The 56,249-nt window shown below is 72.5% G+C and carries 54 protein-coding genes (1 of these 54 cut by a window edge); 18 read left to right on the forward strand and 36 right to left on the reverse strand.

Annotated features, from left to right (window positions below; all coding sequences use genetic code 11):
• On the reverse strand, positions 1-2,144 hold the 5' portion of the coding sequence (locus ACSMTC_RS07430) for a DEAD/DEAH box helicase (protein WP_436558842.1). The gene continues 724 nt to the left of window position 1, outside the view; the window shows 2,144 of its 2,868 coding nt (coding positions 1-2,144); the start codon lies at positions 2,142-2,144; its stop codon lies off the left edge, out of view.
• A gap of 459 nt (positions 2,145-2,603) precedes the next feature.
• Here ACSMTC_RS07430 and ACSMTC_RS07435 point away from each other — a divergent pair, with 459 nt between their 5' ends.
• Complete coding sequence (locus ACSMTC_RS07435) at positions 2,604-2,978, forward strand: hypothetical protein (RefSeq protein ID WP_436558843.1); 375 nt, start codon at positions 2,604-2,606, stop codon at positions 2,976-2,978.
• A gap of 31 nt (positions 2,979-3,009) precedes the next feature.
• Positions 3,010-3,339, forward strand: a complete 330-nt coding sequence (locus ACSMTC_RS07440; RefSeq protein ID WP_436558844.1) for an ArsR/SmtB family transcription factor — start codon at positions 3,010-3,012, stop codon at positions 3,337-3,339.
• A 142-nt stretch (positions 3,340-3,481) separates the two neighbouring features.
• Here the strand turns inward: ACSMTC_RS07440 and ACSMTC_RS07445 are convergent, their stop codons facing one another.
• Positions 3,482-4,648: an aminotransferase class V-fold PLP-dependent enzyme gene (locus tag ACSMTC_RS07445; protein ID WP_436558845.1), complete on the reverse strand. Its 1,167-nt coding sequence runs from the start codon at positions 4,646-4,648 to the stop codon at positions 3,482-3,484.
• A 252-nt stretch (positions 4,649-4,900) separates the two neighbouring features.
• Here ACSMTC_RS07445 and ACSMTC_RS07450 point away from each other — a divergent pair, with 252 nt between their 5' ends.
• From ACSMTC_RS07450 to ACSMTC_RS07470, 5 genes are read left to right on the forward strand one after another with little or no spacing between them, the layout of a single operon-like run.
• Complete coding sequence (locus ACSMTC_RS07450; protein ID WP_436558846.1) at positions 4,901-5,626, forward strand: WXG100-like domain-containing protein; 726 nt, start codon at positions 4,901-4,903, stop codon at positions 5,624-5,626.
• The gene (locus tag ACSMTC_RS07455) at positions 5,626-6,663 is read left to right on the forward strand and encodes a YwqJ-related putative deaminase (protein ID WP_436558847.1); all 1,038 of its coding nucleotides are present in this window, start codon (positions 5,626-5,628) and stop codon (positions 6,661-6,663) included. The genes ACSMTC_RS07450 and ACSMTC_RS07455 overlap by 1 nt, the downstream gene beginning before the upstream one ends.
• 24 nt (positions 6,664-6,687) lie before the next feature.
• Complete coding sequence (locus ACSMTC_RS07460) at positions 6,688-7,158, forward strand: SUKH-3 domain-containing protein (protein ID WP_436558848.1); 471 nt, start codon at positions 6,688-6,690, stop codon at positions 7,156-7,158.
• 1 nt (position 7,159) lies between these two features.
• Entirely contained in the window at positions 7,160-7,594 is a 435-nt protein-coding gene (locus tag ACSMTC_RS07465; RefSeq protein ID WP_436558849.1) for a YwqJ-related putative deaminase, read from the forward strand.
• Positions 7,591-8,595, forward strand: a complete 1,005-nt coding sequence (locus tag ACSMTC_RS07470; protein ID WP_436558850.1) for an SUKH-3 domain-containing protein — start codon at positions 7,591-7,593, stop codon at positions 8,593-8,595. Before ACSMTC_RS07465 ends, ACSMTC_RS07470 begins: the two co-directional genes overlap by 4 nt.
• Positions 8,596-8,742: 147 nt before the next feature.
• Here ACSMTC_RS07470 and ACSMTC_RS07475 read toward each other — a convergent pair whose 3' ends face one another.
• Complete coding sequence (locus tag ACSMTC_RS07475) at positions 8,743-9,429, reverse strand: TetR/AcrR family transcriptional regulator (protein ID WP_436558851.1); 687 nt, start codon at positions 9,427-9,429, stop codon at positions 8,743-8,745.
• Positions 9,430-9,532: 103 nt separating this feature from the next.
• Here ACSMTC_RS07475 and ACSMTC_RS07480 point away from each other — a divergent pair, with 103 nt between their 5' ends.
• The 4 genes from ACSMTC_RS07480 to ACSMTC_RS07495 all read left to right on the forward strand — a co-directional run bounded on the left by ACSMTC_RS07480 (position 9,533) and on the right by ACSMTC_RS07495 (position 16,694).
• Entirely contained in the window at positions 9,533-11,026 is a 1,494-nt protein-coding gene (locus ACSMTC_RS07480; protein ID WP_436558852.1) for an FAD-dependent monooxygenase, read from the forward strand.
• Between the two features lie 370 nt (positions 11,027-11,396).
• The gene (locus tag ACSMTC_RS07485; protein WP_436558853.1) at positions 11,397-13,229 is read left to right on the forward strand and encodes a helix-turn-helix domain-containing protein; all 1,833 of its coding nucleotides are present in this window, start codon (positions 11,397-11,399) and stop codon (positions 13,227-13,229) included.
• A 693-nt stretch (positions 13,230-13,922) separates the two neighbouring features.
• Positions 13,923-15,371 (forward strand): aminopeptidase P family protein, encoded by a 1,449-nt coding sequence (locus tag ACSMTC_RS07490; protein ID WP_436558854.1) that lies wholly within the window; start codon positions 13,923-13,925, stop codon positions 15,369-15,371.
• Positions 15,372-15,470: 99 nt separating this feature from the next.
• Positions 15,471-16,694 (forward strand): MFS transporter, encoded by a 1,224-nt coding sequence (locus tag ACSMTC_RS07495; RefSeq protein ID WP_436558855.1) that lies wholly within the window; start codon positions 15,471-15,473, stop codon positions 16,692-16,694.
• Between the two features lie 63 nt (positions 16,695-16,757).
• Here the strand turns inward: ACSMTC_RS07495 and ACSMTC_RS07500 are convergent, their stop codons facing one another.
• The 3 genes from ACSMTC_RS07500 to ACSMTC_RS07510 all read right to left on the reverse strand — a co-directional run bounded on the left by ACSMTC_RS07500 (position 16,758) and on the right by ACSMTC_RS07510 (position 19,868).
• Positions 16,758-17,798, reverse strand: coding sequence for a nitronate monooxygenase (locus ACSMTC_RS07500; protein WP_436558856.1), 1,041 nt, complete (start codon positions 17,796-17,798; stop codon positions 16,758-16,760).
• A 208-nt stretch (positions 17,799-18,006) separates the two neighbouring features.
• Positions 18,007-18,639, reverse strand: coding sequence for a response regulator (locus ACSMTC_RS07505; protein ID WP_436558857.1), 633 nt, complete (start codon positions 18,637-18,639; stop codon positions 18,007-18,009).
• A complete protein-coding gene (locus ACSMTC_RS07510; protein WP_436558858.1) occupies positions 18,636-19,868 on the reverse strand; it encodes a sensor histidine kinase in 1,233 nt (410 codons plus the stop codon). The genes ACSMTC_RS07505 and ACSMTC_RS07510 overlap by 4 nt, the downstream gene beginning before the upstream one ends.
• A gap of 174 nt (positions 19,869-20,042) precedes the next feature.
• Between ACSMTC_RS07510 and ACSMTC_RS07515 the strand changes: the two genes are divergently transcribed.
• Together ACSMTC_RS07515 and ACSMTC_RS07520 are read left to right on the forward strand one after the other, a co-directional pair.
• Entirely contained in the window at positions 20,043-21,116 is a 1,074-nt protein-coding gene (locus ACSMTC_RS07515) for an FtsX-like permease family protein (RefSeq protein ID WP_436564615.1), read from the forward strand.
• A 62-nt stretch (positions 21,117-21,178) separates the two neighbouring features.
• Positions 21,179-21,874, forward strand: a complete 696-nt coding sequence (locus ACSMTC_RS07520) for an ABC transporter ATP-binding protein (protein ID WP_436558859.1) — start codon at positions 21,179-21,181, stop codon at positions 21,872-21,874.
• Between the two features lie 7 nt (positions 21,875-21,881).
• Here ACSMTC_RS07520 and ACSMTC_RS07525 read toward each other — a convergent pair whose 3' ends face one another.
• From ACSMTC_RS07525 to ACSMTC_RS07615, 19 genes are all read right to left on the reverse strand, one after another.
• Entirely contained in the window at positions 21,882-22,478 is a 597-nt protein-coding gene (locus ACSMTC_RS07525; RefSeq protein ID WP_436558860.1) for a Uma2 family endonuclease, read from the reverse strand.
• Positions 22,479-22,568: 90 nt separating this feature from the next.
• Positions 22,569-23,279 carry a GntR family transcriptional regulator gene (locus ACSMTC_RS07530; RefSeq protein WP_436558861.1) on the reverse strand — a complete coding sequence of 237 codons (711 nt, stop codon included), beginning with the start codon at positions 23,277-23,279 and terminating at the stop codon, positions 22,569-22,571.
• A gap of 40 nt (positions 23,280-23,319) precedes the next feature.
• Entirely contained in the window at positions 23,320-24,258 is a 939-nt protein-coding gene (locus ACSMTC_RS07535) for an ornithine cyclodeaminase family protein (RefSeq protein WP_436558862.1), read from the reverse strand.
• Positions 24,255-25,226: a proline racemase family protein gene (locus tag ACSMTC_RS07540; protein WP_436564616.1), complete on the reverse strand. Its 972-nt coding sequence runs from the start codon at positions 25,224-25,226 to the stop codon at positions 24,255-24,257. Before ACSMTC_RS07540 ends, ACSMTC_RS07535 begins: the two co-directional genes overlap by 4 nt.
• Positions 25,227-25,363: 137 nt before the next feature.
• Positions 25,364-26,737, reverse strand: a complete 1,374-nt coding sequence (locus tag ACSMTC_RS07545; protein WP_436558863.1) for an aldehyde dehydrogenase family protein — start codon at positions 26,735-26,737, stop codon at positions 25,364-25,366.
• Between the two features lie 90 nt (positions 26,738-26,827).
• Positions 26,828-27,832, reverse strand: coding sequence for a proline racemase family protein (locus tag ACSMTC_RS07550; protein WP_436558864.1), 1,005 nt, complete (start codon positions 27,830-27,832; stop codon positions 26,828-26,830).
• Positions 27,833-27,864: 32 nt separating this feature from the next.
• Positions 27,865-28,728, reverse strand: a complete 864-nt coding sequence (locus ACSMTC_RS07555) for a dihydrodipicolinate synthase family protein (RefSeq protein WP_436564617.1) — start codon at positions 28,726-28,728, stop codon at positions 27,865-27,867.
• A 189-nt stretch (positions 28,729-28,917) separates the two neighbouring features.
• Positions 28,918-30,348 carry an FAD/NAD(P)-dependent oxidoreductase gene (locus ACSMTC_RS07560; RefSeq protein ID WP_436558865.1) on the reverse strand — a complete coding sequence of 477 codons (1,431 nt, stop codon included), beginning with the start codon at positions 30,346-30,348 and terminating at the stop codon, positions 28,918-28,920.
• Between the two features lie 103 nt (positions 30,349-30,451).
• Positions 30,452-30,766 (reverse strand): (2Fe-2S)-binding protein, encoded by a 315-nt coding sequence (locus tag ACSMTC_RS07565; RefSeq protein ID WP_436564618.1) that lies wholly within the window; start codon positions 30,764-30,766, stop codon positions 30,452-30,454.
• A gap of 31 nt (positions 30,767-30,797) precedes the next feature.
• Complete coding sequence (locus ACSMTC_RS07570) at positions 30,798-32,042, reverse strand: NAD(P)/FAD-dependent oxidoreductase (protein WP_436558866.1); 1,245 nt, start codon at positions 32,040-32,042, stop codon at positions 30,798-30,800.
• Positions 32,043-32,193: 151 nt separating this feature from the next.
• The gene (gene tatC / locus ACSMTC_RS07575) at positions 32,194-33,129 is read right to left on the reverse strand and encodes a twin-arginine translocase subunit TatC (RefSeq protein WP_436558867.1); all 936 of its coding nucleotides are present in this window, start codon (positions 33,127-33,129) and stop codon (positions 32,194-32,196) included.
• A gap of 69 nt (positions 33,130-33,198) precedes the next feature.
• Entirely contained in the window at positions 33,199-33,462 is a 264-nt protein-coding gene (tatA, locus tag ACSMTC_RS07580) for a Sec-independent protein translocase subunit TatA (RefSeq protein ID WP_436558868.1), read from the reverse strand.
• A gap of 139 nt (positions 33,463-33,601) precedes the next feature.
• Positions 33,602-33,814, reverse strand: coding sequence for a hypothetical protein (locus tag ACSMTC_RS07585; protein ID WP_436558869.1), 213 nt, complete (start codon positions 33,812-33,814; stop codon positions 33,602-33,604).
• 224 nt (positions 33,815-34,038) lie between these two features.
• A complete protein-coding gene (locus ACSMTC_RS07590; RefSeq protein ID WP_436558870.1) occupies positions 34,039-34,272 on the reverse strand; it encodes a hypothetical protein in 234 nt (77 codons plus the stop codon).
• Between the two features lie 33 nt (positions 34,273-34,305).
• Complete coding sequence (locus ACSMTC_RS07595; protein ID WP_436558871.1) at positions 34,306-35,262, reverse strand: helix-turn-helix transcriptional regulator; 957 nt, start codon at positions 35,260-35,262, stop codon at positions 34,306-34,308.
• Positions 35,259-36,248: a helix-turn-helix transcriptional regulator gene (locus ACSMTC_RS07600; RefSeq protein WP_436558872.1), complete on the reverse strand. Its 990-nt coding sequence runs from the start codon at positions 36,246-36,248 to the stop codon at positions 35,259-35,261. Before ACSMTC_RS07600 ends, ACSMTC_RS07595 begins: the two co-directional genes overlap by 4 nt.
• A 142-nt stretch (positions 36,249-36,390) precedes the next feature.
• Positions 36,391-36,762: an FKBP-type peptidyl-prolyl cis-trans isomerase gene (locus ACSMTC_RS07605; RefSeq protein WP_436558873.1), complete on the reverse strand. Its 372-nt coding sequence runs from the start codon at positions 36,760-36,762 to the stop codon at positions 36,391-36,393.
• A gap of 135 nt (positions 36,763-36,897) precedes the next feature.
• Complete coding sequence (locus ACSMTC_RS07610) at positions 36,898-38,205, reverse strand: FKBP-type peptidyl-prolyl cis-trans isomerase (protein WP_436558874.1); 1,308 nt, start codon at positions 38,203-38,205, stop codon at positions 36,898-36,900.
• 236 nt (positions 38,206-38,441) lie between these two features.
• Entirely contained in the window at positions 38,442-39,020 is a 579-nt protein-coding gene (locus tag ACSMTC_RS07615; RefSeq protein WP_436558875.1) for a TetR/AcrR family transcriptional regulator, read from the reverse strand.
• Between the two features lie 86 nt (positions 39,021-39,106).
• Between ACSMTC_RS07615 and ACSMTC_RS07620 the strand changes: the two genes are divergently transcribed.
• Positions 39,107-39,988, forward strand: a complete 882-nt coding sequence (locus ACSMTC_RS07620) for an SDR family oxidoreductase (protein WP_436558876.1) — start codon at positions 39,107-39,109, stop codon at positions 39,986-39,988.
• Positions 39,989-40,111: 123 nt separating this feature from the next.
• Positions 40,112-40,294, forward strand: coding sequence for a hypothetical protein (locus tag ACSMTC_RS07625; protein ID WP_436558877.1), 183 nt, complete (start codon positions 40,112-40,114; stop codon positions 40,292-40,294).
• Between the two features lie 38 nt (positions 40,295-40,332).
• Here ACSMTC_RS07625 and ACSMTC_RS07630 read toward each other — a convergent pair whose 3' ends face one another.
• The 7 genes from ACSMTC_RS07630 to arc form a co-directional block, all read right to left on the reverse strand.
• On the reverse strand, positions 40,333-41,298 hold the full coding sequence (locus ACSMTC_RS07630) for an FKBP-type peptidyl-prolyl cis-trans isomerase (RefSeq protein ID WP_436558878.1): 966 nt from the start codon (positions 41,296-41,298) through the stop codon (positions 40,333-40,335).
• 138 nt (positions 41,299-41,436) lie between these two features.
• Positions 41,437-42,798: a Pup--protein ligase gene (pafA, locus tag ACSMTC_RS07635; RefSeq protein ID WP_436558879.1), complete on the reverse strand. Its 1,362-nt coding sequence runs from the start codon at positions 42,796-42,798 to the stop codon at positions 41,437-41,439.
• A 166-nt stretch (positions 42,799-42,964) separates the two neighbouring features.
• Positions 42,965-43,717: a proteasome subunit alpha gene (prcA, locus tag ACSMTC_RS07640; protein ID WP_436558880.1), complete on the reverse strand. Its 753-nt coding sequence runs from the start codon at positions 43,715-43,717 to the stop codon at positions 42,965-42,967.
• Between the two features lie 69 nt (positions 43,718-43,786).
• Positions 43,787-44,626 carry a proteasome subunit beta gene (gene prcB / locus ACSMTC_RS07645; RefSeq protein WP_436558881.1) on the reverse strand — a complete coding sequence of 280 codons (840 nt, stop codon included), beginning with the start codon at positions 44,624-44,626 and terminating at the stop codon, positions 43,787-43,789.
• Positions 44,627-44,814: 188 nt separating this feature from the next.
• Positions 44,815-45,033 (reverse strand): ubiquitin-like protein Pup, encoded by a 219-nt coding sequence (locus tag ACSMTC_RS07650; RefSeq protein WP_280699658.1) that lies wholly within the window; start codon positions 45,031-45,033, stop codon positions 44,815-44,817.
• Between the two features lie 173 nt (positions 45,034-45,206).
• The gene (gene dop, locus ACSMTC_RS07655; protein ID WP_436558882.1) at positions 45,207-46,718 is read right to left on the reverse strand and encodes a depupylase/deamidase Dop; all 1,512 of its coding nucleotides are present in this window, start codon (positions 46,716-46,718) and stop codon (positions 45,207-45,209) included.
• Between the two features lie 168 nt (positions 46,719-46,886).
• Positions 46,887-48,653 carry a proteasome ATPase gene (gene arc, locus ACSMTC_RS07660; RefSeq protein ID WP_436558883.1) on the reverse strand — a complete coding sequence of 589 codons (1,767 nt, stop codon included), beginning with the start codon at positions 48,651-48,653 and terminating at the stop codon, positions 46,887-46,889.
• 282 nt (positions 48,654-48,935) lie between these two features.
• Here arc and ACSMTC_RS07665 point away from each other — a divergent pair, with 282 nt between their 5' ends.
• Entirely contained in the window at positions 48,936-49,223 is a 288-nt protein-coding gene (locus ACSMTC_RS07665; RefSeq protein WP_436558884.1) for a ferredoxin, read from the forward strand.
• Between the two features lie 93 nt (positions 49,224-49,316).
• Here ACSMTC_RS07665 and ACSMTC_RS07670 read toward each other — a convergent pair whose 3' ends face one another.
• The 3 genes from ACSMTC_RS07670 to ACSMTC_RS07680 all read right to left on the reverse strand — a co-directional run bounded on the left by ACSMTC_RS07670 (position 49,317) and on the right by ACSMTC_RS07680 (position 52,430).
• Complete coding sequence (locus tag ACSMTC_RS07670) at positions 49,317-49,919, reverse strand: hypothetical protein (protein WP_436558885.1); 603 nt, start codon at positions 49,917-49,919, stop codon at positions 49,317-49,319.
• 254 nt (positions 49,920-50,173) lie between these two features.
• Complete coding sequence (locus tag ACSMTC_RS07675) at positions 50,174-51,133, reverse strand: tRNA (adenine-N1)-methyltransferase (RefSeq protein WP_436558886.1); 960 nt, start codon at positions 51,131-51,133, stop codon at positions 50,174-50,176.
• A 79-nt stretch (positions 51,134-51,212) separates the two neighbouring features.
• Positions 51,213-52,430, reverse strand: a complete 1,218-nt coding sequence (locus ACSMTC_RS07680) for a site-2 protease family protein (RefSeq protein ID WP_436558887.1) — start codon at positions 52,428-52,430, stop codon at positions 51,213-51,215.
• Between the two features lie 286 nt (positions 52,431-52,716).
• Between ACSMTC_RS07680 and ACSMTC_RS07685 the strand changes: the two genes are divergently transcribed.
• Complete coding sequence (locus ACSMTC_RS07685; protein ID WP_436558888.1) at positions 52,717-53,661, forward strand: RecB family exonuclease; 945 nt, start codon at positions 52,717-52,719, stop codon at positions 53,659-53,661.
• Positions 53,662-54,333 carry a response regulator gene (locus tag ACSMTC_RS07690; RefSeq protein WP_436558889.1) on the forward strand — a complete coding sequence of 224 codons (672 nt, stop codon included), beginning with the start codon at positions 53,662-53,664 and terminating at the stop codon, positions 54,331-54,333. It abuts the gene before it with no gap.
• Positions 54,334-54,413: 80 nt separating this feature from the next.
• Here ACSMTC_RS07690 and ACSMTC_RS07695 read toward each other — a convergent pair whose 3' ends face one another.
• Positions 54,414-56,027, reverse strand: coding sequence for an ABC transporter substrate-binding protein (locus ACSMTC_RS07695; RefSeq protein WP_436558890.1), 1,614 nt, complete (start codon positions 56,025-56,027; stop codon positions 54,414-54,416).
• Between the last annotated feature and the right edge of the window lie 222 nt (positions 56,028-56,249).

The raw sequence follows: 56,249 nt of genomic DNA on the forward strand, positions 1-56,249 counted from the left end.
CGCAGCCGGGCGATCTCGGGGTCGTCGGCGGCGGCCGCCCGGCCCTTGCGGTGGCGCTCGGGCTCCAGGTGGCCCGCCTTGGTGCGCAGGGCCGAGGCGAGGTCGCGGCGGGACTGCGGGCTGCGCGGGTTGAAGGACTTGGGGATGCGCAGCCGCTCGACGGCGCTCACCGGATACGGGAAGTCGATCATCGCCAGCCGCTTGACCTGGCGCTCGGCGGTGAGCACCACCGGGCGGGGTCCGTCCTGGTAGTCCGGGTGGCGGGACACCCGCGCGGAGCGGCTGACCGGGGGCAGCCCCGGGTCCAGGACCAGGGCGAGGCCGGCGAACTTGCCGGTGGGGACGTGGATGACGTCCCCCGGCTTGAGGCGCTCGATCGCCTCGACGGCGGCGGCGCGGCGCTGGCTGGTGCCTTCGCGGGCGAGTTCGTTCTCGCGCTCCTTGAGGGTGCGGCGCAGGCCCATGTACTCGTCGAAGTCGCCGAGGTGACAGGTCATCGCCTCGCGGTAGCCGTCCAGGCCCTCCTCGTTGCGCTGGACCTGGCGGGCGATGCCGACCACCGAGCGGTCCGCCTGGAACTGGGCGAAGGAGGTCTCCAGGAGCTCGCGCGAGCGGTGCCGCCCGAACTGGCCGACCAGGTTGACGGCCATGTTGTAGGAGGGGCGGAAGGAGGACTTCAGCGGGTAGGTACGGGTGCCCGCGAGGCCGGCCAGTGCCTCCGGGTCGAGACCGCGCTGCCAGAGCACCACCGCGTGGCCCTCGACGTCGATGCCGCGGCGCCCGGCGCGGCCGGTGAGCTGGGTGTACTCGCCGGGGGTGATGTCGGCGTGGGTCTCGCCGTTCCACTTGACCAGCTTCTCCATGACCACCGAGCGGGCGGGCATGTTGATGCCGAGCGCCAGGGTCTCGGTGGCGAAGACCGCCTTGACCAGGCCCTTGACGAAGAGTTCCTCGACGACCTCCTTGAACCTCGGCAGCATGCCGGCGTGGTGGGCGGCGACTCCGCGCTCCAGGCCGTCCAGCCACTCGAAGTAGCCGAGGACGTGCAGGTCCTCGTCGGGGATGTCGGCGCAGCGCTCCTCGACGATCTCGCGCACCTGAGCGCGCTCGCCGTCGCGGTTGAGGCGCAGTCCGGAGGCGAGGCACTGGCTGACGGCGGCCTCGCAGCCGGCCCGGCTGAAGATGAAGGTGATGGCGGGCAGCAGGCCCTCGGAGTCCAGCCGGTCGATGACGTCCACCCGGCCAGGGGTCCAGATCCGGCCGGGGCGGCCGTTCGGCATGGAGCGGCCGCGGCCTCTGCCGAAGCGGTCGCGGGGGTTGCGGTCCAGTTCGGAGCGGGCGAGGCGGACGAGTTCGGGGTTGACGGCCTTGCCCGGGTTGCGCAGGCTCTCCTTGGGGCGGCCGTCGCGGTCGGGGTTGGCGAACAGGTCGTACATCCGGTTGCCGGCCATGACGTGCTGCCAGAGCGGCACGGGGCGGTGCTCGGAGACGATGACCTTGGTGCCGCCGCGCACGGTGTCCAGCCAGTCGCCGAACTCCTCGGCGTTGGAGACGGTCGCCGAGAGCGAGACCAGGGTGACGGAGTCGGGGAGGTGGATGATCACCTCTTCCCAGACGGCGCCGCGGAAGCGGTCGGCGAGGTAGTGCACCTCGTCCATGACCACGTAGCCGAGGCCGTCGAGGGTCTGCGAGCCCGCGTAGAGCATGTTGCGCAGCACCTCGGTGGTCATCACCACGATCGGTGCGTCGCCGTTGACGGTGTTGTCGCCGGTGAGCAGGCCGACCTTGGCGGCGCCGTAGCGCTTGACCAGGTCGGTGAACTTCTGGTTCGACAGCGCCTTGATCGGCGTGGTGTAGAAGCACTTGCGCCCGGCCCGCAGGGCCAGGTGGACCGCGAACTCGCCGACGATGGTCTTGCCGGAGCCGGTGGGGGCGGCGACCAGTACCCCGGCGCCCGCCTCCAGTGCTTCGCAGGCCTCGATCTGGAAGGGGTCGAGCGGGAAGTCGTACAGCTGCTGGAACCCGTGGAGGGCGGTCGCCTCCTCCTCGGCGCGGCGGCGGGAGGCCGCGTACGCCTCGGCGGGGCTGAGCTGCTCGGCACCGGAGGTCCGTGGCTCCGGGTGCGGGGGCATGGCGCTGGTCATCGGCGTCACCTCTTCTTCCCGTGGGACTGCTTCGTCCCGTAGGGCCGGTGGGGCCCGTACGGGCGGGACGGGGGCGCAGACGGCGACGCCTGCGGCTGCGGGGCCTGGCCGGCCTGGGCCGGCGTCGGGGCGCAGCGGATGTGGTTGATGTGGTGGTCGAGCATCTCAGCCTGAGATTACCCGTCGCAGGTGACATCGATAGCACTGTTTTCCGGTGCGGGGCCCCGGCGGAGCGCTGGGCGACCCGCTGCTGTCACGGCGGTGCGGAGCGTCACCGTTTAATCGGATTCACAGTTGCAGATGTCATCAAGTGATCAATTCGGCACAGTTGATTCGGATGCTTTCGATCGGTTTCGGTCGGTTCCTCTCATTCACCGTGCCCCGGTGGGCTGCTCCCTACAGTCGGACACCGAGCCCACCGGATGGGGAACGGGCTCGTCCGCAACGGGAGGAACCTCGATGTCAAACCTGGAGACCGCGCTCAAGGACGCCATGAGCATCGACGGCGCGATCGGGGTGGCGCTGGTGGACTACAGCAGCGGCATGGCCCTCGGCACGCTCGGTGACAACACCGAGCTCGACGTCAACGTCGCCGCCGCGGGCAACACCGATCTGGTCCGCGCCAAGATGCGCACGATGGAGATGCTCGGGCTGCTCGACAACGAGATCGAGGACATCCTGATCACCCTCAGCACCCAGTACCACCTGATCAGGCCGCTCACCACGCAGAGCAGCCGGGGCCTGTTCCTCTACCTCGCGCTCAACCGCGGCCGGGCCAACCTGGCGATGGCCCGGCACCAGCTGCGGCGCATCGAGACCGGCCTGGAGATCTGACCGGTCCACCGACCCGAGAAGGGAGCGCCGCATGCCGGTACCGCTGCACCAGGCCAAGGCCGAGTTCTTCCGGATGCTCGGCCACCCGGTCCGGATCCGGGTGCTGGAGCTGCTCCAGAACGGTCCCACCCCGGTCCGCGGCCTGTTGGCCGCGCTGGACATCGAACCGTCCAACCTCTCCCAGCAGTTGGCCCAGCTGCGCCGGTACGGGCTGGTGACGGCCACCCGGGAGGGCTCCACCGTGGTGTACTCGCTGGCCGGGGCGGACGTCGCCGAACTGCTGCGGGCGGCCCGGCGGATCCTCACCGAACTGCTCGCCGACCAGGGCACCCTGCTCGCCGAACTCCGGGCGGCGGAGTAGGGCGTCCCGGTGGGCACGATCGACGCGGGACGGCGCGGAGCCGGGCGTCCCGGCCACCGCGGTCGGCCGATCGCGGGCCGGGGTTCGGAATCCGGTCCAGGTCCCGCCACGCGTGCGTGCCGCCGGGATGCGGCAAGCCCCCTCAGGTCCGCAGCAGTTCGCCGATCCCCTCCGCCAGCCGCAGGTACTCCTCCGCGCGGTTGTAGACCTGGGCACTGATCCGCAGCACCCCGCCACCCGGCCAACGGGTCACCGCCACCCGGGTGTCCAGCCGCCGCCGGATCTCCGCTCGCAGCTCCTCCACATCCGGTCCGGTCTCGGCGCGGCCGGCCGGCAGCCGGAACGCTCGCATGGCCAGCCCCGGCATCGAGGGCAGTTCACCAAGCCCGGCCCGGCCCGCCAGCAGCCGTCCGCCGTAGGCGGCGAGGGCCTCGTTGTGCGCGCGCACCCGGTCGGCACCGAGCCGCTCCAGCAGGTCGAACCCGGCCGGCGCGGCCAGCCAGGGGGTGTAGTCACAGGTGCCGCGCCACTCGACGTGGCCGGGGAAGCCCCGGTCGTGCTCCCAGGAGAGCATCAGCGGCCGGACCCGCGGCCGCCACCGGTCGCGGACCGCGAGCACGGCGGTGGCGCGCGGGGTGAAGGCCCACTTGTGCAGGTTGCCCATCCAGAAGTCCGCACCGCCCGCCGCACCGCCGAGGTCCACCGGCAGGTGCCCGGGTGCGTGTGCGGCGTCCACCACGGTGACCACTCCGCGTTCGGCCAGCGCGGCGAGCAGGCCCGGGGTGGCGATCTGGCGGGCGGTGGGCGAGGTGACCAGATCGAGCACGGCGACCCTGGTGCGCTCCCCCACCGCCGCCAGTACCCGTTCGGCCACACCGTCCGTGTCCGGGGTGTCGAGCGGGATCGTGGCCGTGCACACCTTGGCGCCGGTCTCGGCGGCACGGCGCTCCGCCGCCCGGACCACCGCGCCGTAGCCGTGATCGGTCACCAGGATCTCGTCCCCCTCGGCGAGCGGTAGCGACTCCAGGACCACCGCGATGCCCTCGGTGACGTTGGTGAGCAGCGCCAGCCGGTCCGGGTGGCCGCCGAGCGCGGCGGCGATCCGGGCACGTGCGCGGCCGATCCGCTCGGGGAGATCGGCGAAGAAGCCGTCCGGGTCCTGCTCCTGTTCGACCCGCAGCCGTGCCTGGGCCCGCTGGACGGGCAGCGGCACGGCGCCGTAGGAGCCGTGGTTGAGGTGTGCGACGGCGGGGTCCAGGCTGAACAGGTCCCTGGTCCCCGGCATCGGCACGGGCGGTACCTCGGTCATGGCTTCACCAGATCTCTGACGACATGTCGTTCACTCGCGTTGAGCGCGGTACTCATACCCGGTGTTCCGATGATTCCACCGCACCGGGGGCCCGCGGGGCCGGCGGTAGGGTCCGACGTAGCATCAGTTCGCCTGACCGGTCATCCGAGATCGCCAGTGTGGAAAGCATCACCCCGCCGGTGACCTGCACACTCTTCCGTTCGAGCGCATTGACCGGTTACGGTCACTACGGCTGCGAAGGGGTGGGGTTTCATGGCGATCGAGCTACCTGAAGAGGTGGTGTCGTTCCTTCAGATCATCGGGATTAACTGGCCCGACATCAATGAGGATCACGTACGCGAAATGGGCTCCCACGTCAGGGAGTTCGCGGACAAGGTGGACAGCACGCACCAGGACGCGACGGCCACCGTGCACCAACTGGCCGAGGCCTACCAGGGGAAGTCCTACGAGTCCCTGGTCGCGGCCTGGTCGCACATGTCGGACTCTCACATGACCGAAATGGTCCAGGCCTGCCATGTGCTGGCCACCGCGCTCGACGTGGCGGCCGACGTGATCATCGGGCTGAAGGGTGCGGCGATCGCCGAACTGATCGGCCTGGCCGTCTCCTTCGTGGCCGACCAGGCCGCCGCGGTGCTGACCTTCGGTCTGGCGGAGGCCGCCGAGGTCCTGATCATCAAGGCCGCCGAGGCCGCCGTGGACTACCTGGAGCAGCAGGTGATCCAGCACATCATGGGCGAAGTGATCGAGAAGGCGGTCGAACCGCTGCTGGACGTGGTCGGCAACGCGATAGGCGGGCTGCTCTACCAGGCCGCCGCCGACGCGCTCGGCGTGCCCGCCGGGGGCGCGGGCGCCGGTACCCAGTTCATGGTCAACCCGGAGGTGCTCAGCCGGCACGCGGAGACCATGTCCCAGCACGCGCAGGCGATCGCCGGCCATGCCGATGAGCTCTGCACCCGGATTTCGGCGGTGAGCTTCTGATGGGCAAGCGGGGCGGCGCTCTCAACAAGGCGATGCAGGAAGTCCAGAAGAAGGCCGTCGAAGCCGTCGAAAAGGGCGGCAAGGCGATCCACAACCACTACTCCGAAACCTCCACCGGTCTGAAGAAGGTGGGCGAGGACACCCACAAGACCGACCTGCACCACCACGACGAGTTCAACAAGCTCGCCAAGGGGGACGGCGAGGGCGACTGGCAGCCCGTCACGAACAAGAAGGGGCAGGCCAAGTCCAACGCGGGCGGCAACGGCTCCGGAGCGAAGGACGAGGACGACTGGCAGCCCGTCACGAACAAGAAGGGGAAGAACAAGGCCAACGCGGGCGGCAACGGCTCCGGAGGGAAGGACGGCGGCGACTGGCACCCCGGCAAGGGCGGCGACGAGGGCGAGTCCAAGCGTCCGGCCGGAGGTGGCGGCAACGGACCGGGCGGAAGCGGCAACAGCAGGCCTGTCAGGCCGGTGTCGGACTGGCACGGCAAGACCGCCCGCGGCAAGCTCCGCGACCAGGGGAGCATCCGCAATGTGGGCGACCTCTCCGCCGAGGAGCGGCTGGCCACTCTCAAGCAGGAGTCGGCGGACCTGGCGGACAAGGTCAGGGACAACGACAGGATGGTCAGGAAACCCGGCTGTGCGGGCAGCTTCGACCACAACGGTGACGTCACGTCCCACACCAGCATCAGGAACGTCGCGGAGAACGCCAGGCTGCCGTACGAGCACCCCACCATGACCACGGCGCTGGCCGAGGTCAAGGCCTCCGGTGCCCGGATCGGTGCCGGCCACGGCAGGTGCGCCGAGGTGGGGCTGATCAGCGACCGCCTGCACCGCCTGCAGCAGGACGGGGTCGACGTCAGCACGGTCGCCAAGGCCAAGCAACAGCTGCAAGGCGGCAAGATGTACACCGTGCAGATAGGTGACATGCAGGACCTCGAGGGCAACATCACCAGCAGCCACGGCTCCTACAAGAGGCCCTGCCCCACCTGCGGCCCCCTGCTGAGGAAGTTCGGCATCCACGCCCAGCGCTGACCACCGATAGATCGGAACGGACCCATGTCCCCCACCCCCACCCCGCACGACACCGAGGCGTGGCTCACCGCCCACGGCTGGTCGGCCACGCGCGACATCGGTGCGCGTGCCGACGAGCTGATCGCCGCGCGGGTCCAGAACGCCGAGAAGCAGGGCGAGTCGCTCGTCCCGTTCGCCGCGGCAGCCTACTTCCTGCGCTCCTTCGGCGAGCTGACCCTGCCGCTGGACGAGGACATCGACCTGCTGCTGACCCCCGCCTACGGCTGGAACGGCGACGCGGCCGAGATCGCCGAGCTGGCCGGCCTGCTGGGCGAGCCGCTCTTCCCGGTCGGCTTCGAGACCGGTGAGAACGGCCAGTTGCTGGTCAGCACCCGCGGCCGCTTCTTCTACCTGCACGAAAGCGGCTGCTACTACCTGGGCGAGAGCGCCCTGGAGGCGCTCGGCCAGCGCCTCGGCGGTGGGCAGATGCGCGGTGCGAGGGAGTTCTATGTCTGACATGTCCGATACGCCTGGCACGGCAGCCGGGGGTTCGCCGTGGGAGTCCCCCGGCGAGCTGCCCGCCGTCGCCTCCTCGCTGCTGATCGGTGACCAGATCATCAGCCAGACCAGCGTGACCGGCGACGGCGAGCCGGACCTGCACCCGGCCGTGCGGGCCTTCCTGGCCGCACTGCCACCCTCGCAGCGTGAACCGTTCGCCACGCGATGTGCGGAAGTCCTGCTGGTCTCCGACCAGTTCTGGTACCTGGACTCCGAACGCTCCGACGGGAGCGGCACCACCGTGGCCCGGGCACTGCCGCACTTCGCCGGGAGCGCGATCATCAGCCGGGCGATCCGCCCGGTGGGCGACCCCGAGCACGGGCGGGAAGTCCGGCCCTGCCGCTCCTGCGCCGCACTGCTGACGGAGCTCGGTGTGAAGGTGGTCTCACCTTGACCGACCGCTTCCCCTCACCCGGCCTGCGCGAGGCGCTGACCGCAGCCGGATGGTCGCCGGGGCGCCAGGCCGGACCTCAGGCGCGCCGGGAGCTGCTGGTCGCGGCCGCCCTGACCGCGTCCTCCGGCCCGGCCAGGGAGCTCTTCCCGGCCGCCGAACGGCTGCTCGGCGAGTTCTCCGGACTGGCACTGCGGGCCGCCGGACCGGGCGAGGAGGTCGCCGCGCACTCCTGCCTGATCGATCCGGGCGAGGCCCGGTTCGCCGGGGACGCGGTCACCGCACTCGCCGGACGGCTCGGCACACCCGCCTTCCCGATCGGCCGCAGCGGCGGGTCCGCGCTGGCCGTGGACATCCACGGCCGGCTCTTCCGCCAGGGCCAGGGCGACTGGTGGTTCCTCGGCGCCACACCGCTGGAGGGGCTCGCCCGGCTGGTCGAGGGCTACGCCCCGGCCCGGGTCTCCGCCGACGGGCGCTGGGCCGCGCTCGCCCCGCTTCCCCGCGAAGTCGGCCGCCACGACTGGACCGAGACGGGCGCCGACGGTGCCGACCCACTGGCCGGGGCGCTGCGCACCGCCATGGTGGCCGCGTTCCTGCTGCACCGGCACGGGCTGCTGGCGACCCGTCTGCTGCGCCTCACCGTGGCGGGCGCGGAGCCGAGCCGTCCGCTGCTGGACCGGGTGTTCCCGCTCGGTACGGGCAGCCTGGACCAGCACGCCGCCCAGATCACCGAGGCGCTCAAACTGCCGGCCGGCCCGGAACCACTGGTCCGGGTGCGGGCGCGGCTCACCGGGACGGCGCCGGCCGCCCCCGACGGCCCGGCGGACGAGCCGAGCAGCGGCTGGGACTGCCTGGCCACCGTCTCCCCCGCAGGGCGGCACGAGGTCGTACTGCGTCACCGCACTCCGGCGGAGGCGCAAGTCCCCGCCACCGCCGCTCAGGCGGTCACCGCCGGACTGGCCGCCTATGCCGCGTCCCGTTCGACCACGGCCGGCCCGGCCTGAGCGAACGTTCGGCCGCGATCCGGGCCGCCGCGTGCTTCCCCGCCGAGGACCCGAGCGGTGTCACGCGGCGGCGCCGCCCGGTTCCGTCCACCCGGCCGGCCCGTCGCAGGGGTGACCACCACTCCGCGGAGCACGCTCCGACGGAGGTCAGTAGCCGTACGCCGACGCACCCGAGGCCAGCAGGGTGAAGGCCGTCCCGGCGTCGGCGACCGCCCCGTCGGCGGCCTCGGGCAGCGGCATGCCCGAGGCCAGACGGGACCAGTTGCGGTACGCCAGGGCGTGGTGCACGGCGAGGTACTGGGCCGCCAGCAGCCGGGCGGTCAGCTCCGGCGCCCCGCCGCCGGCCCCGGCGACCGCCCCGGCCACCGCCCCGCCACCGCTCCCGGCGACCGCCCCGGCCAGGGCCTCGGCCAGGGCGTCCGTGTCGGCGGCGATGAAGCCGAGCAGGTGCGAGGAGAGGCTGGGCGTCTCGTACACCAGGCGGCGGAAGGCCAGCACCTCGGGATCCGCGCACAGGCCGGTGACCGGGTCGCGTTCGGCCAGCCGGTCGAGGAAGTGCCGCCGCAGGGCCGCCAGCGGACCCTCCCCGGCCCGCCGGGCCCGGACCACCCGGCCCGACTCGCCCTGGTGGTCGGAGAACCGGTGCAGGACCAGGTCCTCCTTGGCCGGGAAGTACCGGAACAGGGTGGGCTTGGAGACCTCGGCCGCCGCCGCGATCTCGGCCACCGAGACCCGGTCGAACCCGTTGGCCAGGAAGAGTCCGATCGCGGCGTCGGCGATCGCCTGGCGGGTGCGTTCCTTCTTGAGGGTCCGCAGACCTCCGGCTTCGCTCATCCGACGATCCTAACCCGGGAACTTTTGTTACTCGGTTGCGTTTCTTACCCGGTTGCGATTGCATGGCCGCACCAACAGGGTTTCCGGGGGAGGGAGCAGCAACATGCCAACCGTGCTGATCGTGGGGGCCGGGCCGACCGGCCTCACACTGGCGTGCAGCCTAGCCAGGCAGGGGGTCGGCGTCAGGATCATCGAGAGGTCGCCGGCGTTCCACACCGGCTCCCGCGGCAAGGGGCTCAATCCGCGCAGCATCGAGGTGCTGGCCGACTTCGGCCTCGCCGAGCGGGTGCGGGGCTCCGGGCGCGACCGCGAGGTGTTCCGCAAGTACTTCGACGGAAGGTTCGTCACCGACACCGACCCGAACGAGGGCCTGCGCCCGACGCCCGACGCCCCGTACGAGCGCGGGGTGTTCCTGCCGCAGACCACCGTGGAGCGGATCCTGCGGGAGCGGCTCGCCGAGTACCGGGTCGAGGTGGAACTGGGCCGCGAGCTGGCCGGGTTCGAGCAGGACGAGGCGCGGGTCACCGCCCGGCTCGCCGACGGCGAGCGGATCACCGCGGACTATCTGGTGGGCTGCGACGGCGGGCGCAGCACCGTCCGCAAGCGGCTGGGCATCGCCTTCGAGGGGTCCGGCGATCCGGAGACCGCGATGGTGGTCGGCGACGTCGAGCTGGAAGGACTCGAACGCGGTTACTGGCACCAGTGGTTCGGGGCGAAGGGCGCCCTGCTGCTCTATCCGTTCGCGGGCAGCGACAGCTGGCAGTTCCAGGCCAACCCGGAGCTGGACGCGCTGGGGCGGGTCGTCGAACCCTCGCTGGAGAGCTTCCAGCGCATCGTCGAGCTGCACACCGGCCGCACCGATCTGCGGGTGCGCAGCGCGAGTTGGCTCTCCACCTGGCGGGTCAACGTCCGGCTGGCGGAGCGCTACCGGGTCGGCCGGGTGCTGCTGGCCGGGGACTCCGCCCATGTCCACCCGATCGCCGGCGGACTCGGCATGAACACCGGTATCCAGGACGCCTGGAACCTCGGGTGGAAGCTGGCGTACGTCCTCACCGGCCAGGCCGGTCCCGGGCTGATCGACACCTACCAGGAGGAGCGGCGGCCGATCGCCGCCCGCACGCTGGACATCACCACGACCGCGATGAACGCCGTCACCGAGCGCACCCGCACACCCGGCGTCGGCGTCGAGGTGGTCCGTTCCGACGACACCAGCGGGCTCGGGATCGGCTACCGCTGGAGCAGCCTGGCGGCGGACGGGCTCGGCGGCGCCCTGCGGGCGGGCGACCGGGCGCCGGACGCCCCGCTGACGGACGGCGAAGGCCATCCCGTCCGGCTCTTCGACCTGTTCGCGGGCGGCCACTTCACCCTGCTCTCGTTCGGCCGGCCGGCCCCGCGACTCGACGGCCCGGTAAGGAGTTTCGCCATCGACGCGGGCGCCGGCTCGCTGCACGACGGGGACGGGCACGCCCGCCGCGCGTACGGCATCGAGGGCGAGGCACTGGTCCTGGTCCGTCCGGACAACCACCTCGCGCTGACGGCCCGGGCGGACGACCGGGAGGCGGTCCCCGGCTACCTGCGCCGGCTGCGTGGACTCTGAGACCGGCAGCCGTTCCTGAGACCCTGTCGGCTTTCCGCCCTGTCCGCCCTTCTGCGTACGATCGGTTCAGGTCACCGTGCGACCGGGTCGCCCGGTGGCAGCGGGCGGACGGGTGCGGTGAGCGGGGAGGGAACAGGTGCCCACGGTCGGTTCTTTGGCCGGGATGGCGGAGCTGGGGCTGGCGTTCGCGGCGGGTGCCGCCGGGCGCGGAGCGGGGCGGGCGGTGGTCGGCGTGGCGTTCACGCCGGACGGCGGCCACAGCCCGTCCGGGAGCGGTCCGACAGAGCCCTCAAACCCGGCGGGGTCCTCAGGCCCGACGGAACCCTCAAGCCCGGTGCCGCCCGCGCACCTCGCGAGCCCCGCGCACCCCGTGGATCCCACTGACCTCACCGCTCCGGACCTCGCGGACAGACTGGTGCGGATCGAGCCGGGCACGGGCGGCTGGGCCGGGCAGCCGAGGCCGGCGGAGGTGGCCGTCGGCCGGTTCGCCGCGGCCGGGGTGGCGGCGCTGGTCTTCCTCGCCGATCGGCCCGGTGAGGTGCCGGCCGCCCTGGCCGAAGCCGCGGCACGGCACGGTGTGGCCCTGCTGACGGTCTCCCCCGGGGCTTCCTGGGTGCGGATCACGCAGGTGATCGGCGACGAGCGGCTGCGCGAGACCCGGCAGCGGCTCGCCGAGTTGGAGCAACTCCTCGCCCTGGCAGGGGAACAGGGTGCGGAGGACCGGGCGGAACAGCTGGTCACCTGGCTTGCCCGCGCGGTCGGCGGCGTGGCCGTCCTGACCGGCGGACACCCCGGCTTCGGCCGGCTCGCCTCCTCGGCCGAGGCGTTCCAGGCGCTGGCCGGTGCCCGGGAGGTCGGCGCGGAGGTGGCGGAGGGACGCCTCGACTCGGCCTCGATCGACGACGGCGAGCTGCGGATCCGGGTACGGGCGGTCGGACGCAGCCGCCCGTACCCGGTCCTGACGGTCGGCCGGACCACCCCCTTCGACACCCGCAGCCGCGCACTGATCGCGCACACCGCCGAACTGCTGGCGCCGGTCCTGCGGCTCAGGTCGGCAGCGGCGGACCGCGAGCGCCTGGGCGAGGTGGCGGCGGCACTGCGGGTCGCGGTGTTCCAGCTGCTGATGGGCGGCGAGGTGACGCTGGCCCAGCGGACGGCCGAGGGGCTGTCCCGAGGACTGCTGGACGCGGAGAGCGCCCGGGTGTACGTCCTGGAGGGTCCCTCCGCCGAGCGCGGCCGGCTGGCGCTGGAGTGCGCGCGGGCCACCGAGGGCCGGGCACTGGTGGTCCGCTGCCCGGCCTACGACCAGCATCTGATCATCGTCGCCCCGCTGAGGAGCCGCCCGGCCGCCGGCCCGGATCACGGGGACGGGTGGGATCCGGTGGGTACCACGCTGCGCGGCTTCGTCGCCCGGCACCCCCAGCGCTACCTGGGCGGCAGCACCGTACTCCCGCTGGCGCAGACCGCCGGCTCGTACGGCGACGCCGCCCGCGCCCTGGCGGTGGCCCGGCTGCGACCGAGCCGTTCGGCCCTGTACGCGGCGGAGAGCCGGCTCGTCCAGGTCCTCGACCCCCTGACGGCGGCCGGCTGGGCGGGCGGACTGCTGCGTCCGCTGCACACGCTGCCCTACCCGAGCCAGGACCAGATGCTCGGCACCCTGCACCTCGGTCTGGAGTTCCCGGCCACCAGCGCCGCGAAGATCCTCGGCGTCAGCCGCAACACCGTCCGCGCCCGCCTCGACCGGGCGGCTCACCTCCTCGGCCTGGACCTCGCCGGGCTGCGCGGACGGGCGGTACTGCACCTGGCCCTGCACGCCTGCTCGACGGCCGTTCCGGACCGGCCCCGCGACACCCCGCGCCACCCGGTTCCGGGGCCGCCCGTGCGGCTGACCGACGTCCTCTCCGGCGCGGGCGCCCGGACCTGGGCGGAAGCCCTGCTCCGCCGCCTCGCCGAGGACACCCGCGACCTGCGGGACACCCTGCTGACCTGGCTGGCCGCCGACGCGAGCGTCGAGCGGGCCGCCCGGCGGCTGGACCTGCACCCGCAGACCATACGCGAGCACCTGCGCAGCGCCGAGCGGCTGCTCCAGCGCCAACTGCTCTCGGGGGGCGGCGGTCTGTACGAGACCGCGCTCGCCTTCGCCGTCCTGGGCGAACTGGAACTCGGCGAACCCGCGCCCACCGGGGGGCCGAGCCCGGCCTGACCCGGACTCCGGGGCCCGCGGGTCGCACGGCGACCGTGCACCGGTGACAGTCGCCAACCCTTCGACCGTGCATCGGTGCGGTACCGCCGACCTGGGCAACCGTCCTAGAGTCATCGCATCGGCCGCCTCGGGGGACGGCCGATCGCACACTCACCGGGTGGGGCACCCACCGCTGTCGACCTCGGGTCGCCAACCCCGTCCGGTGGCAGAGGTGCTCACCAGGCGCCGTCCGCTGCCCACACCGCGGACGCCCTGGTGAGCGACGGGCCCTGTGGGGCCGTCCTGCCGGCCGACGCCCGCCCGGACGGCCCCGCCTCCCGTACGATCCCCTGGCGTGTCCGGCCTCCGGCACCGAGGCGGACCGACGGGCCCTCCTCCGGGAGGCCTCCGGTGTGCGGGGATCCTCCAACCGGCCGGGCGGGCCTCCGAGTCCAGGACGCGGGGTCGCCATCACCATGCCGTCGCGTCAGGGCCCTTGGAGCGAGACCCTGTTCCGGATCGCCGACCCCAACCCGGTCGTTCGCAGCGGCAGTCGGGCCCGTGGGGTCTAGCAGCCATGGAATGTGACCCGTAACATAGCAATGTGAAATTGCATAGGCAGTGGGAGTCCGGCCTGCCATCGAGCCGCTCCGACCGGACGCCAACTCCCGCGCGCCGCACGGAAGAAAGCCGTAACCGAGAAGGGAATCAGCGGTGACCACCGACCCCGGCCTCCACACCGGCAGCCATGACCTCCCCGTCAGCCCCGCCCTGGACGCCTTCATGGGGACCGGTTGGGCCCCCACCCCGATCCCGGCGGACCAGCGCGTGGCGGCCCACCACGTCACCCCGGCCCGCCGGGCCCGGCTCGCCGCCGCCTTCCCGGGCGAGCGACTGCTCGTCCCCGCCGGGCAGTTGAAGGTCCGCAGCAACGACTGCGACTACCGGTTCCGCCCGCACAGCGCCTATGCCCACCTCACCGGACTGACCGGCGAGGACCAGGCCGGGCACGTCCTGGTGCTCGAACCCGACGGCGAGGCCGTGCTCTACGCGCGCCCGCGCTCCCCCCGTGGCGGGGCGGATCCGCGCCACGCCGAGTTCTACCGTGACCGCCGCTACGGCGAGTTCTGGGTCGGCCGCCGCCCGGAGCTGGCCGAGACCGAGCAGCTCAGCGGTATCCGCACCGTCCATCTGGACGGCCTCGCCGGGCTGCTGGCCAGGACCGGGCAGCCGACCCGGCTGCTCGCCGGGGTCGATCCGCAGCTGGACGCCGCCCTCGGCCGGCCCGGCGGGCCCGAGGACGCCGCACTCGCCGCCGCACTCTCCGAACTGCGGCTGGTCAAGGACCCCTGGGAGGTACGGCAGCTCCAGCTCTCCGTCGACCACACCACCGCCGGCTTCGAGGACGTCGTCCGTGCCCTGCCGACCGCACTGCGCCACGGGCGCGGTGAGCGCTGGCTGGAGGGGACGTTCAACCTGCGCGCCCGCGCCGAGGGCAACGGCACCGGCTTCGAGACCATCGTCGCCTCCGGCGCGCACGCCTGCGTCCTGCACTGGACCCGCAACGACGGCCCGCTCGAAGGCGGCCGACTCCTGCTGCTGGACGCGGGCGTGGAGACCGACACCCTCTACACCGCCGACATCACCCGCACCCTCCCGCTCGGCGGCACCTTCTCCCCCGTCCAGCGGGACGTCTACCAACTGGTGCTGGCCGCCCAGGAGGCCGCCATCGCCACCCTGAAGCCCGGCGCCTGCTTCCGCGACTTCCACCGGGCCGCCATGCGGGTGATCGCCGAAGGACTGGCCGAATGGGGTGTGCTCCGGGTGTCCGCCGAGGAGGCGCTGCGCGAGGACTCCGGCCTCTACCGCCGCTACACCCTCTGCAGCAGCGGCCACATGCTCGGCCTGGACCTCCACGACTGCGCGAAGGCCCGGGCCGGGACCTACCTCGACGGAGTACTCGAGGAAGGCATGGTCCTCACCGTCGAACCCGGTCTCTACCTCCAGCCCGACGACGAGACCCTGCCCGTCGAACTGCGCGGCATCGGCGTCCGGATCGAGGACGACCTCGTCATCACCGCCGACGGCGCCCGTCTGATGTCGGGGGCACTGCCGCGCACCATCCCCGACATCGAGGAGTGGATGGGCACTCTGATGTCCTGACGCACCGTCATATCGCACTGGCGGCAGGCCAAGACGCCCTGCTAGAGTGGGCGTGTCAGCCTTCGGCGCGCCCAGTGTGCGGCTCCGGAGGCTTTTTTCATGCCTTCTGACTCCTCCGCCCACACCGCGCGCGCCGCCGGCGGCTACCTCGACCTGCTCCGCAACGGCGAGTTCGCCGGCCTGTACGCCGGCTTCACGCTGACGGCCGCCGCGAACGCCCTGTCGGGCTTCGCACTCGGCACCCTGGTCGACCAGCGGACCCACTCCCCGTTCCTGACCGCCGTGAGCATGTACGGCGCCACGTTCGCCTCGGTGCTCGGCGCGCTGACACTGATGTCGGTCGCGGACGGCAGCCGTCCGCGCCGGACCATCGTCACGCTCCAGTCCGTCTCGCTGGCGGGTGTCGCGGCGCAGGCTGTCCCGGGGCTGCCGCTGGCGGCCCGGTTCGCTCTGCTGCTGGTCATGGGGTTCTTCCAGTCCCTGGGGACCGGTGCGCGCATGGGGCTGCTCGCCGAGGTGGTACCGGGCTCCGCCTATGCGCCGGCCCGGTCGCTGATGAACATCACCTCGGGTGGCATGGCGATCCTGGGCTATGCCGCCGGCGCCTCGCTGCTGCGGTATCTCAGCCCCCAGGGGCTCTTCGCCGTCGCCGCGGTCCTGACCGGACTCGCGCTGGCCGCGGTGGCGACCACGGTCCGGGAGCACTCGATCCGCCTCACCCACCGTCCCGGACTGCGGCAGACCTGGTCGGCGAACGCCGCGCTCCTCGCCCACTCCGGGCAGCGGGCGCTGCTGCTGAACCTGTGGGTGCCCAACGGCCTGGTAGTGGGCTGCGAGGCCCTGCTGATCTCCTACGACCCGGGCCACGCCGGCACGCTCCTGGCCGCCGGATCGGCGGGCATGCTGCTCGGCGACCTGACCGTCGGCCGGCTGCTCGACGCCGACCGGCGGCGCCGCTGTGCGTTCGCCCTGCGACTGCTGCTCGCCGCCCCGTACCTGGTGTTCGCGCTCCACCCGCCCGTCCTGGTCCTGACGGCCTCGGTGTTCGCCGCCAGTGCCGGGTTCGCGGCCACCCTGCCCCTGCAGGAGCGGCTTCTCGAACTGACCCCGGAACCGGTGCGCGGCCAGGTCCAGGGTGTCGAGTCGGCCGGCCGGATGACCTGGCAGGGCCTCGGCGCCGCGATCGCCGGCGGCGCCGCCCAGTACCTCGCCCCCGGCACCACGATCGCGGCCGTCGCCGCGCTCTCCGTCGCCGTCACCGTCCTCTCCCGGCCGCTGGTGGTACGCGCCCGCACCGTCGGCGTGGGGCGGGCCGGCGCGTAGGAGTGGCCGGCGGCAGGGAAGCCGGGCCCTACCGCCGGCCGGCCCCAGGCGGGCCCCCGGGCCCTACCGGGCCGCCACCGCCTCCGCCCACAGCTCCCGGGTGATCTCCGCCGCCGGTCCGCTCCGGGCCAGCGCGTGGGCGGTACCGGCCCACAGGTGCATCCAGTCCAGGTCGCCCCGCGCCGTGGCCGCGGCCCGCAGCGGGCGGGTGAGGTGGTGCAGCTCGGGGTAGGCGACGGGCGCGTACGGCTCGTAGCGGTCGATGAAGGCGTTGCGCAGCCCGCGTGCCGGACGCCCGGTGAACACCCTGGTCACGGCCGTCTCGGCGAAACGCTCGTCCACCAGCGCCGCCCGGTACGGCGCGTTCGCACCCGACTCGTCGCTGCGCAGGAAAGCCGTCCCCAGCTGCACCGCCGACGCACCGGCCGCCAGCGCGGCGGCGATCGCCGCGCCGTCACCCAGACCGCCGGCCGCGATCAGCGGCAGCTCTGTCTCCTTGCCCACCGTGGCCAGCAGTTCGAGCAGCGGCACCTCCCCCGGTCGGTCCTGGGCCCGGTGGGTGGCCCGGTGACCGCCCGCCTCCGGTCCCTGCACGGCCAGCGCGTCCAGGCCCAACCCGGCTGCCGCGCGGGCCTCTTCGACCGAGGTCACGGTCCCGATCTGCCAACTGCCCACCGCCCGCAGCGCCGCCACCTCCTCGGCGCTCGGCAGCCCGAAGGTGTACGAGACCACCGGGACCGGGTCGGCGAGCAGCGCCTCGATCTTGGCGTCCCAGTCGTCCCGGTCCGGCGCGATCCGCTCGGGCAGCTCGACGCCGAACCGCTCGGCCTCCGGGCGCAGCCGCTCCCGGTAGGCGGCCACCGCCGCCGGGTCGGCGGGCCCGGCGGGTACGAACAGGTTCATCCCGAACGGGCGGTCGCTCAACTCACGCAGCCGACGGACCTGTTCGGCCATCGCCTGGGCCGTCAGATAGCCGGCCGCCAGGAACCCCGTACCCCCGGCGCCGCTCACCGCCGCTACCAGCTCGGGTGTGGTGGCACCGCCGGCCATCGGCGCCACCACCACCGGAACCTCAAGCCGCTTCAGCACATCCGCCACCGCCATGCCTCCCTCGTCCGGCCTCCGTCCGCCTCACTCTATGCCGGACCGGACTGACGTGCCGTCACATCCAGGCTCCCGGGCCGCTCCGGTGACCTCGTCGAGGAGCGGCGCGAGCCGGCACCGGGGCGCGGCCGACTGCTCCGGGAGAGGCCGGATCACACCCGCCGGCTCACACCGGACGGATCACACCCGCCGGATCACACCCACCGGCTCACACCGGACGGATCAGGCCGCTCGCCAGTCCCGCCGCGATCGCACCGGTACGGCTGTCGACGCCCAACTTGTCGTAGATGTGCACCAGGTGGGTCTTGACCGTGGCCTCGCTGATGAACAGCCGCCGGGAGATCTGGCGGTTGGCCAGGCCCTCGGCAAGCAGCTGAAGGATCTCCGCCTCGCGCGGGGAGAGGGTCGGACGGCCCGCCCTGACCCGGCCCAGCAGCCGCGCCGCGACCGGTGGGGCGAGCACGGTCTCGCCCCGGGCGGCGGCGTGCACGGCGGCGGCCACCTCCTCGGGCGGGGCGTCCTTGAGCAGGTAACCGGTGGCCCCGGCCTCCACGGCGGCGAGGATGTCGGCGTCGGTGCTGTAGGTGGTGAGGATCAGTACGGCCGGCGGGTCGGGCAGCGCGGTGATCCGCCGGGTCGCCTCGACGCCGTGCATCCCAGCGCCCATCTGCAGGTCCATCAGCACCACATCGGGACGGACCGGCAGCGACTCCAGCAGCCGCAGCGCCTCGGCGCCCTCGGCCGCCTCACCGACGGCGGTCACCTCGGGCAGGTCGTCCACCATGGCGCGCAGCCCGCGCCGGACCACCGGGTGGTCGTCCACCAGCAGGACCCTGATCACCGCGCCACCTCCGTCAGCACGCTCTCCGCCGTCCCGATCGCCCGCAGCGGCAGCGCGACCGCGACGGCGGTGCCCTCACCGGGCGCCGACTCCACGGTCAGACTGCCGCCGAGCGCCGCGATCCGCTCCCGCATGCCGTGCAGGCCGAAGGTGGGCCGCCCGGTGTCCGGCAGGGCGTACGGGTCGAAGCCGACCCCGTCGTCGAAGACGTCCAGCGTCACCTCGTCGTCGAGATAGCTGAGGGTCACCGCGATCCGCCCCGCCCCGGCGTGCCGGACCGCGTTCGCCAGCGCCTCCTGGGTGAGCCGCAGCAGCGCGACCTCGGCCTCGACCGGCAGCGGGTACGGCTCGCCGTCCAGGCGCAGCTCCGCCCCGGCCCCGCCGGCCAGGCGGCGCAGCGCCTCGGTGAGGGTGGCGTCGTCCAGCGCGGGCGGGGTGAGCGCCTGGACGAACCGGCGGGCCTCGGCGAGGTTGGCGGAGGCGGTCTGCCCGACCTCGCGGATCCGCTCCGCCGCCGTGGCCGCGTCCTGCGGCAGCGCCGACTCGGCCGAGCGGGCCAGCAGCACGATGCTGGACAGGCCCTGCGCCAGGGTGTCGTGGATCTCGCGGGCCAGCCGCTGCCGCTCGGCGAGCCGCCCGGCCTCCCGCTGGCTGGCGGCGAGCTCGTCCCTGGCCCGGACCAGGTCGTCGATCAGCCGCTGCCGCTCCCGGCTCTCCCGGTACAGCGCGGCGTACCCGTACGCGGTGAGCAGCGCCACCGCGGTGCCCGCCAGCGGTCCCAGCACCTTGGCGGTGGTCAGCCCACCGTCCGTGGTCGCCTGGGCGGCGATCACCAGGCCGGTGAGCGCGGCGACGGCCGCCAGGCCCCAGCGGACGGGCATCAGGTGCAGGCAGATGAAGTAGAGCGGGAACGCCAGGTAGCAGAACTCGGGGTGCAGCAGGGTCAGCGCCACCCAGAGCAGCAGGACGGCGGCCATCCAGGCGGCGGCCCACCACCGGCTCCGCCGGATGCGTTCGACGGCGCCACCGCTCAGGTAGACGGCGGTGAGCAGTACGGCGGTGGCCAGGCCGCCCGCGCCGAGGCCGCCGGTCAGCACGCCCCGGACGGTCAGGACGGCCAGCAGGGTGAGGAACAGCCCGTGCAGGGCGAGGTTCGTCAGCCGCAGGGCCGGAGTGACGGCGGCGTGGCCGCTCCCCTGGGGTGCTGGTGGCGGTGCTTCTCGGGTCACGCCTTCCGAGGGTACGGGCTGGGGTGCGCCGCTCCTTCCGGCACGGCATCAACCGTTCGATGTATTTCGGGGTGCATCGCCCGCAGGGGTTGACTCCCGTCCCTCTCCCTGATGGAACGGGCGAGCCGCGCCGACAAGGTGGAGGAGTACTCACCTCCAGCCGGGAAGGTCCCCGTGTTCGTCGCACTGCGAGACATCCGCTTCGCCAAGGGCCGCTTCGCCCTGATGGGTGCGGTCGTCACCCTGATAACCACCCTGGTCGTCTTCCTCTACGGCCTGACCGGCGGCCTCGCCTCCGCCGCGTCCTCCGCCATCACCGGCCTGCCCGTCGACCGGATCGTGTTCGGCGCCCCGGCCGGCGCCGCCCCCGAGGTCTCGTTCGGCAACAGCACCGTCTCGCCCGCCCAGGCCGCCGCCTTCGCGGGTGCACCGGGGGTGTCCTCGGTGAAGCCGCTCGGGCTGTCGCTGACCAGGCTGACGACCAGCGCGGCCGCCACCTCGGTGAGCGTGCTGGGGGCGGAGGCCTCGCTGCTGCCCCCGCTGAAGTCCGGCAGCGCCCCCGCGGACGGCCAGCTGGCCGTGGGCAGCGACACGGCGGCGGCCTACCATCTGACGGTCGGCGGGCAGGTGCAGGTCGGGCCGGAGCGGCTGACCGTCTCCGCGATCACCGAGCAGCGTTCGTACTCCCACGCGCCGACGGTCTGGACCACCGTGCCCACCTGGGAGAAGCTGAGCGGCCAGACCCAGCCGACCGCGCTCGCCCTGGACACCTCCTCCGGCACCGGGCTCGGCGCACTGGACACCGCCCAGGGGACGAAGACCGTGTCCCGCTCGGACGCGCTCTCCGGGATCAACGGCTTCGACGCCGAGCAGGGCAGCCTGCAGATGATCCAGGGCTTCCTGTTCGTGGTGAGCGCGCTGGTGGTGGGGGCCTTCTTCACGGTCTGGACGGTGCAGCGCAAGCCGGACGTCGCCGTGCTCAAGGCGGTCGGCGCGAGCAGTGTCTACCTGGTCCGTGACGCACTGGCGCAGGCGGCGGCCGTCCTGGTCGGCGGAGCGCTGCTGGGCGGAGTCGCCGGAGCCGTGGGCGGGGTGTTCGCGGCCGCGTCGGTGCCCTTCGACGTGAGCGTGGCGAGCGTGGCCGTACCGGTGACCGTGATGGTGCTGCTCGGCCTCCTCGGTGCGGTGCTCGCGGTGCGCCGGATCACCGCGGTCGACCCGCTGGCCGCCCTCGGCGCCAGCCGCTGACCCACCGCGCGCCGGAACCGCCGGACCCACAACCGCCCCAACTGCCTTGGAGTAGAACCGAGATGACCCTCTCCACTGTCCAGACCCGGACCGGCCTCGCCCTGCACGAGGTGACCCTGACCTACCCCGACGGCGAGAACCGCCTGACCGCGCTCGACCGGGTGAGCCTTGAGGTCGCCCCGGGCGAGTTCACCGCCGTCGCCGGGCCCTCGGGCTCGGGCAAGTCCAGCCTGCTGGCGGTCGCGGCGACGCTGCTGCGTCCGGACAGCGGGCAGGTTCTGGTGGACGGCCAGGACGCGGGCGCGCTCAGCCCGGGCGCCCGCACGGCGCTGCGCCGCGAACGGCTGGGCATCGTCTTCCAGCAGTCCAACCTGCTGGCCTCGCTGACGGCGGTGGAGCAGTTGCTGGTCCTGGAGTCGGTACGCGGCGGCCGGGTGCGCGCCGCCCGGCAGCGCGCCGAGGAACTGCTCGCCTCGGTCGGCCTGGACGGTGCCAAGCAGCAGCGCCGCCCGCACCAGCTGTCCGGCGGCGAACGCCAGCGCGTCAACATCGCCCGCGCCCTGTTCGGCAGCCCGTCGGTCCTGCTGGTGGACGAGCCCACCTCAGCCCTCGACCACGAGCGCGGCGCCCAGATCGTCGACCTGCTGGCGGAGATCACCCGCACCCACCGCACCGCGACGGTGATGGTCACCCACGACCGCGACCTGCTGGGCCGGGTGGACCGGGTACTGGAGATGCAGGACGGGCGGCTGCGCTGAGCGGAGGCTACTTCTCGGGGCCGAGGACGCTGTCCACGGACAGCGTCACCTTGGCACCGACCGACTCCGGCAGTTCGAACGACTGACCGGGACGGTGCACCGCGTGAACGCGATACTCGCCGTCACGCGGATCGGTGAGCACCATCACCCTGCGGTTCTTCCGGTCAGCGATCACGTACACCGGGACCCCGGCTTCGGCATACGCGGCGGGCTTCTTCTTGAGATCGTCACTAAGGTTCGAGGACGTGACCTCCAGAACCAACCGGAAGATCGCGGGGTCGTAGCAGTTGTGCTCAACGCGATGATCGCGGAAGTCCGCATCGACGACCGCAAGATCCGGAATCGCATAGTCGGACGGGCCTCCCGGGAGCCACAGGCCGACGGCCTGGTGCACCCTGGTGTGCTCCCCGTGGAGTCCCGCTGCCAAGAACGGGATCATGATGTCGGTCAGGACATCCGCGTGAGAGCCGTCGGCTGGTGGCGTCACGGTGATCTGGCTCCCGATGATCTCGACTCGATGGCCGACCAGCTGAGCGGAGATCATTTCAGCGGCCTCAAGCAGGGTCGGTTGCCCGATCGGCTGTTCCACTGCTGCGGCTGACATGGATTCCTCCTGGCTGCCTGTGTCGAGTGCCATCATCGTAGGACTCAACCTGTCGCCCGGCGCGTTTCCCCGAGGCTCACCCGATCGAGCTCAGCGAGCCCCGAACCGCAGCGCCGGGCGCTCCCCGGCCGCCTCCGCCTGGCCGGCCGCCCACAGCGAGCGGACGTGGCCGAGGTGGCGGGCCATGCACTGCTCGGCGGCCTCGGCGTCGCCGGAGACCATCAGGTCGAGGAGCTCCAGGTGTTCCTCGGCCGAGGAGACCAGTTCGCCGCGCTGGTCGAGCCGGGTGAGGCCGTAGAGACGGGAGCGCTTGCGCAGCTCGCCGACGGTCTCCACCAGCCGGGCGTTGCCGGCCAGGCCGAGCAGGCCGAGGTGGAAGCGGCGGTCGGCCTCCAGATAGCCGATCAGGTCGTGCTCCCTGGCCGCCGCGACGATCGCCTCGGCCTCGGGCCGCAGCACCTCCAGCTGCTCGGTGGTGGCCGTGCGGGTGACCCGGCCGACGGTGGGGACCTCGATCAGGGCGCGGATCTCGGTGAAGTCGTCCAGGTCGCGCTCGGTCAGCTCGGTGACCCGGAAGCCCTTGTTGCGGACCGCCTCGACCAGCCCCTCACGGGCCAGGTCCAGCATCGCCTCGCGGACCGGCGTGGCCGAGACGCCGAAGTCGGCGGCGAGCGCGGGGGCGGAGTAGACCACGCCGGGGCGCAGCTCACCGGAGATCAGCGCGGCCCGGAGCGCATGGGCGACCTGGTCGCGCAGCCGCTCCTGCACGGAGATGAGCGTGCGGGGCTTGAGGTCGGCCATGGTGTTCCTCCGGTGGTTTACGGGGCACCATCGTACAATGTCACGTTGCGTTGCCGCTGGAACGATCCACCGCACCCGGCACCGCCTCGTACTGCGCCGCCGCCACCGCGAGGTCCTCCCAGGCCATCCCGACGCTCTTGAAGAACCTCGGCCGGTCATCGGGCACAACCGCCGTGCCGCGCACCAGCTCTGACAGATTGGCGAGCTGCCCGCCGGCCGCGATGGCCCCTTCGCCGAGCGGGATCACCAGGTCCCCCGCCTCCCGCAGCGCGACCGCCCGTGCCTCCGCGTACCGCGCCGAGCGGGCGACCAGGGCGGTGTCCACCTCGCGTACGGCGGGCTCGTGCGAGCCGACGGCCGCCACCGCCGCGTGCGCGGGCACCAGCCGGCCGTCGAAGAGCGGGCTGCGCGCGGTGGTGCAGCAGACCACCAGGTCGGCGGCGGCGACCGCCGCCGGTGTCCCCGCCTCGGCGACGAGGCCGAGCGCGCGGGCGTACCGGACCAGCCGCCCGGCCGAGTCCGCGCTGCGGGAGACCACGGTGAGCCGGGTCAGCGGGCGGACGGTGCGCAGCGCGTCCAGGTGCCCGTACGCCTGCGGTCCGGCCCCGAAGAGCACCAGGTGTCCGGCGTCCGGCGCCGCCAGCCGCCGCATGGCCAGCGCGGTGACGGCCGGGGTGCGCAGGGCCGTGAGGGCGGCACCGTCCAGGAGCGCGAGCGGCCACAGCGTGGGGCCGTCCAGCAGCAGGTAGCCGCCGGTGATCCGGGGCAGTCCCCGCCCCGGGTTGGCGGGGGCGACTCCGGCGATCTTCACGCCCGCGTATCGGGCGTCCGCGGCCGGCATCAGCAGCAACTCGCCCGCGGGGACGGCGACCTGGGACCTGGGCGGGCAGCTCTCGGGATCCAGACCGTCCAGCAGGGCGCGTTCCAGCGCGGCGACGGCCTGCGCGGGGGTCAAGTCGAGCGGGAGCAGCTCGGTCACAGCAGGAATCCCGTCCCGAGTTCGTCGTCCGCCGCCAGCAGGAAGCGGTGCTCGCCGGTGCGGTGGGCGGTGCCGGTGATCTCGGTGAGCACGCCGTCGGGGTGCTCACCGGCGAGGCGGCCGGTGAAGACCGTGCCGATCACGGACTCGTGGCGCAGCTCGTCACCGGGCGCCAGCCTGCCGTCGGCGGCGAGCAGCGCGAGCCGGGCGGAGGTGCCGGAGCCGCACGGGGAGCGGTCGATCTGGCCGTCGGCGAAGACGGTGACGTTGCGCTGGCCGGGGCCTGCCGCGGTGTCGGGCAGCTCCTGGTAGAGGATCACCCCGTAGACGCCGGAGAGCCTGGGGTCCACGGGGTGGCGGGTGGCGGGCTCATCGGCGAGGGCGGCGCGGATCTCCCGTCCGACCGCGGTGAGTTCGGGCAGCAGCGCGGTGGAGACGGTGAGGCCGAGGTCGGCGGCGCGGACGGAGGCGTAGCAGGCGCCCGAGTGCGCCAGATCGACCGCGACCCGGCCGCGCGAGGTGTCGACCGGCAGCCGGCGCGCGGCGATCCGGGTCGGGACGTTGCGGAAGGTCACCCCGGTGGTCCGGCCGCCGCCGCGGTGGACGTCCGCGGTGACCCGCCCGGACGGGACGTCGATCCGCACCCGGGCGGTGCCGTCCTCGGGCGCGGCGACCAGCCCGGTCTCCACGGCCCAGGCGCCCAGCGCGATGGTCCCGTGGCCGCAGGCCGTCGAGTAGCCGTCCTTGTGCCAGAACAGCACGCCGAGGTGGGCCCCGCCGTCGTCGGGCGGGACCACGAAGCCGCCGTACATCCCGGCGTGGCCGCGCGGCTCACGGCTCAGCAGGTGCCTGATCCGCTCCAGCCCGCCCGGGCGCGGCGAGGTCGCGCTCCCGCCCTCCCCGATCACCGCCGCCCGCCGCTCGGCGACCGACGTCCCGGGAACGGGCGGCAGGGCGCCGGCGACGATCCGGAACGGCTCCCCGGCCGTGTGGTAGTCGACGGCCTCGACGACCGTTCCCCAGGGCTCCTCGGGCGGTGTGGGGAACGGCCCGGCCGGGTCGCGCTCGGGTTCGCGTGCTCCCCGCGCCCCCGTATGTGTGCCGCTCACCGCGCGCCTCCCGCCGGCAGCAGCGTCACCGTCCGGCTCGCGGTGAAGAAGTCGAGCGCCGCCTGCCCCTGCTCCCGCGCCCCGTAACCCGCCGACTTCGCCCCGCCGAACGGCAGATGGAAGTCCACCCCGCTGGACGGCGCGTTGACCCGGATCATTCCCGCGTCCAGCCGGTCGGCGGCGAGGAGGGCGGCGTCCAGGTCCCGGGTGTGCACCGAGGTGGCCAGGGTGTGCGGGGTGGCGTTGGCGAGGGCGATCGCCTCGTCCAGGTCGGCGGCGGGCAGCACGACGGCCACCGGCCCGAAGAACTCCTCCTCCAGCAGCGGGTGTCCGGCGGGAACGCGGGCCAGCAGGGTCGGCTCGACGAACCACCCGGGCCGCTCCACCCGGCCGCCGCCCGTCAGCAGCTCGGCCCCGGCCGCCCGCGCGGAGTCGACGGCACCGGTCAGCCGGTCCAGCGCGGCCGCGCTGATCACCGGCCCGCAGACCGTCGCCGGATCACCCGGCTCACCGGCCGCGGCGCCGGCCAGCGCCTTGGCCAGTGCCCCGACCAACGGCTCGTACGCCTCACCGACCGCGATCACCCGGCTGGTGGCGGTGCACTTCTGACCGGCGTACCCGGCGATCGCGGCGGCGAGGTGGGCCGCGGCCTGGCCGAGGTCGGCGTCGGGCAGCACGATGGCCGCGTTCAGCCCGCCCAGCTCCGCCTGCACGGGCACCCCGCGCGCGGTGGTGGCCGCGATCACGGCCTGCCCGACGGCGGTCGAGCCGGTGAAGGAGACCACGTCGGCCGACCCGACCAGGGCGGCCCCCTCCTCCGCCCCGCCGGGCACCACCGTCAGTACTCCCTCGGGCAGACCCGCCAGCTCGGCCAGCCGCAGCGCGCAGGCCGTGCCCTCGGGCGCGGGCTTGAGCACCGCGGTGTTCCCGACGGCCAGCGCCGGCGCGGCCTTCCAGGTGGGGATCGCCAGCGGGAAGTTCCACGGGGTGATCAGCCCGGCGACCCCGTACGGACGGCGCCGGGTGAGCAGCATCCCCTCCCCCGCCGCCGGTTCGTGCAGCGCGCCCGAGGGTGCGTAGGGCGCCTGTGCGTAGTACCGCCAGATCGCGGCGGTCCTGGCCACCTCCGCCCGTGCCTCGGCCAGCGGCTTGCCCACCTCCCGCACCATCAGGGCGGCCAGCTCGGCGGCATGGGCCTCGACCGCCTCGGCGGCGTGGGTGAGGGCGGCCGACCGTGCGGCGGCACCGGCGGCCGACCACGCGGGCTGCGCGGCCCGCGCCCGTTCCACCGCGGCAACCGTCCCGGCGGCGCCCGGGGTGTCGACGGAGACCACCAGGTCCGCCGGGTCGGCGGGGTTGTACGAACTCACCGTCACGAGAAGGCCTTTCGGTAGCGACTGACTTCGGCGGCACGGGAGCGCGCGCCGCCGCGGGGCGGCTCGCGCGCTCCCGCCGGTACTTCAGAGCAGGAACCCCGCGGGGAAGGGATCGCTCGGATCGAGGAAGTACTGTGCGGTCCCGGTGATCCAGGCCCGCCCGGTGACCGTGGGCACCACGGCCGGCCGGCCCGCCACCTCGGTCCGCTCGACCAGCCGGCCGGTGAAGCTGGTCCCGATGAAGGACTCGTTCACGAAGTCCCGCTCCAGCGGCAGTTCCCCGCGCGCGTGCAGCTGCGCCATCCGCGCGGAGGTCCCCGTCCCGCAGGGCGACCGGTCGAACCAGCCGGGGTGGATGGCCATCGCGTGCCGTGACCGCTCGGCGGTCGAGCCGGGTGCGAGCAGCTGGACGTGGTGGCACCCGTGGATCCCCGGATCCTCGGGGTGCACCGGCCGGTCCTCGCTCCCGTTGATCGCCGCCATCACCGCGAGCCCGGCGTCCAGGATCTGCTGCCCGCGCTCCCGCTCGAACGGCAGCCCGAGCTCGGCCAGCGGCAGGATCGCGTAGAAGTTGCCGCCGTAGGCGAGGTCGTAGGTCACCGTTCCGTAGCCGGGCAGGTCCAGCTTGCGGCCCAGCGCCACCGAGAACGAGGGCACGTTGCGGATGGTGACCGCCGTCGCCGCACCGTCTTGCACCTGGACCTCGGCCACCACCAGCCCCGCCGGGGTGTCGAGGCGGACCGTGGTGACCGGCTCCACCACCGGAACCATGCCCGTCTCCACCAGTACGGTGGCGACCCCGATGGTGCCGTGCCCGCACATCGGCAGCAGCCCGGAGACCTCGATGAAGAGGACCCCGAAGTCGGCGTCGGGACGTGTCGGCGGCTGCAGCACCGCCCCGCTCATCGCGGCGTGGCCGCGCGGCTCGTACATCAGCAGGGTCCGGACGTGGTCCAGGTGCTGCTGGAAGTGGAGCCGGCGCTCGGCCATGGTGGCACCGGGGATGGTGCCGAATCCACCGGTGATCACCCGGGTCGGCATGCCCTCGGTGTGCGAGTCGACGGCATGGAACACCTGGCGGCTGCGCATACATCCCTCCCTGTAAGCAAGTTGACGATATGTCAGTTCATGCCTTCGGCGACGGCCCGCTCGGTCGCGGCCCGCACCACCGCCTCGGTCTCCGGCGCGAGCGGCAGGCGCGGGGGACGGGTCGGCCCGTCGTGGCGGCCCACGATCCCCATGGACAGCTTGATCGCCTGGACGAACTCCGTCCTGGAGTCCCAGCGCAGCAGCGGGTGCAACGCCCGGTAGAGCGGCAGGGCCTCCGCCAGGTCACCCGCGACGGCGGCCCTGAACAGCCGGGCGCTCGCCCGCGGCAGCGCGTTCGGGTAGCCCGCGACCCAGCCGACGGCCCCGGCCAGCGCCAGCTCCAGCAGCACGTCGTCGGCCCCGATCAGCAGGTCCAGGCCGGGCGCCAGTTCGGCGATCTCGTAGGCCCGCCGGACATCGCCGCTGAACTCCTTGACCGCCACGATCGAGCCCTCGCCGTGCAGCCGGGCGAGCAGCCCGGGCACCAGGTCCACCTTGGTGTCGTACGGGTTGTTGTACGCGACGACCGGCAGCCCGACCCGCGCCACCTCGGCATAGTGGGCGCTCACCGCGTCCGCGTCGGCCCGGAAGGCGTTCGGCGGCAGCAGCAGGACCGAACCGGCCCCCGCCTTGGCGGCCTGCTCCACCCAGCGGCAGGACTCGGCGCTGCCGTACGCGGCGACCCCGGGCATCACCCGCGAGCCGTCGCCCGCCGCCTCGACGGCGGTGGCGACCACCCGGGCGCGCTCCTCGTCGGTCAGGGTCTGGTACTCGCCGAGCGAACCGTTGGGCACGACGCCGTCGCAGCCGGAGTCGATCAGCCAGCGGACGTGCTCGGCGTACGCGTCGTAGTCCACGGAGAGGTCTTCGCGCAGCGGCAGGGCGGTGGCCACCATGATGCCGCGCCAGGGACGGTCGGGGTGGTGCGTTGCGATGGACACGGGACAGCAGCTCCCTAATGATGAGATGTGACATTTCATATGACCGGACAGCACCCCCAAAGGTGCGAGGTCCTGCACGGCCGGCCGCGGGCGCGGGCGGCCCCGCGGCACGCCGGCGGTGCCGCACCTTGGGCCCAGGGGCGATCAGGACGGTTCGAGCTCGGCCAGTTGCGCGAGCGGCACCGGACAGGCCAGCGGCCGGCGGTCGGCCCGGGGCGGACCGCCCCCCGCCAGACAGGCGACGGCGGGCCCGCACATCCGGCCCTGGCACCAGCCCATCCCGGCCCTGGTGAGCAGCTTGACGGTACGGGTGTCCGTCGCGCCGAGCTCCTCCACCGCCTCCCGGATCCGCGCCACCGGAACCTCCTCGCAGCGGCACACCTCGGTCTCCGGGCTCAGCCACCGCGGCCAGCCCGGACCGGGCCGGTGCGCCGCGGCCATCAGCTCAGCGAAGGCCCGCCGCCGCTCCCGGAACGCCCGCAGCGCGGACGGCACCGGCCGGCCCGCGATCACCCGGGCCGCCGACACCCCCTCGGCGACGGCCAGATCGGCCCCGCCGACACCACAGGTCTCGCCGGCCGCCCAGAGCCCCGGCAGGCTGGTGCGCAGCCCGTCGTCCACGGCCAGCGCGACCGCGCCGTCAGGGGTCGTACGGGTCCGGGCACCGAGTTCGGTGGCGAGGTCGATCTGCGGCACCAGTCCGTGGCCGACCGCCAGCGCGTCGCAGACGATCCGCCGGCCGGTGCCGGGGACCGGCCGCCAGTCGCGGTCCAGCCGGGCCACCGTCACGGCCGTCACCCGGTCCGTGCCGTGCGCCTCGACGACCGCGCTGCCGCGGCGCAGCCGTACGCCGTGCCGGAGCAGGGCCGCACCGTGCCCGGCACCCTCGACCAGCTTGGCCGGGTTGGCGGCGAGGGTGGACAGCCCCCGGGCGTAGTACAGGTAGTCGGTGGCCTCGACCACCGCGGGAACGGCGGCACCCGCGTTCACCAGCGAGGAGGCGGCGGCGAGCAGCAGCGGGCCGCTGCCCGCCACCACGATCCGGCGCCCCGGCAGCACCAGGCCCGACTTCAGCATCGCCTGCGCGCCGCCGGCCGTCACCACGCCCGGCAAGGTCCAGCCGGGGAAGGGGAGTTGGCGCTCGTAAGCGCCGGTGGCGAGCAGCACCGCGCGCGCCGGGAGCACGGACCGCCCGGTGGCCCCGGCGCCCTCGGGACCGAGGGTGGCGTGCAGGCGCCAGGTGTCGCCGCGTTCGAGCGCCCAGACGTGGTGACCCGTCAGGTAGTCGAGGCGCCCGGTGTCGGTGCACGTCCTGAGGCGGCCGGACAGCCGGGCGAAGGCGGGCCAGCCGTGGTGCAGCCGCTCGGGGTGCGCGGCCCCGAGGCCGGGTGCCGGGTGCCGGTAGTACTGGCCGCCGGGGCGCGGGCCCGCGTCCACCAGCGCGCAGCGCAGCCCCAGCTCGGCCGCGGTCACGGCGGCGGCCAGCCCGGCCGGCCCGGCGCCGATCACGGCCAGGTCGTAGGCTTCCACGGCCGCGCCCCCGGCACGGCCCGCCGCCTCGGTAACCACGGCCACGGCAGGGCGCTCCTCGGCCGCGTCCCGTCCGCCGCCGGCGCCCGGGACGGTTCCGGCGGCGGGCGGCTCCGTGTCGGAGGCTCTCCGCCCCCGGTCCGGCGGCTCAGACTGCGAGATCGGCACGGCCGTGGCCCTCCTGGGTGGTGACGACGTCGCCCGGCCGCGCGGGCAGCAGGCAGGTGCGCTGGTTGGGGCGGCCGTTGACGGTGGCCAGGCAGTCGAAGCAGACCCCGATCCCGCAGAACGCGCCGCGCGGGCGGCCCCCGCTCCTGGTGGTGCGCCAGGCCAGGATGTTCTGGGCCCAGAGCACGGCCGCGATGCTCTGGCCGGGCAGCGCGGGCAGCTCCCGGCCGTCGAACTCGATGCCGTACCCGGCCTGCGGCCGCGCCCCGACCAGCTCGGCGGGGGTCCGGCGCATGCCGCCCGAGGCCGTCGACGGGGTCTCCGGATCAGCCATCCGACTCTCCTCCTCCCGGTGCCCCGCCTTCCGGCATCCCGGCGAAGCGGTCGGCCCGGAACGGTGCGATGTCCAACTCTGTTTTCTCACCGATCAGTTGGTGGCTGATCAGCAGTCCGGTGGCGGGCGCCAGGCCGATGCCCGCGCCCTCGTGTCCGCAGGCGTGATAGAGGCCGGGCGCCCGGGAGTCCGCCCCGATCGCGGGCAGGTGGTCGGGCAGGTACGGGCGGAAGCCCCGGTAGGCCCGCTGCACCATGACCTCCCCGAGCACCGGGAACAGCCTGGCGGCCTGGCCTGCCAGCCTGCGCAGCACCTCGGCCGAGAGCGTCGCGTCGAAGCCCACCCGCTCCCGGCTGGCACCGATCAGCACCGGCCCGGCGGGCGTCCCCTCGACCACGGCGGAGGTCTGCAACGCGGCCGATCCGCTGGCGACGTCCGCGACGTAGTCGGCGGCGTACACCTTGTGCCGCACGATCCTCGGCAGCGGCTCGGTGACCAGGACGAAGCCGCGCCTGGGCAGGACGGGCAGGGACACCCCGGCCAGTGCGGCGATCTCGCCGCCCCAGGTTCCGGCGGCGTTCACCACCGCCGGGGCGTCGATCCGTCCGCGGTCGGTGGTGACGCCGCGGACCGAGCCGTCCCGGCCGGCCCTGACCCCGGTCACCGTCTCCCCCAGGCGCACCTCGGCCCCGGCCAGCCGGGCCGCCCTCAGCAGGTGGGCGGCCGCCAGGGCCGGCTGGACCTGGGCGTCCTGCGGGTAGTGGAAGCCCCCGGCCAGGCCGGGGGCCAGCCGCGGTTCCAGCTCGCCCAGGCGCTCGCCCGCGATCTCGACCGCCTCCACCCCGGCTCTTCGCTGTCCGGCGGCGAAGGCGCGCAGGGCGTCCATCCCGGATGCGTCCGAGGCGACCACCAGACCGCCCTTGGGCTCGTACTCCATCCGCTCCCCCAGGCTCCTCGCCCACGGGCTCCGCCCGTCCGAGGTCCCCCCGAGGCTCTCCGTGGATGCGGCGAGCTCGCGCCAGAGCCGGGTGGAGAGCAGGGCGAGGTCGAGTTCGGGGCCCGGCTCCTTGTCGGAGACCAGCAGGTTGCCCTCGCCCGCGCCGGTGGTGCCGCCCGCGACCGGGCCGCGGTCGACCACGGCGACGGAGAGTCCGGCCAGTGTGGCGTAGTACGCGCAGGCGGCGCCGACCACTCCGGCGCCGACCACCACGACGTCGTGGGGGTGTCTGGTGAGCACCTCAGTAATATGTCACATGGCGTATGGCTTGCCAAGGGTTTGCGGAAGCGACCGGCCGCGATGGGGCCGGTCGCCGGACGCGAGCGGGAAAGCAGAAGGCCCCGGCCCGCCGGGAAGGGCGGTCCGGGGCCTTGCGCGGGCCGGACGGGGATCAGGTGACGTCGTCCATCTGACCCTCACGGGCGCTGGGGAGGGGCGTCGGCGCGGCCGGCGCGGCCGAAGCGGTGACCGACTCGGCGGACTCCACCCGGTCGACCGAGAGGTCCACCTGCGAGGCCTCGTCGTCGTCCAGGCCGGCGTCGGGGTTGCGGCGGGCCCGGCGGCGGTCGTTGAGCAGCGCGATGCCCGCCGCGAGGAAGTACAGGGCCCAGATCGGCGCGGCCAGCACCAGCATGCTGACCGGGTCGGCACTGGGGGTGGCGAAGGCGGCGAACACGGTGATGCCCATCACCATGCCGCGCCACCAGCCGAGCAGCCGCTTGCCGCTGAGCACGCCACCGAAGTTGAGCATCACCAGCAGCAGCGGGAACTCGAAGGCGAGGCCGAAGACCAGCACCATCCGCAGGGCGATGTCGAAGTAGTTCTCCGGCGGCAGGATCGGGGTGGCGCCGCTGGGGGTGAACGAGATCAGCACCTGCACGGTGGTCGGCAGCAGCAGGTAGGCGACCACGACACCGGAGAGGAAGAGCGGGGCGCCGCAGGCCATGAAGCCGATCGCGTACCGGCGCTCGTGCCGGTGCAGACCGGGCGCCACGAAGGCCCACAGCTGGTACAGCCAGACCGGGACCGCGGCTACCACACCGGCGGTGAGCGCGACCTTGATGACCAGGCCGATGGGCGTGGTCAGACCGATGGTGGAGACCTGGGCGCACCTGCCGTGGAAGTGCGCCGCCTCCTCCGGGGTGTTGCACCTCGGCAGCGGTTCCATCAGGAACGATTCGAGCTGCTTGTGGTAGATCGCCGCGATGATCGTGAACAGCACGATGGCCAGGGCCGACTTGACCACCCGGTTCCGCAGTTCACGGAGATGGTCGGCGAGGGCCATCCGGCCCTCGGGGTCCTTGGGCGGTTTCGAAGACTTGCTCAACCCCGGTCCTCAACTCGTGCGACGAAGCCCGCCGGACGACGGGCTCCGGTTAGTAAGTGTGCCGCCTGCTCAGTCCTGGCGGACGGGCCCCTGCCCGGTGACCGGCCGGGAGCTCCCGGAGTCGCCCGGGGCGGCCTTGACCGTGCGGGGCGCTTCCACGGCGGACTGCGCGGTCGGCGCCTCCCCGCCCTCCTGGTACATCGCCTTCGTCTCGCTCTTCAGGATCCGCATCGACTTGCCCAGCGATCGCGCGAGATCGGGCAGCCGCTTGCCACCGAAGAGCGCGAAAGCGAACACCACGACCACCAGAATCGCGACCGGCGAGATCCTCATGTGCGACCACCTCTCCCGCAGGGGCAGTACTCCCCCGCTTCCGGCGATGGTAGCCGCTGCTGCTGTCGCCCGGACAAACCCACTGCCTCTCCGGCTCCGCCCGGTGTCCGGACCACCCGGCACCTGGCCCAAGGCAGCCCTAGACCCGCTCCTCGACAGGCTGTGCGGCCTCGTCCCGCACCCCGAGGGGCTGCCCGCTCAGCTCGCCCGCCGCCGAGGCCAGCGCCCGCGAGGCGGCGTCCACCTCCCGGGCGAGCGCCCGTACGTCCAGCCAGAGCCGGCAGGCGAGCACCCCGAGCACGAGCAGGCCGGCGGTGGCCAGGAATACGGCGGCAACGATGGTCCATGACACGCCGGTCGACTCTACCCGCTCGGTGCACCCAGGCCGCGCGGCGCCCCTGGAGGGACGCGGGCAACCGGGCGGCCGCCCTGCCGGACCACGGAGCCGGGCTGTTCATGCCCGGGGCGGCGGCTGTCAGCGGACCCGGCACGCGGTCCCGGTGCCGCTGGCCGGACCTGATGGCGACTGTCCCGTCCGCGCCGCCGGGTGGCCCGGTCGGCCACCCGGCCGAAGCCTCAGCGCTCGACCGTGAGCAACCGCATGGTGCTCACCCCCGCCCCCACCAGCGCGGCCACGATCTTCTCCCCGGCGGGCTTGCGCACCGCCACCCCGCACTCGGGACAGGTGAAGCTGTAGAAGGTGCGCTCCTTGCTGGCGCCGAGCGCCAGCCGGAACTCCGCCGCCGGAAGCTCCACCTTCTCCCGGCAGTACGAGCAGTAGACCTTGAACCTGGTCCCGGTGTCCCCCACTGCTCCGCCTCCCGCCCCTGCGTCCGCCACCGCTCAGGCCCGCCCCTCCCGGTAGAGCTCCAGCGCCGCCAGCGCGGCGCCCCGCGCCTGTTCGGCCAGCTCCGGCGGTGAGACGATCCGGCCCTCGCGGCCGAGCCGCAGTGCGAGCGGCCGCAGCCCGGCCGGGTCGGCGCTGCGCAGGGTGATCCGCAGCCCGCCGTCGGGCAGTTCCTCGGCCGAGTCGTGGGTGTAGTACTCGGCGACCCAGCGGCCGCCCGGACCCACCTCGACCACCACCTCGGGGTCGTCGGCGGCGGGGTTGACCAGCCCGGCGGACAGGTCGCGGGGCTCCAGCCGGGGCGGGTCGGCGGGCTCGTCCAGGATCTTGATCTCGGCGATCCGGTCGAGGCGGAAGACCCGCCGGTCCTCGGAGGTGCGGCACCAGCCTTCCAGGTAGGTGTGGCCCTCGGTGACCAGCCGGATCGGGTCGACCTCGCGCTCGGTCATCCCGCCGCGCCCGTGCGACCAGTAGCGCAGCCAGATCAGCCGGCCCTCGCTGAGCGCCCGGTCGATGTCGGCGAAGACCTGGCCCTCGGCCTCGAAGGTGACGCCGACCCTGGCGCTGGACTCGGCGCTCTCCCCCGCCGCGTCCTCGATCTTGGCGACGGCCCGGGTGAGCGCCTGCCGGTCCCGCTCGCGCAGTCCGGGCAGCCCGGCCACCGCACGGGCGGCGACCAGCAGGGCGGTCGCCTCGTCGGCGGCCAGCCGCAGCGGCTGGGCCACGTCGTCGACGTTGTGCCACCAGATCCGCTCGCCGTCGGTGTCGATGTCGAGCAGGTCGCCGCCACGGAAGCTGGTGCCGCACATCGGCAGCACGTTCAGGTCGTTGATCAGCTCCCGCTCGGTGATCCCGAAGGCCCGGGCGACCTCGGCCACCTCGGCCCCCGGGCGCTCACGCAGGTAGGTGACCAGCGAGAGCATCCGCCGGGTCTGGTCGATCGCGTTGCTCATGCGTGTGCTCCCGCCTCGTCGAGGCTCCTGAGACCGGCCACCGCCAGCAGCCGGTCGATGACGTCCGCCCGGAGCTCCTCAGGCCCGAGCACCACCAGGTCCGGCCCGAACTCGGCCAGGTCGGCACCGAGGCCGTTGCCGTACGGGATCTCCAGCTCATCCCAACCGTCGTCCACCTGCCGGGTGTCGAGCGCCTTGGTGCGCAGCGGGAAGCCCGCGCCCTTGCGCAGCCGTACGGTGGCGGTGGCGGTGGCGCCCTCGCCGGCGAAGGAGGCGACCACAGCGCGGACGTCCACGTGCTCGGGGACGGCGCCGGTGAAGGAGCCCGCCCGGGAGCGGACCTTGCCGGTGATCCGGCTGAGCCGGAACACCCGGGCCGCCTCGCGGTCCCGGTCCCAGCCGGCCAGGTACCAGTGGCCGCGCCAGCACTCCAGCGCCCAGGGCTCGACCGAGCGCTGGTCGGCGGCGGCCGCACCGGCCTTGCGGTACTCGAAGCTGACCGGCCGCCGGTCGCGGGCGGCGACCAGCAGCGGTTCGAAGGCGGCCTCCCTGGCCGGGATGCGCGGCTGCAGGGCGCTGGGCTCGGTGTCCTCGCTGAAGGGCACCCCGGCCGCGCGGAGCTTCTGCAGGGCGCCGCTGGCGGCACCGGACATCTTGGCCTGCTGCCAGACCCGGGCGGCGACCGAGAGGGCGGCGGCCTCCTCGGCGTCCAGGGCGATCTCGGGCAGCCGGTTGCGGTCGCGGCGGGCCAGGTAGCCGATCTCGCCGTCCAGGGCGTTCTCGTCCACGTCGATGACCAGGCCGAGCTCGCGCAGATCGTCCTTGTCCCGCTCGAACATCCGGTTGAAGGCTTCCTCGCTGCCCTGCTGCCAGGCTTCGCGGTAGGCCTCGATGGACTCCCGCAGCTCCTTCTTGGAGAGCGGCCGTCTGGTGTTCATCAGGCACAGGGCTAGGTTCATCAGCCGCTCTGCCTTGGCGATCGCCATCGCTGACCTTCCTGGATCCATACTGCGACATTCATGCTGGGCGACCCGACCGTACCGGTCCGGGCACTCCCTGCAAAAGCCGGTGCCGGAAACGGCTCAGGGCCGCACCCCGCGAACCGGGGTGCGGCCCTGTTTCAGCCGATCAGACGCCGAGCAGGTCGACGACGAAGATCAGGGTCGAACCCGCCGGGATGAGCGGGCTCGGCGACTGGTTGCCGTAGGCCAGGTGGGCCGGGATGATCAGCTCGCGGCGGCCGCCGACCTTCATGCCCTGGACACCCTGGTCCCAGCCCTTGATGACCCGGCCCGCACCCAGCGGGAAGCGGAAGGTCTGGTTACGGTTCCACGAGGCGTCGAACTCCTCGCCGGTCTCGAAGGTGACACCGACGTAGTGGACCTCGACCACAGCGCCGGCCTTGGCCTCGGCGCCGTCGCCGACCTTGATGTCGCGGATCTGCAGCTCGGTCGGCGCCTCGCCGCCCGGGAAGTCGATCTCCGGCTTGGTGATGCTCACAACTGACTCTTCTCATTCGGTGGTACACACGACGGAGCGGCAGAGGCTCGTACGGAGAACCGTACGGGCATCCACCGCCCACCCGGGTCAGGACGGTCGGCGGGTCGCCCCGCGCAGGTCCCGGACCATTGTCGGTTAGTTGTCGGCCGTGCCGACACCCGCGTCAAGGATGTCGATCACGAAGACCAGTGTCGAATTGGCCGGGATCGAACCCGTGGCCTTGTCCTTGTAGCCCAGCGAGGCCGGGATCACCAACTCGATCCGGCTGCCGACGTTCTGGCCGACCACGCCCTTGTCCCAGCCCTCGATGACGTTGCCGCCACCGGTGACGAAGCTGAACGCCTGGCCGTGGTCCAGCGAGGAGTCGAACTTCTTGCCGTCCTTGTAGAGCGCGCCGGTGTACTGGACCACGACCTTCTCACCGGCCTCGACCTTCCGGCCCTTGCCCTGGATCAGCACCGCGGACTTGAGCTCGGTCGGGTCCGGCACACCCGGCACCGGGGTGATGTCGGCGGCCTTCTTGCCGTTGTCCTTCACCTTGGGCATCCCGGCCGGCGGCTCGGCCATGTCGCCGCTCAGCGTGGCGTCCGGGGCGTTGGCCTGCCGGATGTCCAGGACGAAGACCAGGTTGTCGGTACCGCCGACGCCCATCGCACTGTTGCCCTGGGGACCGAAGGCGGCCGCCGGCGGGGCCACCACCAGCACCCGGCTGCCGACCTTGTGCCCGGCCACCACGCTGTCCAGGGCCGGGATCAGCGAACCCGAACCGGCCTGGTACAGCTGCGGCTTGCCGCTGTCGTAGGTGCCCTGGATGTCCTTGCCGGTGGTCCAGTCCTTGGCCGTGAAGTCGACCGAGACCCAGTTGCCCTTGTCGACCTTCGGTCCGTCGCCCTCGGAGAGCTGCTTGACCACGAAGGTGCCGTCGGCGGCCTCCTTGGGCACGTCGATGGTGGCCTTCTTGCCGAAGTCGCCGGAGACCGCAGGCAGCACCTTGGCACTGTCCTTGATCGGCGGCACGGGGTCCGCCGTCGGCGCGGCCGAGGTGGGCGCGGGGTCGGCCGCCTTGGAGCTGCTGGAAGAGCCCGACTTGTCGGTCAGGTACAGCGTGACGCCACTGCCGACCAGCAGGACCGCGAGCACCGTGCCGAGGATCACCCCGAGCCGGCCGGCCGAGCCCGGGTTCTCGTCGTACCCGGACTCGTCGACCTCCTTCTTGCGCACGGTGGAGGCGAACACCTGCGGCGCCTCTTCACGCTGTGCCGCACTCGCGGCCGGCTGCGCCGGGCCCTGCCCCCAGCCGGCCTGCTGAGCCAGGATCGACGGCGGCACCACGATCGACTCACCGTCGCCCGGCAGCGGGCCACCGGGCCGCGAGGCGGCCGGGTCACCGGCGACGCCATCGCTCGCCGTGCCCTTGCCCTGGCCCGAAGTGTTCTCAGTCATGACTCCCCGTCCATCCCAGCGCCGCCCCCTCACCAGGGCCTGACGACTCCTACCACATCCGGAAGGGCAGCAGTATGTCAGGTGACCATGAGGCCGGGTGGTTCTGCCGCCCATGCCCTCCGAGGCTACGGCCATCAGGGTGACGGGCCCAGCGGTCCGCTGGACCTGGACTTCGCGGTTCACCTCTTCGGTCTGCTTCCCGTCCACCGCACCAGCGCTGGACGATGCTCGACCGGTCAGCCCAGCGATGCGCTCGCCGCACGCAGTTCGCCCAGGGCCGCCAGGGTGTACCCGGCGAGCTCGCCCTCGGCGCCACGGTCGTCCTCGGCCCATTCGGCGTACCCCCGTTTGAAAGCGAGGACGCCCAGCTCGCCCGCGAGAGCCGCAGTCGGATCGGGTACGCCGCGGGCGACCAGAGCGGTTGTCATCGCGGCCGCGAGACTGACGGTCTTGAGGGTGTCACGCTCTTGAAGCTCGGCGCTGGCGGCGACGGCCGCCTTCAGGCGGGGGGCGAGCTCGCGACTTCCGGGGCCCATCGCGGTCGAGGCGCGCTCGAGACCGGCAGCGACCGCCTCGAGCGGGCTGGCGTTACCGGGCGCGTCGGCGATCCCCTCGGTCAGCAGCCGGCACAGCGTCTCCTGCCCGGCGACCAGCAGCTCGCGCTTGTCGGGGAAGTGCCGGAAGAAGGTGCTCTTGGTGACACCGGCACGCTCGGCGATCTGCGCGACCGTCGTGGCGTCATACCCCTGCTCCGTGAACAGGTCCACCGCGGCCACGACGAGGCGTTCACGTGCACCTGGTTCCCATCGACCCATGGGTTCAGCATATGTGATGGGACTCTTGTCCCATCACCCTGTTAGAGTGATGGGACAAGAGTCCCATCACTCCTGGGAGGGTTTCCATGCGCGTCTTCGTCACCGGCGGCACCGGTCTGATCGGTTCCGCCGTCGTCGCCGAACTCCTCGGCAACGGCCACACCGTCCTCGCGCTCGCCCGCTCCGACGCCTCCGCACAGGCCGCCGAGGCAGCCGGCGCCGAGCCGCTGCGGGGAGGCCTCGCCGATCTGGACGTCCTGCGCTCCGGCGCCGCCCAGACCGACGGGGTGATCCACCTGGCCTTCGGCAACGACTTCAGCAGCCCCGAGGCCCTCGCCCGGAACGTCGCCGAGGAGACCGCCGCCCTCACCACCCTCGGCGAGGAGCTCGTCGGCAGCGACCGCCCCCTGGTCACCGTCTCGGGTACGCCCTGGGTGCCGGGCCGTGCCTCCACCGAGGCCGACCCGGTGCCGACCGACGGGCCGGTCGGCGGCCGCGGTCGCACGGTCACGGCGGTCCTGGGCCTGGCCTCGCACGGGGTCCGGAGCACGTCCGTACGCTTGCCGCGCACCGTTCACAACGAGGGCATGGGCGGGTTCGCCGGCCTGCTGACCAACATCGCACGCCAGAGCAGGATCTCCGGCTACCCCGGCGACGGCACACAGCGCTGGCCCGCCGTCCACGCGCTCGACGCGGCCGTTCTCTTCCGGCTCGCCCTGGAGCGGGCTCAGGCCGGTACCGCCTGGCACGCCGTGGCCGACGAGGGGGACCAGGTACGGGACATCGCGGCCGTCATCGGCCGACGGCTGGGCCTGCCGGTCGAGTCGGTGCCGGAGGAGACCTACGGCCCGCTCGGCCCGATCTTCAAGGCCGACCAGCCCTCGTCCAGCATCCGCACCCGGCAGGCGCTCGGCTGGGAGCCGAAGCACCCCAGCCTTCTGGAGGACCTGGAGAACATCCAGCCCTGATCGGCGGGGCGGACCCGCGATGCCCTCGGTTCACATCGATCGGCGCTGCGCGAGCGGCGTGGTGCCGAACGGCAGCGGGAGGCCGGCGCCGGGCCCAAGCACGACCTGGTCTTCACCGACCGGATGCCGGTCACCCTGGTCCGCCTGCGCACTGGGCTCCCGCACGCCGCGCTGGCCGAGCTGTACGGCACGGCCCGCTCCCGGCGCAGCGGCCGGCCGTCCTCGACCACGCAGCGGGCCAGGCGCAGGCGTCCGGTCTCGGCCAGGGGTGCGTTACGGTGTCACTTCAAGATCACCCAGCCGTGACCCCTGTCACCGACCTCCGTGGTCAGTACAGCTGGCTGCTAGACCGCCTCCAGGATGTCGATCACGAAGACCAGCGTCGAGTTCGGCGGTACCGCGGCCTGCGACTGGTTCTGGTAGCCGAGCGCCGGAGGCACCACCAGCAGCACCCGGCTGCCCACCGTCTGCCCGACCAGGCCCTCGTCCCAGCCCTTGATCAGGCTTCCGGTGCCCACCTGCAGCGCCTGCGCACCGCCGTGGCTCCAGGAGGAGTCGAACTGCTGGCCGTTGCTCCACAGCACGCCGGTGTACTGGACCACGATGGTCTGCCCGGCCTGCACCTGCTTGCCGTCGCCCTTGATCAGCACCGCCTTCTCCAGGTCCGTCGGCGGCGCCTGCCCGGCCGGCACGGTGATCGTCGGCGCGGCCTTGCCGTTGTCCTTGACCTGCGGCATGGTGGCCGGCGGCTCGGTGACCGCCCCGGTGACGGTGGAGTCCTGCGGGACCGCCTGCATCACGTCCAGCACGAACACCACCGTGTCCCCGGCGTTCACCCCGAGCGTCGGATTGCCCTTGGCCCCGAACCCCGCCGCCGGCGGGGCCACCACCAGCACCCGGCTGCCCACCTTGCGCCCGAGCACCCCCTGGTCGAAGGCCGGCACCAGCTGGCCCTTCCCGGCCTGGAACAGCTGCGGCTTCTGGTTGGCCTCGTAGGAGTTGCCCACGTCCTTGCCGGTGGTCCAGTCCTTGGCGGTGTAGTTGACCGTCACCCAGTCGCCCTTGCCGACCGCGGGCCCCTCGCCCTCGCTCAGCGTGTCCACCACGAACTGCCCGCTCGGCTGGCCCGCCGGGATGGTGATGTTCGCCTTGCTCCCGAAGTCCCCGGACACCGTCGGCATCGGGGAGGCGGAGGCGACCGGGCTCGGCACCGGGGCCGCCGAGGCCGAGGCACTCGGCGAGCCCCCCGGCGAGGAGGGCGCCCCGCCGCCGCAGGCGGCGAGCAGCGAAAGCGGAAGGACTACCAGCAAACCGGCGATTCGACGCATAGCGGTCAGACTATGGCCCGACCCGCCCGCCGCGGCGCAGACACAGCGCGCGGGCAAGGGGATGGTGACCGGACCGGCCGTCCGATCACCATCCCCGAGCAGGCGTCACCTGGCGGTGGCTCACATCCCCGCGATCAGCTTCTCCACCCGCTCGTCCACCGCGCGGAACGGGTCCTTGCACAGGACCGTGCGCTGCGCCTGGTCGTTCAGCTTCAGGTGCACCCAGTCCACCGTGAAGTCCCGGCGCTGCTCCTGCGCCCGCCGGATGAAGTCCCCGCGCAGCCGGGCCCGGGTGGTCTGCGGCGGCACCGACTTGGCCTCGAAGGTCTTCAGGTCGCTGGTGACCCGCTGCGCCTGCCCCTTGTTCTGGAGCAGGTAGAACAGGCCGCGCCGGCGGTGGATGTCGTGGTACGCGAGATCGATCTGCGCCACCCTCGGGTGGGACATGGTCATCTGGTGCTTCTCGCGGTAGCGCTCGATGAGCTTGTACTTCATGATCCAGTCGATCTCGGTGGCGACCCTGGCCAGGTCCTCGGTGCGCACCGCCTCCAGGGTGCGGCCCCACAGGTCCAGCACCCGGGCCACCGTGCCGGTGTTGATGCCCTTGCGGTCGGCGAAGTCCAGCGCCTTGGTGAAGTACTCCTCCTGGATGTCCAGCGCGCTGGCCTCCCGGCCGTTGGCGAGCCGGACCTGGTGGGTACCGGTGAGGTCGTGGCTGACCTCGCGGATCGCCCGGATCGGGTTCTCCAGGGTCAGGTCCCGCATCACCACCCCGGCCTCGATCAGGCGCAGCACCAGGTCGGTGGCGCCCACCTTGAGCAGGGTGGTGGTCTCCGACATGTTGGAGTCGCCGACGATGACGTGCAGCCGCCGGTACCGCTCCGCGTCGGCGTGCGGCTCGTCGCGGGTGTTGATGATCGGGCGGGAGCGGGTGGTCGCCGAGCTGACGCCCTCCCAGATGTGCTCGGCCCGCTGGCTGACGCAGAACACCGCACCGCGCGGGGTCTGCAGCACCTTGCCCGCGCCGCAGACCAGCTGGCGGGTGACCAGGAACGGGATCAGGATGTCGGCCAGCCGGGAGAACTCCCCGTGCCGGGCCACCAGGTAGTTCTCGTGGCAGCCGTAGGAGTTGCCGGCCGAGTCGGTGTTGTTCTTGAAGAGGTAGACGTCCCCGGCGATGCCCTCCTCGTGCAGCCGCCGCTCGGCGTCCACGAGAAGCCCTTCGAGGATGCGCTCGCCCGCCTTGTCGTGGGTGACCAGCTCGACGACGTCATCGCACTCGGGAGTGGCGTACTCGGGGTGCGAGCCCACGTCGAGGTAGAGGCGGGCGCCGTTGCGCAGGAAGACGTTGCTGCTGCGGCCCCAGGAGACTACGCGGCGGAAGAGGTACCTGGCCACCTCGTCCGGAGACAGTCGTCGTTGTCCCCGAAACGTACACGTGACACCGTACTCGTTCTCCAGCCCGAAAATTCGGCGGTCCATGAGGCATCTTTTCTCTTCCGGAAGCCATCCGAAACCCTTGTGGGACGGGGGGTGTCCCCGGCCTGGGGCCGGGGGCGGAATTCCGACCCCGAGACGCGTTCAACTGGCCGCAGGCGTACGGGAGTCCCGCACGGCCGTCGGACCGTACGGGACTCCCGCCGCCGGGTCACTCAGCCGTCTCGCCGGCGCTGGCCTCCTCCTCCGCGGCGGCGCTCTCGTCGCCGCCCAGCAGCCGGCCGAGCTGGCCGCCGAGGATGCGCTTGAACTTGCGCTTCTGGAAGCGCTGGCGGTCCAGCACGGCGACCTCCAGCTGCTCGGGGGTGAGGCTGCGCGGGGTGCCCCCGTTGGGGTCCCTGGCGAGGCCCTCGACGGCCACCTTGAGGGCCTCGGTGAGGGTCATCCCGGTGCGGTGGCGCTGGCCGATGTAGTTGCCGATGGAGTCGGCGTTGCCGCCGACCACCACGGTGTTCTTCTCGTCGACCACCGAGCCGTCCGGGGTGAGCCGGTAGATCTGGTCCTCGTCGGCGGTACGGCCGACCTCGGCGACGATCAGCTCGACCTCGTACGGCTTCTCCCCGACCGAGGAGAAGATGGTGCCCAGCGTCTGGGCGTAGACGTTGGCCAGGCCGCGGGCGGTGACATCGGCCCGGTCGTAGGAGTAGCCGCGCAGGTCGGCGTAGCGCACGCCGCCGATCCGCAGGTTCTCGAACTCGTTGTAGCGGCCGACCGCGGCGAAGGCGATCTGGTCGTAGATCTCCGAGACCTTGTGCAGCGCCCGGGAGGTGTTCTCCGCGACGAAGAGGATGCCGTCGGCGTAGGTGAGCACCACCACGCTGCGGCCGCGGGCGATGCCCTTGCGGGCGTACTCCGCGCGGTCCGCCATGGCCTGCTGGGGGGAGACGTAGAACGGCGTGGACACCGGTGTCCGTCCCTTCTGGTGTGGGCCCTTCCCGCCCGGTGGACGGGCGGGAAGGGAAGGTTCGGCGGACTAGAGGAGCGGGGCCCGGGGACCGTCGGGCTGCTCCAGGCGCTGGTCGGTGATGGAGACCGCGATCTCGGCGACCTCCTGCTCGGACAGCCTGCGGAGGCCGTCCTCGGTGATCAGCAGGACGATCGGGAAGATCTTGCGGGCGAGGTCCGGGCCACCGGTCGCGGAGTCGTCGTCGGCCGCGTCGTACAGCGCCTGGACCACCAGGGTGACCGCCTGATCGGCCGTCATGCCGTCGCGGTAGAGCTTCTTCATCGAGCCCCGGGCGAACACCGAGCCCGATCCCGTGGCGGCGAACCCGCGGTCCTCGGAGCGGCCGCCGGTGACGTCGTAGCTGAAGATCCGGCCGCGGCCGAGGTCGAGGTCGTAACCGGCGAACATCGGGACCACGGCCAGGCCCTGCAGGGCCATCCCGAGGTTGCCCCGGATCATCGTGGTGAGGCGGTTGGCCTTGCCCTCCAGGGACAGACCGGTGCCTTCGAGCTTCTCGTAGTGCTCCAGCTCCAGTTGGAACAGCCGGACCATCTCCACGGCGAGGCCCGCGGTGCCGGCGATGCCCACCGCGCTGTACTCGTCGGCGGGGAAGACCTTCTCGATGTCCCGCTGGGCGATCACGTTGCCCATGGTGGCTCGGCGGTCGCCCGCGATCACCACGCCGCCGTCGAAGACCGCGGCGACGATGGTGGTGCCGTGCGGCGCCTCCACGATGCCCTCGGGCAGGCTGCGGCGCCCGGGGAGGAGTTCGGGCTGGTGCTGCGCCAGGAAGTCGATGAACGACGAGGACCCGGGGGTCAGGAAGGCGGCCGGTAGACGCCCGGTGCCACCACTGTTGGCTTCCACTCGATTCCTTCCAGGTAGATCATTTCGGATGCCCCGGACCTTACCCGTTCCGTGGCGCGGAACCACATCCCGGGTGCGTCCGATTATCAGCGCATTCGCGCGCAACGAGCCCTCCGGACCCATTGCGCGCGAATGCAGACTCTCGGGTAAACGGTGTCAGGCCCGCCATTCGGCAGCGGACCTTTCTGTCACTGTCCGCCCTTCTGGACAAACTGCCGCACGAAATCCTCGGCATTCGACTCCAGGACGTCGTCGATTTCGTCCAGAACCGCGTCGACGTCATCGCTCAGCTTTTCCTGGCGTTCCTTGAGGTCCTCGGACTGCTGCGCTTCGGCGGCCTGCTCCTCGACCTCCTCGGAGGAGCGGTTCGCCCGCTGCTGGCCGCCGCCGGTGTCCTTGCTCGCCATTTTCCTCACCCCGCTCGATTCGTCTCGCACGGCTGGTCTGTGGTGTTGCTGGTCAGACCCTATCGATCGGGCGCGGATCCCGCTCCCAGTTCTACTTCAACGCTCCGCGCTCCCCCGGATGATTCCCATCCCGGGCGCCTTCACCCGTGGTGATCAGGGTGTGACCGCCGGCCTCAGCCGCCGGACAGCACCCGGACCAGGTCCTCGGCGGTGCGGCAGCGGTCGAGCAGCTCCTTGACGTGGTTTCGGGTACCCCGCAGCGGCTCCAGGGTGGGGACCCGCTGGAGCGAGTCGCGCCCCGGCAGGTCGAAGATGACCGAGTCCCAGGAGGCCGCGGCGACGTGCTCGGCGTACTGCTCCAGACAGCGACCGCGGAAGTACGCCCGGGTGTCCTCCGGCGGCTTGGCGACGGCCGCCTCGATCTCCGCGTCGGTCAGCAGCCGCTCGAACCGGCCGCGGGCCACCAGGCGGTTGTAGAGGCCCTTGTCGGGGCGTACGTCGCTGTACTGCAGGTCGACCAGGTGCAGCCGGGGGCTGTCCCAGTCCAGGCCGTCACGCTGGCGGTAGCCCTCCAGCAGCTCCTTCTTGGCGACCCAGTCGAGCTGCCGGGACAGGCTCATCGGATCGCGCTCCAGGCGGCCCAGGACGTCCTCCCAGCGGGCGAGGATGTCCTTGGTCTGCTCGTCCGCGTCCTGGCCGTAGCGGTCCTCGACGTACTTCTGGGCAAGCTCGCAGTACTCCATCTGGAGCTGGACCGCGGTGAGCTTGCGGCCGCTGCGCAGCGTGACCAGGTGGCTCAGCGAGGGGTCGTGGGAGACCCGGTGCAGGGTGCGGACGGGCTGGTCGACCGCCAGGTCGACGGCGATGAAGGAGTCCTCGATCATCGCCAGCACCAGCGAGGTGGTGCCCAGCTTGAGGTAGGTGGAGATCTCCGAGAGGTTGGCGTCCCCGATGATCACGTGCAGCCGGCGGTACTTCTCGGCGTCCGCGTGCGGCTCGTCCCGGGTGTTGATGATCGGGCGCTTGAGGGTGGTCTCCAGGCCGACCTCGACCTCGAAGTAGTCCGCCCGCTGGCTGAGCTGGAAGCCGTCGGCGGAGCCGTCCTGGCCCAGGCCCACCCGGCCCGACCCGGTGATCACCTGGCGGGAGACGAAGAACGGGGTGAGGTGGCGGACGATGTCGGCGAACGGGGTCGCCCGCTTCATCAGGTAGTTCTCGTGGGTGCCGTAGGAGGCGCCCTTGTTGTCCGTGTTGTTCTTGTACAGGTGGATCTTCTGCCCGTTGGGCAGTTCCAGGGCACGCTGCGCCGCCTCGGCCATGATCCGTTCCCCGGCCTTGTCCCAGAGCACCGCGTCGCGCGGGTTGGTCACCTCGGGTGAGCTGTACTCGGGGTGGGCGTGGTCCACGTAGAACCGCGCACCGTTGGTGAGGATGACGTTGGCCAGGCCGATGTCCTCGTCGGTGAGCTGGCTGGCGTCCGCGACGTCCCGCGCGAGGTCGAAACCCCGGGCGTCACGCAGCGGATTCTCCTCCTCGAAGTCCCAGCGGGCCCGCCGTGCCCGGTGCATCGCCGCCGCGTACGCGTTGACGATCTGGGACGAGGTGAGCATGGCGTTGGCGTTGGGGTGCCCCGGTACCGAGATCCCGTACTCGGTCTCGATCCCCATCACGCGCCGTACGGTCATGCGGCCCTCCTTGCCCGGTGCCCTGCCCGGCCGGGCCTGGCACTGACGTACCGCCTACACACCATCCGTGGCGGACACTCCGCCGACGATGGGTCGAGCCTAGTCCTGAGACGAACCGTCCGGCTGCGACCGTGCGAAGCGGTGCAGCCGGACGGTGGGCTCGAACCGTCAGAGGTACTGCCCCGTGTTGGCGACAGTGTCGATGGAGCGGCCGGACTCGGCGCCCTGCTTCCCGGTGACCAGGGTGCGGATGAAGACGATCCGCTCGCCCTTCTTCCCGGAGATCCGGGCCCAGTCGTCCGGGTTGGTGGTGTTGGGCAGGTCCTCGTTCTCCTTGAACTCGTCGACGCAGGCGGCGAGCAGGTGGGAGACGCGCAGTCCGCGCTGGCCGTTCTCCAGGAAGTCCTTGATGGCCATCTTCTTCGCCCGGTCCACGATGTTCTGGATCATGGCGCCGGAGTTGAAGTCCTTGAAGTACAGGACCTCCTTGTCACCGTTGGCGTAGGTGACCTCCAGGAAGCGGTTCTCCTCGGTCTCCGAGTACATCCGCTCCACCACCGACTGGATCATCGCGGCCACCGTCGCCGGGACGGAGCCCTCGTGCTCCTTGAGGTCCTCCGGGTGGAACGGCAGCGAGTCCTTGAGGTACTTGGAGAAGATGTCCTTGGCCGCCTCGGCGTCCGGACGCTCGATCTTGATCTTCACGTCCAGTCGTCCCGGTCGCAGGATGGCCGGGTCGATCATGTCCTCGCGGTTGGAGGCGCCGATCACGATGACGTTCTCCAGGCCCTCGACACCGTCGATCTCGGCCAGCAGCTGCGGGACGATGGTGTTCTCCACGTCCGAGCTGACACCCGAGCCGCGGGTGCGGAAGAGCGACTCCATCTCGTCGAAGAAGACGATGACCGGGGTGCCCTCGCTCGCCTTCTCCCGGGCCCGCTGGAAGACCAGGCGGATCTGCCGCTCGGTCTCGCCCACGTACTTGTTGAGCAGCTCGGGGCCCTTGATGTTGAGGAAGTAGCTCTTGCCCTGCGGGCGCCCGGTGGCCTCCGCCACCTTCTTGGCCAGGGAGTTGGCGACCGCCTTGGCGATCAGCGTCTTGCCGCAGCCGGGCGGGCCGTAGAGCAGCACGCCCTTGGGCGGGCGCAGCTCGTACTCCTTGAACAGGTCGGCGTGCAGGTAGGGCAGCTCGACCGCGTCGCGGATCTGCTCGATCTGGTTGGACAGACCGCCGATCTGCCGGTAGTCGATGTCCGGCACCTCTTCGAGGACGAGCTCCTCGACCTCCGCCTTGGGGACGACCTCGTAGACGTAGCCGGACCGGGGCTCCAGCAGGAGGGCGTCGCCGGCCCGCAGGGTGAGTTCGCGCAGCGGCTCGGCGAGCCGGACCACCCGCTCCTCGTCGGTGTGGCCGATGACCAGGGCGCGCTCGCCGTCCTCCAGGACTTCCTTGAGGGTGACGATGTCGCCGATGCGCTCGAAGGCCATCGCGTCCACGATGTTGAGGGCCTCGTTGAGCATCACTTCCTGGCCGCGGCGCAGCTCGTCGAGCTCGATGCTCGGGCTGACGTTGACACGAAGCTTGCGCCCGCCGGTGAAGATGTCGGCGGTACCGTCCTCGTTGGCGCTGAGGAAGGTGCCGAATCCGGCGGGGGGCTGGGCCAGCCGGTCCACTTCCTCCTTGAGAGCCACGATCTGGTCGCGGGCCTCGCGCAGCGTGGAAGCGAGCCGTTCGTTCTGGGCGGTTACTCCGGCCAGATTGGTCTGGAGCTCGACGATGCGTTCCTCAAGGATTCTTGAGTTACGCGGCGAGTCGGCAAGCTTACGGCGCAGGACGGCAATCTCCTGCTCGAGGTACGAGACCTGAGCGGCCTCGTCGGAACCACGAGCGGGACGGCCGGCGCTGCGGTTGTAATCGTCATCGTGGGCTGCCACGGTCCTCACCTCCTCCGGGGGGAGCTGGACGCTTCCAGACCCTACCTGCACCCAGGGGTCCGTAAACCCCTAGATCAGAAAGATGGAACGGGCGTGTCCGATCTCCGCCCTTGCACGCTTCCCCTCTGCTAGGGAGATACCCACCGCGCACCGCCCAAAGCGGACCAGATGTATCGTCGGTCAGGTCAATATCCGGTCGCGGCCCATGGTGGAGCTCGGATCGGTGTACGAATGGCAGGAATGCCCCATCAAGGGCGACCGCGGACAGAAACGGCAGGGGACATGTCGGACACCGGCGAAGCGCTAGAGGTCTGGATCGATCAGGATCTGTGCACCGGCGACGGCATCTGTGTGCAGTACGCACCGGAGGTCTTCGAGCTGGACATCGACGGCCTCGCCTATGTGAAGGGCGAGGACGACGAACTGCGCCAACAGCCCGGCGAGAGCGTCCCGGTGCCGCTGACGCTGCTTCAGGACGTGGTCGACTCCGTCCGGGACTGCCCCGGCGACTGCATCCACGTCCGCCGTGCCGCCGACCGGGTCGAGGTCTACGGCCCCGACGCCGACTGACCGCGGTCCAGGCGGCCCAGCAGGGCACGGACCGGTGCGAGTTGCGCCGTCCGACCGCCAACCGGCAGGCGCCGGTCGGCGGTTGGGCGGCGGTCAGGCCTGGTTCACGGGAGCCTTGGTCTCGGTACGGGTCCACCCGGTGCCGTGCCGGGTCCAGTTGAGGCTGAGGACCAGGTCGGGGGCGAAGCGCGGGACGTCGTCGCTGGAGTAGCCCTTGGCGTGGCCCGTTATGGTGCCGTCGCTGCGCACCTTGAGGGCGGTGACGGTGAGCCGGTCCGCCTCGGTGAGCAGACTCGCCTCGACGGTCGGGCGGCCGTCGGGGCCCGCCGTGAGCAGGAAGACGGCGTCGCTCGGGGTGCCGTTCGGGGCCGCGCAGTGCGCGGCGGCCACCGTGCTCGGTACGCCGTTCAGCCTGGCGCCGAAGCTCAGCGCGACGGTGACCGGGAACGGGCCGCAGTCCAGCGGCAGTTGGGCCTTGGCCGGGTCCGGCGCCTCGGCCGCCGTCAGTGCCTCGGCCGACTGGCCGGCCGGGCTCGGGGTCGGCCTGCCCTGGGCCGGGGTGGTGACCAGCGCGCCGCCCACGACGGCGGCACAGGCGGCGGCCACCAACGCCCAGTGCCGGGGCCGGGCGTGCGTGGGCCGCTCGGGCTGGTCGCTCGCCGGGATCTGGTGCACCGTCTCGTCTGCTTCCTGCACCGGGCAGTCCCCTCCACGGTGGTGGTGTGAGGCAGCATCGTCCCACATCCGGCGCACTGCGTGGCAATCGGGGAAGTGCGTGAAACCGGCAACGGCCCCCTCCGGCCGGGGCGGATGAGAGAGGTGCACCACCCGGCCTCTCGGCGGGTGGTGCACCTCGTTCTCCGGTGGAGAATCACCGGAGGGACATCTCCTGATTCGCGCGGTTCCCCGCGCCCCTGAGAACTTCCCTCGCGCCCCCTTCGGGGCACTTCTCAGCCGAGGTCGGGCTCTTCGACCGACGTGTCGCGGGCGGCCCTGCGGGCGGCGGCGCGCTCCTGCAGGGTCGGCTCCGCTGAACCGTTGTCGTAGTCCTCGCCGTACGCGCCCTTGGCCGGGCGGCGGCGGCGCAGCGGCGGCTCGACGCCGTCCGCGAGGCGGCGGGCGGTGAGCAGGAAGCCGGTGTGGCCGATCATCCGGTGGTCCGGGCGGACGGCCAGGCCCTCCAGGTGCCAGGTGCGGACCATGGTCTCCCAGGCCTGCGGCTCGGTGAAGGTGCCGTGCTCGCGCAGGGCTTCGACGGTCTTGGACATCTGCGTGGTGGTGGCCACGTAGCAGCAGATGAGGCCGCCGGGGACGAGCGCCTTGGAGGCGACGTCCAGGCACTCCCAGGGGGCGAGCATGTCGAGGATGACCCGGTCGACGTCGGTCTCCACCAGGTTGTCCTGGAGGTCGCCCACGGTGAGCTTCCAGGCCGGGTGCGGCCCGCCGAAGTAGCGCTCGACGTTGCCGCGAGCGATGTCGGCGAAGTCCTGGCGGCGCTCGTAGGAGGCGAGCATGCCGGTGTCGCCGACGGCGCGCAGCAGGTAGGTGCTGAGCGCACCGGACCCGACGCCGGCCTCCACCACGCGGGCACCCGCGAAGATGTCGGCCATCGCCAGGATCTGCCCCGCGTCCTTGGGGTAGATCACGGCAGCGCCGCGCGGCATGGACAGGACGTAGTCGGGGAGCAGGGGGCGCAGCGCGAGGTACGGGACGTTGCCCGTGGTGCGCACGACAGTGCCCTCGGGGGCGCCGATCAGCTCGTCATGCGGGAACGCACCCTTGTGGGTGTGGAACTGGTTCCCGGCCTGGAGCGTGAACGTGTAGTGGCGGCCCTTGGGGTCGGTCAGCTGGACCTGGTCCCCGACCTGGAAGGGCCCGCGTCGGCGGGTGGCACCGGTCGGTTCGGACATGCGGACAATCCTAAGGGAATCGGAACGCTCCGCCGACCACGTGCCCGTCCGCCGCCGTCGGGAGCGCTCCGGGGCTGGTTCAGGGGCCGGCCGGCCGCCCCGCGACGGCGGCGGTGAGCCGGCGTTCGAGGTCGACCAGGGCGAGCACTCCGTACGGGGTGCCGTCCGGGCGGACCACCAGGTACTCGCTGGCGGGGGTGCGGCGCAGCGCGGCCAGCAGTTCCTCGCCGCTCAGCTCCAGGCTCAGGCACAGGCCGGGCTCCAGGGCGCGGGCGAGCGGGCCGACCGCGACCCAGGGGCGGCGGTGCTCGGGGACGGCCCGTACCGCGGCCTCCTTGACCAGGGCGGTGGGCTCGCCCCGGCCGTCCACCACCACGACGGCGCCGGCCTCGGCCTCGCGGGCCCGGCGCAGCGCCTCGCCCAGCGGGGTGTCGGCGGCGACCTCGACCGCCCGGCGGGCCAGTTCGCCGACCCGCAGCCCGGGCAGCGCCTCCTTCAGCCGGGCGTTGCGGACGGCGGTGGTGGCACCGTTCCAGATGATCACGGCGAGGACCGCGGAGAGCGCGCCGTCGATCAGGCTGTCGGTCGCCGTGCGGTCCACCCCGCGCGAGGCGGCCACCATCGGCAGGCCGAAGAGCACCGCCAGGGCGAGTGCCCGGCCGACCCAGGCCGCGGCCACCGTCCCGGCCATCGGGCGGCCGGTGATGCCCCAGACCACGGCGCGCAGCATCCGGCCGCCGTCCAGCGGCAGTCCGGGCAGCAGGTTGAAGGCGGCCACCACCAGGTTGCTCACCATCAGCCCCGCCAGCAGCACGCTGGGTACCGTCCCCGGCTCGACCGCGAACAGGGCGAGGTAGAACACCCCGCCGAGCGCCAGCGAGAGCAGCGGTCCGACGAAGGCCAGCCAGAACTCCCGGGCCGGGGTCTCGGCCTCCTTCTCGATCTCCGAGACACCGCCGAAGAACTGGAGCTGGATGCGGCGGACACCGAGCCGGTAGCGCAGGGCGACCAGGGTGTGCGCCAGCTCGTGGACCAGGACCGATCCGTAGAAGGCGATCGCGAAGGACAGCGACACCAGGTAGCGGGCGCGGCCCAGTTCGGGCAGGACGGTGGCGAGCTGGCTGCCGAAGACCCAGGTGATCAGCGCGGCGATGACGAACCAGGACGGTGTGACGTAGATCGGCACGCCGAAGGGACGCCCCATCAGGATCCCTCCGGGCCGCCCGGGGCCGCCGGGCGTCTTGCTCCCGTCGGTCGGTGGCTGTTCGGAGGTCTGCTGCCCCCTGATGTCACTCACCGTGGCCCCTTCGCTAGGTCCGTACGTCCCCCACTGTGTGCCCACGCTACGTGATCTCCGGCGGCAATCCCCGTGCGCCCCTCGCTATCCACGTCATACCCCGCCGCCGCCTCTCCTGCGCACCCGCGGACCCGGGATTGCGCCGACCCGGCGTCGCCGGGGGCGTTCGCACACTCCCAGGGTCGCACCGTCCCCGAGCGCGGGCGGGCGTGCCGACGGCGGCCGGGGACCCCGGTGTCAGCGGCTTGGCAGCGGGATGTGAGCGCGGGGCAATAGGGTCGGGGGCATGCACCAGACCGACAGCACTCAGCTCACCGCGCCCGGCGTACCCCGGCAGGCCGTGGCGCCGACGGGGCTGTCCCCGTCCCGGGCGGGCGATTTCATGACCTGCCCGCTGCTCTACCGGCTGCGGGTGATCGACCGGCTGCCCGAGCCGCCGAGTGCGGCGGCGACCCGTGGCACGGTGGTGCACGCGGTGCTGGAGCGCCTCTTCGACCACCCGCCGGCCGAGCGGACCCCGGACCGGGCGCTGGGCCTGCTGCGGCCGCAGTGGCAGCGCCTGCTGTCCGAGCGGCCGGAGCTCGCCGGACTCTTCCCGGACGACGAGGACGGCGCCGCGGTGGCCCGCTGGCTGGGCGACGCGGAGAAGCTGCTGGCCCGGTGGTTCCGGCTGGAGGACCCGACCCGGCTGCACCCCGCGGAGCGCGAGCTGTACGTGGAGACGGTGCTGGGGTCGGGCCTGCTGCTGCGCGGCTACATCGACCGGGTCGACGTGGCGCCGACCGGCGAGGTCCGGCTGGTCGACTACAAGACCGGGCGGGCGCCCTCGCGGGACTTCGAGGGCAAGGCCATGTTCCAGATGAAGTTCTACGCCCTGGTGGTGTGGCGCTGGAAGGGCGTCATCCCCAGGCGGCTCCAGCTGGTGTACCTGGGCGGCGGGGGCGACGTGGTCACGTACGACCCGGACGAGGCCGATCTGCTGGCGGTGGAGCGGAAGTTGGAGGCGCTGTGGGAGGCGATCTCCGGCGCGGTGGCCACCGGCCGCTTCCCGGCCACCCGAAATCGGCTGTGCGACTGGTGCGACCATCAGGCAAGCTGCCCTGAGTTCGGGGGCACTCCCCCGCCGTACCCGCTGCCGATCCTGGCGGGCCCCGGGAGCGGGCCCGCGGACCTCGCCGCACCGGCGGGAGTGACCGAGCTCAAGAGCGACGAAAGCAACAAGGAGTCGTAGGTGACGATCCGAGTGCTGCTGGTGGACGACCAGCCACTGCTGCGCACCGGTTTCCGGATGATTCTGGAGGCCGAGTCCGACCTGGTGGTGGTCGGCGAGGCAGGGGACGGTCAGCAGGCGCTGGAGCAGGTACGGGCGCTCCAGCCCGACGTGGTGCTGATGGATATCCGGATGCCCCGGATGGACGGTGTGGAGGCCACCCGCAGGATCGCCGGTCCCGGCCGGGACGGCCCGGTCAAGGTGCTGGTGCTGACCACCTTCGACCTGGACGAGTACGTGGTCGAGGCGCTGCGCGCGGGCGCCAGCGGCTTCCTGCTGAAGGACGTCCCGGCGGAGGAGCTGGTGCAGGCGATCCGGGTGGTCGCGGACGGCGCCGCGATGCTGGCCCCGAGCATCACCCGCCGGCTGCTGGACATGTACGCCACCAGGCTGCCGTCCGGCGACGAGGCGCCGCCGCAGGCGCTGACGGCGCTGACCGAGCGCGAGGTGGAGGTGCTCAGGCTGGTCGCCCGGGGGCTGTCCAACGCGGAGATCGCCGGCGAGCTGTTCGTCAGTGAGACCACCGTGAAGACCCACGTCGGCCATGTGCTCACCAAGCTCCAGCTGCGCGACCGGGTCCAGGCGGCGGTGTACGCGTACGAGAGCGGCCTGGTCCGGCCCGGCGCTCTCTGACCCCGACGGCGAAGGGCGGCCCCTCCTGCGAGGAGGGACCGCCCTTCGCCGTCACGGTGTGGGCTCACCGCGCCGCCGGCTCACTTCTTGCTGCGGCCGACCTCCCAGAAGCGGAAGACGCCCGTGGTGTCGACGGTGTTCTCGACCCCGGTGATGCCCTCGCGCGCCACGTAGAACGACTTGAACTGGAACAGCGGGACGATCGGCGCCGCCTCCGCGATCGTGTTCTGGATCTGCGTGTAGTCGCCGCCCGCCGTCCGGTCGGTCTGCTTGATGGCGTCCGGCACCAGCTGGTGCGAGATCCGCGGGTCGTCCCAGCCGGTGTGGAAGGCGCCGCCGTCCACCGCGATCGGGCTGATGAAGTCGTCCGGGTCGGGGTAGTCGGCGGTCCAGGTGGCGATGTACGCCTGGTAGGCGCCGGACTTCCAGCCCTCCTTGTACTTCGTCCAGTCCGACTCCAGCCGGAGGTCGACCTGGAACAGCCCGCTCTCCTCCAGCTCCTTCTTGATCCCGTCGACCTCGGCGTTGCCCGCCATGCCCCGGGACCAGGCGATGCTCAGCTTGACCGGCGTCTGGACCTTGGCGTCAGAGAGGATCTTCTTCGCCTTGGCCACGTTCGGGTCGCCGTACCTGTCGAAGAAGGCGGTGTTGTGGCCGGTGATCCCGGCCGGGATCAGCGAGTAGAGCGGCTGGACGGTCTGCGCGTACGCGTCGCGGGCCAGCGCCTTGCGGTCCACCAGCTGCGCCACCGCCTGCCGGACGGCCTGGTTGCCGCCGGTCGCGTCCTTGGTGTTGAACATCAGCAGGCGGGTCTGGGCGCTGTCGCCCTCGTTCACCTTGAAGTCGGTCTTGCCGGCCAGCTGGTTCTGCTTGAGCTCGGCGGCGCTGGCCGGAGGGAGGCTGTTGTCGTCGGCGATGTCGATCTGACCCTTGTCCAGCGCCTCCTTGACCTCTTCGGGCTTCTCGAAGTACCGGACCGTGAACTTGTCGTTCTGCAGCTTGAACTGACCGCCGTACTGGCTGTTCGCGGAGAGGGTGATCTTGCCGGGAGCGTGCGTGTCGCTGTCCGGCATCGCCTCGACCGAGTCGATCTTGTAAGGACCGGAGCCGACCAGCTGGTCGTTGGCCAGCAGCTTGTCGGCGGGGAACACCTGGTGGTCCACGATCGACCCGGCCGCGGTGGCCAGCTTGGCCGGGAGCACCGCGTCCGGGGCGTTGAGGTGGAAGACCACCTGGGAGTCGCCCTTGGCCTCCACCGACTTGACGGTGGACAGCAGCGAGGCGGGGCCGCTCGGATCCTTGATCTTCAGCAGCCGCTGCACCGAGAACACCACGTCCTCGCTGGTCAGCGGGTGCCCGTTGGAGAACTTCAGCCCGTCGCGCAGGGTGCACTGGTACGTCATCGCGTCCGTGCCGGCGAAGTCGCAGGACTTCGCGGCGTCCGGCTGCGGCGTGGTGGCCCCGCTGGGGAACTTGAGCAGTGACTGGAAGACGTTGTTGAGCACCAGCCATGAGCCCGCGTCGAACGAACCGGCCGGGTCGAGCACGCTGGTGACGTTGACCGTGCCCAGGGTGATCGGGCCGTTGTTCCCGGAGCCGCCCGTGACGGCCTTGGTGGCGGAGGCGCAGCCGGCTGCCGTGGTGGCGACCAGCGCCGCGCAGCCGAGCACGGCCAGTCTGTTGGCTGAGGTCATGCGGATACGTTCCTTCTCCTGCGGGCCGGCCCGTGGGTGCCGGTGGCTGCCGCCCGGCGCTCCGGGGGTGGCGAGCGCCTGCGGGGTCCGTACGACTGCACTGTCAGGGCGCCGGCGGGATCACCCGTCGGCGGCGGTGGTGCGGTTGGGGAGTTCCGGAGCAGCTTTCGTGGGGGGACACTGATCGAGATGTAGCGTGCCACATCGAACATGGCCGGAATT

The sequence above is a fragment of the Kitasatospora sp. HPM-01-4 genome (genome assembly GCF_051374625.1).
Classification (GTDB): domain Bacteria; phylum Actinomycetota; class Actinomycetes; order Streptomycetales; family Streptomycetaceae; genus Kitasatospora.

Excerpts from the sequence above, each read along its gene's own strand:
- ACSMTC_RS07435 (WP_436558843.1), top strand. The coding sequence starts at position 2,604 with ATGTCAAACCTGGAGACCGCGCTCAAGGACGCCATGAGCATCGACGGC.
- ACSMTC_RS07440 (WP_436558844.1), top strand. The coding sequence starts at position 3,010 with ATGCCGGTACCGCTGCACCAGGCCAAGGCCGAGTTCTTCCGGATGCTC.
- ACSMTC_RS07445 (WP_436558845.1), bottom strand. The coding sequence starts at position 4,648 with ATGACCGAGGTACCGCCCGTGCCGATGCCGGGGACCAGGGACCTGTTC.
- ACSMTC_RS07450 (WP_436558846.1), top strand. The coding sequence starts at position 4,901 with ATGGCGATCGAGCTACCTGAAGAGGTGGTGTCGTTCCTTCAGATCATC.
- ACSMTC_RS07455 (WP_436558847.1), top strand. The coding sequence starts at position 5,626 with ATGGGCAAGCGGGGCGGCGCTCTCAACAAGGCGATGCAGGAAGTCCAG.
- ACSMTC_RS07460 (WP_436558848.1), top strand. The coding sequence starts at position 6,688 with ATGTCCCCCACCCCCACCCCGCACGACACCGAGGCGTGGCTCACCGCC.
- ACSMTC_RS07465 (WP_436558849.1), top strand. The coding sequence starts at position 7,160 with ATGTCCGATACGCCTGGCACGGCAGCCGGGGGTTCGCCGTGGGAGTCC.
- ACSMTC_RS07475 (WP_436558851.1), bottom strand. The coding sequence starts at position 9,429 with ATGAGCGAAGCCGGAGGTCTGCGGACCCTCAAGAAGGAACGCACCCGC.
- ACSMTC_RS07480 (WP_436558852.1), top strand. The coding sequence starts at position 9,533 with ATGCCAACCGTGCTGATCGTGGGGGCCGGGCCGACCGGCCTCACACTG.
- ACSMTC_RS07495 (WP_436558855.1), top strand. The coding sequence starts at position 15,471 with ATGCCTTCTGACTCCTCCGCCCACACCGCGCGCGCCGCCGGCGGCTAC.
- ACSMTC_RS07500 (WP_436558856.1), bottom strand. The coding sequence starts at position 17,798 with ATGGCGGTGGCGGATGTGCTGAAGCGGCTTGAGGTTCCGGTGGTGGTG.
- ACSMTC_RS07520 (WP_436558859.1), top strand. The coding sequence starts at position 21,179 with ATGACCCTCTCCACTGTCCAGACCCGGACCGGCCTCGCCCTGCACGAG.
- ACSMTC_RS07525 (WP_436558860.1), bottom strand. The coding sequence starts at position 22,478 with ATGTCAGCCGCAGCAGTGGAACAGCCGATCGGGCAACCGACCCTGCTT.
- ACSMTC_RS07530 (WP_436558861.1), bottom strand. The coding sequence starts at position 23,279 with ATGGCCGACCTCAAGCCCCGCACGCTCATCTCCGTGCAGGAGCGGCTG.
- ACSMTC_RS07550 (WP_436558864.1), bottom strand. The coding sequence starts at position 27,832 with ATGCGCAGCCGCCAGGTGTTCCATGCCGTCGACTCGCACACCGAGGGC.
- ACSMTC_RS07555 (WP_436564617.1), bottom strand. The coding sequence starts at position 28,728 with ATGGTGGCCACCGCCCTGCCGCTGCGCGAAGACCTCTCCGTGGACTAC.
- ACSMTC_RS07565 (WP_436564618.1), bottom strand. The coding sequence starts at position 30,766 with ATGCGCCGGACCCCCGCCGAGCTGGTCGGGGCGCGGCCGCAGGCCGGG.
- tatA (WP_436558868.1), bottom strand. The coding sequence starts at position 33,462 with ATGAGGATCTCGCCGGTCGCGATTCTGGTGGTCGTGGTGTTCGCTTTC.
- ACSMTC_RS07595 (WP_436558871.1), bottom strand. The coding sequence starts at position 35,262 with ATGAGCAACGCGATCGACCAGACCCGGCGGATGCTCTCGCTGGTCACC.
- ACSMTC_RS07600 (WP_436558872.1), bottom strand. The coding sequence starts at position 36,248 with ATGGCGATCGCCAAGGCAGAGCGGCTGATGAACCTAGCCCTGTGCCTG.
- ACSMTC_RS07610 (WP_436558874.1), bottom strand. The coding sequence starts at position 38,205 with ATGACTGAGAACACTTCGGGCCAGGGCAAGGGCACGGCGAGCGATGGC.
- ACSMTC_RS07615 (WP_436558875.1), bottom strand. The coding sequence starts at position 39,020 with ATGGGTCGATGGGAACCAGGTGCACGTGAACGCCTCGTCGTGGCCGCG.
- ACSMTC_RS07620 (WP_436558876.1), top strand. The coding sequence starts at position 39,107 with ATGCGCGTCTTCGTCACCGGCGGCACCGGTCTGATCGGTTCCGCCGTC.
- ACSMTC_RS07625 (WP_436558877.1), top strand. The coding sequence starts at position 40,112 with ATGCCGGTCACCCTGGTCCGCCTGCGCACTGGGCTCCCGCACGCCGCG.
- pafA (WP_436558879.1), bottom strand. The coding sequence starts at position 42,798 with ATGGACCGCCGAATTTTCGGGCTGGAGAACGAGTACGGTGTCACGTGT.
- ACSMTC_RS07650 (WP_280699658.1), bottom strand. The coding sequence starts at position 45,033 with ATGGCGAGCAAGGACACCGGCGGCGGCCAGCAGCGGGCGAACCGCTCC.
- dop (WP_436558882.1), bottom strand. The coding sequence starts at position 46,718 with ATGACCGTACGGCGCGTGATGGGGATCGAGACCGAGTACGGGATCTCG.
- ACSMTC_RS07665 (WP_436558884.1), top strand. The coding sequence starts at position 48,936 with ATGTCGGACACCGGCGAAGCGCTAGAGGTCTGGATCGATCAGGATCTG.
- ACSMTC_RS07675 (WP_436558886.1), bottom strand. The coding sequence starts at position 51,133 with ATGTCCGAACCGACCGGTGCCACCCGCCGACGCGGGCCCTTCCAGGTC.
- ACSMTC_RS07685 (WP_436558888.1), top strand. The coding sequence starts at position 52,717 with ATGCACCAGACCGACAGCACTCAGCTCACCGCGCCCGGCGTACCCCGG.
- ACSMTC_RS07695 (WP_436558890.1), bottom strand. The coding sequence starts at position 56,027 with ATGACCTCAGCCAACAGACTGGCCGTGCTCGGCTGCGCGGCGCTGGTC.